The 57,671-nt window shown below is 59.8% G+C and carries 50 protein-coding genes (2 of these 50 only partly in view); 13 read left to right on the top strand and 37 right to left on the bottom strand.

All coding sequences use genetic code 11. The annotated features are described in order from the left end of the window. From FHW77_RS22610 to FHW77_RS22585, 6 genes are all read right to left on the bottom strand, one after another. Positions 1-2,141 carry the 5' portion of a putative bifunctional diguanylate cyclase/phosphodiesterase gene (locus FHW77_RS22610; protein WP_142187717.1) on the bottom strand. The gene continues 34 nt to the left of window position 1, outside the view, so 2,141 of the gene's 2,175 nt are visible here — the first part of the coding sequence; it begins with the start codon at positions 2,139-2,141; its stop codon lies beyond the left edge, outside the window. 230 nt (positions 2,142-2,371) lie between these two features. Further along, positions 2,372-3,307 carry a 2-hydroxyacid dehydrogenase gene (locus tag FHW77_RS22605; protein ID WP_080823120.1) on the bottom strand — a complete coding sequence of 312 codons (936 nt, stop codon included), beginning with the start codon at positions 3,305-3,307 and terminating at the stop codon, positions 2,372-2,374. Positions 3,308-3,330: 23 nt separating this feature from the next. Then, positions 3,331-4,062 (bottom strand): amino acid ABC transporter ATP-binding protein, encoded by a 732-nt coding sequence (locus FHW77_RS22600; RefSeq protein ID WP_182590723.1) that lies wholly within the window; start codon positions 4,060-4,062, stop codon positions 3,331-3,333. Then, positions 4,043-4,702 carry an amino acid ABC transporter permease gene (locus tag FHW77_RS22595; RefSeq protein ID WP_003521700.1) on the bottom strand — a complete coding sequence of 220 codons (660 nt, stop codon included), beginning with the start codon at positions 4,700-4,702 and terminating at the stop codon, positions 4,043-4,045. The genes FHW77_RS22600 and FHW77_RS22595 overlap by 20 nt, the downstream gene beginning before the upstream one ends. Beyond that, on the bottom strand, positions 4,699-5,403 hold the full coding sequence (locus tag FHW77_RS22590) for an amino acid ABC transporter permease (protein ID WP_004444610.1): 705 nt from the start codon (positions 5,401-5,403) through the stop codon (positions 4,699-4,701). Before FHW77_RS22590 ends, FHW77_RS22595 begins: the two co-directional genes overlap by 4 nt. A 66-nt stretch (positions 5,404-5,469) precedes the next feature. Beyond that, a complete protein-coding gene (locus FHW77_RS22585) occupies positions 5,470-6,273 on the bottom strand; it encodes a transporter substrate-binding domain-containing protein (RefSeq protein ID WP_004444612.1) in 804 nt (267 codons plus the stop codon). A gap of 295 nt (positions 6,274-6,568) precedes the next feature. Here FHW77_RS22585 and FHW77_RS22580 point away from each other — a divergent pair, with 295 nt between their 5' ends. Beyond that, entirely contained in the window at positions 6,569-6,889 is a 321-nt protein-coding gene (locus tag FHW77_RS22580; protein ID WP_006700306.1) for a hypothetical protein, read from the top strand. A gap of 172 nt (positions 6,890-7,061) precedes the next feature. Beyond that, positions 7,062-8,084, top strand: a complete 1,023-nt coding sequence (locus FHW77_RS22575) for a LacI family DNA-binding transcriptional regulator (protein ID WP_182590722.1) — start codon at positions 7,062-7,064, stop codon at positions 8,082-8,084. Between the two features lie 214 nt (positions 8,085-8,298). Here the strand turns inward: FHW77_RS22575 and FHW77_RS22570 are convergent, their stop codons facing one another. From FHW77_RS22570 to FHW77_RS22540, 7 genes are all read right to left on the bottom strand, one after another. After that, positions 8,299-9,327 (bottom strand): trans-3-hydroxy-L-proline dehydratase, encoded by a 1,029-nt coding sequence (locus tag FHW77_RS22570; RefSeq protein WP_113730632.1) that lies wholly within the window; start codon positions 9,325-9,327, stop codon positions 8,299-8,301. Positions 9,328-9,337: 10 nt separating this feature from the next. After that, on the bottom strand, positions 9,338-11,032 hold the full coding sequence (lhpI, locus tag FHW77_RS22565) for a cis-3-hydroxy-L-proline dehydratase (RefSeq protein ID WP_182590721.1): 1,695 nt from the start codon (positions 11,030-11,032) through the stop codon (positions 9,338-9,340). A 111-nt stretch (positions 11,033-11,143) separates the two neighbouring features. Further along, positions 11,144-12,385: an NAD(P)/FAD-dependent oxidoreductase gene (locus FHW77_RS22560; RefSeq protein ID WP_182590720.1), complete on the bottom strand. Its 1,242-nt coding sequence runs from the start codon at positions 12,383-12,385 to the stop codon at positions 11,144-11,146. Then, complete coding sequence (locus FHW77_RS22555) at positions 12,385-13,107, bottom strand: amino acid ABC transporter ATP-binding protein (RefSeq protein ID WP_182590719.1); 723 nt, start codon at positions 13,105-13,107, stop codon at positions 12,385-12,387. The genes FHW77_RS22560 and FHW77_RS22555 overlap by 1 nt, the downstream gene beginning before the upstream one ends. Further along, positions 13,100-13,753: an amino acid ABC transporter permease gene (locus FHW77_RS22550; protein WP_006700301.1), complete on the bottom strand. Its 654-nt coding sequence runs from the start codon at positions 13,751-13,753 to the stop codon at positions 13,100-13,102. The genes FHW77_RS22555 and FHW77_RS22550 overlap by 8 nt, the downstream gene beginning before the upstream one ends. A 12-nt stretch (positions 13,754-13,765) precedes the next feature. Continuing rightward, a complete protein-coding gene (locus tag FHW77_RS22545; RefSeq protein WP_004444628.1) occupies positions 13,766-14,431 on the bottom strand; it encodes an amino acid ABC transporter permease in 666 nt (221 codons plus the stop codon). A gap of 69 nt (positions 14,432-14,500) precedes the next feature. Beyond that, a complete protein-coding gene (locus FHW77_RS22540) occupies positions 14,501-15,307 on the bottom strand; it encodes an ABC transporter substrate-binding protein (RefSeq protein ID WP_004444630.1) in 807 nt (268 codons plus the stop codon). Positions 15,308-15,751: 444 nt separating this feature from the next. Between FHW77_RS22540 and FHW77_RS22535 the strand changes: the two genes are divergently transcribed. Next, positions 15,752-16,789: an Ldh family oxidoreductase gene (locus FHW77_RS22535; RefSeq protein WP_112416785.1), complete on the top strand. Its 1,038-nt coding sequence runs from the start codon at positions 15,752-15,754 to the stop codon at positions 16,787-16,789. Positions 16,790-17,074: 285 nt separating this feature from the next. On the opposite strand, the gene FHW77_RS22530 is transcribed toward FHW77_RS22535, so the two are convergent. From FHW77_RS22530 to ftsZ, 3 genes are all read right to left on the bottom strand, one after another. Beyond that, the gene (locus FHW77_RS22530) at positions 17,075-18,040 is read right to left on the bottom strand and encodes a dihydrodipicolinate synthase family protein (protein WP_004444637.1); all 966 of its coding nucleotides are present in this window, start codon (positions 18,038-18,040) and stop codon (positions 17,075-17,077) included. A 109-nt stretch (positions 18,041-18,149) separates the two neighbouring features. Continuing rightward, positions 18,150-18,848: a GntR family transcriptional regulator gene (locus FHW77_RS22525; protein WP_004444640.1), complete on the bottom strand. Its 699-nt coding sequence runs from the start codon at positions 18,846-18,848 to the stop codon at positions 18,150-18,152. A gap of 241 nt (positions 18,849-19,089) precedes the next feature. After that, positions 19,090-20,052, bottom strand: a complete 963-nt coding sequence (gene ftsZ, locus FHW77_RS22520) for a cell division protein FtsZ (RefSeq protein WP_004444641.1) — start codon at positions 20,050-20,052, stop codon at positions 19,090-19,092. Positions 20,053-20,530: 478 nt separating this feature from the next. On the opposite strand from ftsZ, the gene FHW77_RS22515 reads away from it, so the two are divergent. Beyond that, entirely contained in the window at positions 20,531-20,974 is a 444-nt protein-coding gene (locus FHW77_RS22515; RefSeq protein ID WP_004444642.1) for a response regulator, read from the top strand. Positions 20,975-21,467: 493 nt separating this feature from the next. Here the strand turns inward: FHW77_RS22515 and FHW77_RS22510 are convergent, their stop codons facing one another. The 11 genes from FHW77_RS22510 to FHW77_RS22460 form a co-directional block, all read right to left on the bottom strand. Next, positions 21,468-21,614, bottom strand: coding sequence for a DUF1127 domain-containing protein (locus FHW77_RS22510; protein ID WP_004444643.1), 147 nt, complete (start codon positions 21,612-21,614; stop codon positions 21,468-21,470). A gap of 217 nt (positions 21,615-21,831) precedes the next feature. After that, on the bottom strand, positions 21,832-22,434 hold the full coding sequence (locus FHW77_RS22505; RefSeq protein WP_004444644.1) for a hypothetical protein: 603 nt from the start codon (positions 22,432-22,434) through the stop codon (positions 21,832-21,834). Positions 22,435-22,572: 138 nt separating this feature from the next. Further along, positions 22,573-23,691 carry an ABC transporter permease gene (locus FHW77_RS22500; RefSeq protein ID WP_035209548.1) on the bottom strand — a complete coding sequence of 373 codons (1,119 nt, stop codon included), beginning with the start codon at positions 23,689-23,691 and terminating at the stop codon, positions 22,573-22,575. Beyond that, on the bottom strand, positions 23,688-26,456 hold the full coding sequence (gene rbbA, locus FHW77_RS22495; RefSeq protein WP_112416848.1) for a ribosome-associated ATPase/putative transporter RbbA: 2,769 nt from the start codon (positions 26,454-26,456) through the stop codon (positions 23,688-23,690). The genes FHW77_RS22500 and rbbA overlap by 4 nt, the downstream gene beginning before the upstream one ends. Before the next feature lie 11 nt (positions 26,457-26,467). Continuing rightward, positions 26,468-27,532 carry an HlyD family secretion protein gene (locus FHW77_RS22490; protein WP_112416847.1) on the bottom strand — a complete coding sequence of 355 codons (1,065 nt, stop codon included), beginning with the start codon at positions 27,530-27,532 and terminating at the stop codon, positions 26,468-26,470. 417 nt (positions 27,533-27,949) lie between these two features. Then, positions 27,950-29,323 (bottom strand): alpha-glucosidase/alpha-galactosidase, encoded by a 1,374-nt coding sequence (locus tag FHW77_RS22485; RefSeq protein ID WP_112416846.1) that lies wholly within the window; start codon positions 29,321-29,323, stop codon positions 27,950-27,952. A 23-nt stretch (positions 29,324-29,346) separates the two neighbouring features. After that, on the bottom strand, positions 29,347-31,014 hold the full coding sequence (locus FHW77_RS22480; RefSeq protein WP_100911507.1) for an ABC transporter ATP-binding protein: 1,668 nt from the start codon (positions 31,012-31,014) through the stop codon (positions 29,347-29,349). Between the two features lie 12 nt (positions 31,015-31,026). Then, positions 31,027-32,163 (bottom strand): ABC transporter permease, encoded by a 1,137-nt coding sequence (locus FHW77_RS22475; RefSeq protein ID WP_022563840.1) that lies wholly within the window; start codon positions 32,161-32,163, stop codon positions 31,027-31,029. Position 32,164: 1 nt separating this feature from the next. Then, on the bottom strand, positions 32,165-33,172 hold the full coding sequence (locus tag FHW77_RS22470) for an ABC transporter permease (RefSeq protein WP_004444659.1): 1,008 nt from the start codon (positions 33,170-33,172) through the stop codon (positions 32,165-32,167). Positions 33,173-33,314: 142 nt separating this feature from the next. Beyond that, the gene (locus FHW77_RS22465) at positions 33,315-35,402 is read right to left on the bottom strand and encodes an ABC transporter substrate-binding protein (RefSeq protein WP_182590718.1); all 2,088 of its coding nucleotides are present in this window, start codon (positions 35,400-35,402) and stop codon (positions 33,315-33,317) included. A 106-nt stretch (positions 35,403-35,508) separates the two neighbouring features. After that, complete coding sequence (locus FHW77_RS22460; protein WP_112416843.1) at positions 35,509-36,975, bottom strand: alpha-glucosidase/alpha-galactosidase; 1,467 nt, start codon at positions 36,973-36,975, stop codon at positions 35,509-35,511. A 198-nt stretch (positions 36,976-37,173) separates the two neighbouring features. Between FHW77_RS22460 and FHW77_RS22455 the strand changes: the two genes are divergently transcribed. Further along, positions 37,174-38,061, top strand: a complete 888-nt coding sequence (locus FHW77_RS22455; RefSeq protein ID WP_112416842.1) for an AraC family transcriptional regulator — start codon at positions 37,174-37,176, stop codon at positions 38,059-38,061. Between the two features lie 77 nt (positions 38,062-38,138). Beyond that, the gene (locus FHW77_RS22450) at positions 38,139-38,606 is read left to right on the top strand and encodes a hypothetical protein (RefSeq protein WP_080823136.1); all 468 of its coding nucleotides are present in this window, start codon (positions 38,139-38,141) and stop codon (positions 38,604-38,606) included. A 10-nt stretch (positions 38,607-38,616) separates the two neighbouring features. Here FHW77_RS22450 and FHW77_RS22445 read toward each other — a convergent pair whose 3' ends face one another. From FHW77_RS22445 to FHW77_RS22435, 3 genes are read right to left on the bottom strand one after another with little or no spacing between them, the layout of a single operon-like run. Continuing rightward, positions 38,617-39,528 (bottom strand): DMT family transporter, encoded by a 912-nt coding sequence (locus FHW77_RS22445; protein WP_112416841.1) that lies wholly within the window; start codon positions 39,526-39,528, stop codon positions 38,617-38,619. Further along, entirely contained in the window at positions 39,525-41,927 is a 2,403-nt protein-coding gene (locus FHW77_RS22440) for a PIG-L family deacetylase (RefSeq protein WP_112416840.1), read from the bottom strand. The genes FHW77_RS22445 and FHW77_RS22440 overlap by 4 nt, the downstream gene beginning before the upstream one ends. A 19-nt stretch (positions 41,928-41,946) precedes the next feature. After that, complete coding sequence (locus FHW77_RS22435; RefSeq protein ID WP_112416839.1) at positions 41,947-43,173, bottom strand: ROK family transcriptional regulator; 1,227 nt, start codon at positions 43,171-43,173, stop codon at positions 41,947-41,949. 251 nt (positions 43,174-43,424) lie between these two features. On the opposite strand from FHW77_RS22435, the gene FHW77_RS22430 reads away from it, so the two are divergent. Genes FHW77_RS22430 through FHW77_RS22405 form a run of 6 tightly spaced genes read left to right on the top strand, consistent with a single transcriptional unit; the run spans position 43,425 to position 49,925 of the window. Continuing rightward, positions 43,425-44,678, top strand: coding sequence for a sugar ABC transporter substrate-binding protein (locus FHW77_RS22430; RefSeq protein ID WP_037092597.1), 1,254 nt, complete (start codon positions 43,425-43,427; stop codon positions 44,676-44,678). 17 nt (positions 44,679-44,695) lie between these two features. Next, complete coding sequence (locus FHW77_RS22425; RefSeq protein ID WP_113382297.1) at positions 44,696-45,637, top strand: carbohydrate ABC transporter permease; 942 nt, start codon at positions 44,696-44,698, stop codon at positions 45,635-45,637. After that, on the top strand, positions 45,634-46,476 hold the full coding sequence (locus FHW77_RS22420; protein ID WP_044458934.1) for a carbohydrate ABC transporter permease: 843 nt from the start codon (positions 45,634-45,636) through the stop codon (positions 46,474-46,476). The genes FHW77_RS22425 and FHW77_RS22420 overlap by 4 nt, the downstream gene beginning before the upstream one ends. Before the next feature lie 4 nt (positions 46,477-46,480). Further along, positions 46,481-47,995, top strand: a complete 1,515-nt coding sequence (gene argH, locus FHW77_RS22415) for an argininosuccinate lyase (RefSeq protein WP_182590717.1) — start codon at positions 46,481-46,483, stop codon at positions 47,993-47,995. Continuing rightward, positions 47,995-49,035 (top strand): ABC transporter ATP-binding protein, encoded by a 1,041-nt coding sequence (locus FHW77_RS22410; RefSeq protein ID WP_006697291.1) that lies wholly within the window; start codon positions 47,995-47,997, stop codon positions 49,033-49,035. The genes argH and FHW77_RS22410 overlap by 1 nt, the downstream gene beginning before the upstream one ends. Beyond that, positions 49,032-49,925, top strand: a complete 894-nt coding sequence (locus FHW77_RS22405; RefSeq protein WP_182590716.1) for a carbohydrate kinase family protein — start codon at positions 49,032-49,034, stop codon at positions 49,923-49,925. The genes FHW77_RS22410 and FHW77_RS22405 overlap by 4 nt, the downstream gene beginning before the upstream one ends. Before the next feature lie 15 nt (positions 49,926-49,940). On the opposite strand, the gene betC is transcribed toward FHW77_RS22405, so the two are convergent. Together betC and choX are read right to left on the bottom strand one after the other, a co-directional pair. Then, positions 49,941-51,455 carry a choline-sulfatase gene (gene betC, locus FHW77_RS22400; RefSeq protein WP_113382294.1) on the bottom strand — a complete coding sequence of 505 codons (1,515 nt, stop codon included), beginning with the start codon at positions 51,453-51,455 and terminating at the stop codon, positions 49,941-49,943. Between the two features lie 14 nt (positions 51,456-51,469). Then, positions 51,470-52,423 (bottom strand): choline ABC transporter substrate-binding protein, encoded by a 954-nt coding sequence (choX, locus tag FHW77_RS22395; protein WP_080823145.1) that lies wholly within the window; start codon positions 52,421-52,423, stop codon positions 51,470-51,472. Positions 52,424-52,517: 94 nt separating this feature from the next. On the opposite strand from choX, the gene FHW77_RS22390 reads away from it, so the two are divergent. Beyond that, positions 52,518-53,414, top strand: a complete 897-nt coding sequence (locus tag FHW77_RS22390) for a choline sulfate utilization transcriptional regulator (RefSeq protein WP_182590715.1) — start codon at positions 52,518-52,520, stop codon at positions 53,412-53,414. A 29-nt stretch (positions 53,415-53,443) separates the two neighbouring features. On the opposite strand, the gene FHW77_RS22385 is transcribed toward FHW77_RS22390, so the two are convergent. The 5 genes in view from FHW77_RS22385 to FHW77_RS22365 are tightly spaced (at most 16 nt apart) and all read right to left on the bottom strand, a layout consistent with a single transcriptional unit that may run on beyond the window. Next, a complete protein-coding gene (locus FHW77_RS22385) occupies positions 53,444-54,895 on the bottom strand; it encodes an aldehyde dehydrogenase (RefSeq protein ID WP_112416834.1) in 1,452 nt (483 codons plus the stop codon). Positions 54,896-54,911: 16 nt separating this feature from the next. Further along, positions 54,912-55,634 carry an ABC transporter ATP-binding protein gene (locus FHW77_RS22380; protein WP_100911494.1) on the bottom strand — a complete coding sequence of 241 codons (723 nt, stop codon included), beginning with the start codon at positions 55,632-55,634 and terminating at the stop codon, positions 54,912-54,914. Beyond that, positions 55,627-56,355 (bottom strand): ABC transporter ATP-binding protein, encoded by a 729-nt coding sequence (locus FHW77_RS22375; RefSeq protein WP_112416833.1) that lies wholly within the window; start codon positions 56,353-56,355, stop codon positions 55,627-55,629. The genes FHW77_RS22380 and FHW77_RS22375 overlap by 8 nt, the downstream gene beginning before the upstream one ends. Next, positions 56,352-57,260, bottom strand: a complete 909-nt coding sequence (locus tag FHW77_RS22370; RefSeq protein WP_112416832.1) for a branched-chain amino acid ABC transporter permease — start codon at positions 57,258-57,260, stop codon at positions 56,352-56,354. The genes FHW77_RS22375 and FHW77_RS22370 overlap by 4 nt, the downstream gene beginning before the upstream one ends. Then, a protein-coding gene (locus tag FHW77_RS22365; RefSeq protein ID WP_044459010.1) for a branched-chain amino acid ABC transporter permease crosses the window boundary here: on the bottom strand, positions 57,257-57,671 show its 3' portion. Its footprint extends 458 nt past the window's final position; the window shows 415 of its 873 coding nt (coding positions 459-873); the start codon falls outside the window, past its right edge; its stop codon occupies positions 57,257-57,259. The genes FHW77_RS22370 and FHW77_RS22365 overlap by 4 nt, the downstream gene beginning before the upstream one ends.

Raw genomic sequence — 57,671 nt, 5'->3', positions numbered from 1 at the left:
GTGGACATCGCCTTCAGCATGCCCTCGATCTCGCCAGCCGCCACGGGGCGGCCGAAATAGTAACCTTGCCCGTAGGGACAACCGGCAGCGCGAAGAAAGTCAGCCTGCTCGGCCGTTTCCACGCCTTCGGCAATGACATCGATGCCCAGTGAACCGGCAAGCTGGATCATGATCGAAACAATGGCGCTGTCTTTGGTTTTTGCCGGCAGATGCGTGAGGAACGACCGGTCGATCTTCATGCACGAGAGAGGGAATGTCTTGAGCATGCCAAGACAGGAATAGCCGATGCCGAAGTCATCCAGTGCCAGGCTGACGCCCATCTGCTTGATGGCGCGCATGATGCGCACTGACGTGTCGACATCCTGAATGATGAGCGTCTCGGTAATCTCGATTTCCAGCAGCGAAGGTGCAAGGCCGGTTTCCTTCAGCACCGAACTGATCTGGTCCGCCAAGCCGGCCTGGAACTGCCGGGGGGAGATATTGACTGCCATTTTGACAGGCGACAATCCAGCAGCCATCCAGTCTCGCGCCTGACGGCACGCTTTTTTCAGAATGCTCTCCCCAAGCTCCACGATGAGGCCGGTTTCTTCCGCAAGGCCGATGAATTCCGCAGGCCCAAGCAGTCCCTCCGCCGGGTGCTGCCAGCGCACCAGCGCCTCCACCCCGCTGATTCCGCCGGTAAGTAGATCGACCTGCGGCTGGAAATGCAGGATGAATTCATCCCGTTCCACGGCCCTGCGCAATTCCTCGATACGCGTGACCTTCTTTCTCAAATCGTCTGCCATGCGCGGCGAGAAGGTAGCGATACCGTCCCGACCATTATGTTTCGCCTGATACATGGCAAGATCGGCAGCGGCGACGATCTCCGCCGTGGTTTCCCCATGTTCCGGAAAAAACGCCACGCCGATGCTGGATGTCGCCTTGATATCATAATTGCCGATGCGCAGCGGCTGTGAGACCGCAGCCTGGATGCTCCGAAGCCGGTTTTCGAAACCGTCACGCTGCTTCTCCAGAATGACGACGAACTCATCCCCACCCACCCGCAACACGAGATCGTTTCGACCCAGGGTCCCTGCAATGCGCGCCGCCGTCTTCGAAAGCAGCGCATCGCCGACGCTGTGGCCCAGCGTGTCGTTGATCTGCTTGAAATTGTCGAGGTCGAGAAAGCAGACGGCGATCGTCCGCCTGGCTTTTGCCGCGGCCGCAAGAACTTCCGGCAGTCGTGTATCGAGAAAACGGCGATTGGGGAGCCGGGTCAGCATGTCGTGATCGGCCAGAAAGGCGATATGTTCGGCCGCACGTTTGCGGTCGATCGCGAGCCCCGCCATGCGTGCAGCCGCACCGATAAATTCCACCAGTGCCGGATCTGGCTGGCGGGCCGCGAGCATGCACCAGACAAAACCGTGCGCCTTGCCGTCGCTGGCGGGAATATCGAAGCTGAAGGCAGTGTTATCGGCAGGGGAAGTGATGATGTCAGGATCGCTGACCGAGGAAATCAGCGCCGTCAGCCCCGCATGCGGAGCGAGTGCCGGCGATACATAAACCGAAGGTTCACCCGTAGCGGCGTCGAACACCCGTACGGCACAGGCAAGCCCCGTGGCGAGATTTTCAATCGCCTTGACGAATTCCTCGAGGAAATCCTCGATACGCGCCGCCGCGACAATCATTTCGAGAATGCGCGCCTGCGTCTGCAGCAGTCTTTCGGAAGCCTTTTTCTGGGTTATGTCCCTAGAAGCGCCGACCACCCCGATGATGTTGCCGGACTTGTCCCGCAGCGGCACGCGCGACATCATCAGCCAGCGGTCGATATCGCCACGCATGGCCCGCTCTTCGTAACCGAGATCCGGTTCTCCCGTGCGCATCACCCGTGCCTCGGTGTCGGGAATGCCCGCCCGCTGTGCTGCTTCGCCGTGAATATCGTAATCGGTGAGGCCAATCAGCTCCTCCACCGTGTCAAAACCATTTTCCTTGACGATTGCGCGGTTCGCAAACAGGAAACGACCTTCCAGATCCTTGGCATAGATAAAATCCGGCACGTGGTCGATCATCGCTTCCAACAACACATGCCGGTCGGATGGATTACTATTTTCATCTGTTGGGGTAGAGGCAGATGGCCCTGTTTCGCGCTTTTTTCGCGATATCCGGTTCTGCACGGGTGTCTTCGGGCCCTTGGAACGCACCTATCCGCCTCATCACTTTATAAGAGAGCAGAATAGTAGGATTATACATATTATATAAATATGAACGAGGGGCGGAGATAGGGTGGCCGATAGCCGTCTGTACGCTTGCGGCGATGAAATAGCGCCTGTCTCAGGGAAAACGGCGCGGATAGAAGCCGCGCCGCCAGAATTCCGGCTCCAGCAAGGCCCCGTCACACCACCGGCGTCGGCAGCTCCCTGCCGGCAAAATGCGCATCGAGATTGGCAAGAACGAGGTCTGCCATGGCCCGTCGCGTCTGATGCGTGCCGCTGCCGATATGTGGGGCGAGCGTGACGGTTTCGAAAGCAAACAGCGCTTCCGGCACACGCGGTTCATCCTCGAAGACATCAAGCGCAGCACCTGCGATCACGCCATTCGAAAGTGCCTCAATGAGCGCCTTCTCATCCACCAACGAGCCGCGAGCCACGTTGACGAGCACGCCCTGCGGGCCAAGCGCGTTCAGAACCTCCGCACTGACGATGTGACGCGTTTCGGCGGTGGCCGCTGCGGCGATGATCAGCACGTCACAATTAGCGGCCAGAGCTTCGATGCTGTCATAATAATCATAGGCGACATCGCGACGATTTCTCGCGGTGTAGGAGATATGCGCATCGAAACCTTCGAGCCTCCTGGCAATCGCCTGACCGATGCGGCCGAAACCGAATATGCCATAGCGACGACCGGCCACGCGGGTGGAAAGGCCCATGTCGCCCTTCAGCCATTGCCCGGTGCGGACATATTGGTCTGCCTGCGGCAGCCTGCGTGCCTGCGCCAGAATAAGGCCCAGAGCAAGATCCGCGACATCGGCCGTCAACACGTCAGGCGTATTGGAAACACGAAAGCCGCGTCGCTTCGCTTCAGCCAGATCGACCTTGTCGAAGCCGACGCCGTTGATGGCAACGATTTCAAGTTTTGGTAACGCTGCACCAATATCCGCCGGCAGGCCGATATGACCGCCGGTGACGACGCCGCGGATCGCGCCGCCTTTTTCAGCAAGGAAAGCGGCCCTGTCTGACACTTCGAACAGGCGATGCACGGTGAAGCGCTGCGCAAGTTCTTCCTCCAGTGCCGGGATGAGCGGGCACAGCTGCACGATTTCAGTGGTCATGGATTTTCCTTTGTGCCGGTGAACTACTTCACATCGGCCTTGACGAATTGCCGGAGTTCCGGCGTTTGCGGATTGGCGAAGAGTTCGGACGAGCGACCCTGCTCCCAGATCTTGCCCTTGTGCATGAAGATCGTTTCGGTCGCCACACGCCGCGCAAAGGCCATTTCATGGGTCACGAGGATCATGGTCATGCCGTCTCTGGCGAGGTTTTCCATGACAGTCAGCACTTCTTCGGTGAGTTCCGGATCGAGCGCAGACGTCACCTCGTCGAACAGCATTACCTTCGGCCGCATGGCAAGCGAGCGCGCAATCGCCACACGCTGCTGCTGGCCGCCGGACAGCTGGTCCGGATAGGAATCGAATTTCTCCGAAAGACCGACGAGCTGCAGAACCTCGCGGGCGATATCCTTGGTTTCCGATTTTGCCACGTCCTTGACGATGCGCGGCGCAAGCATGATGTTTTCGCCGACCGTCAGATGCGGGAAAAGATTGTAGCTCTGGAACACGATGCCGACGTCGGTGCGCAGCTTGCGCAGAGCCTTGGCATCTTCGCCGATCGCATGACCGGCGATTTCGATGCGGCCGGAATTGATCTTTTCCAGCCCGTTCATGCAGCGCAGAAGCGTGCTCTTGCCCGAACCCGAACGGCCAATGAGGGCAAAGACTTCACCGCGACCAACCGAAAGCGAGACGCCTTTGAGTACCTCCAGAGCGCCAAAGCTCTTGTGAACGTTTTCAACGATTACTTCCGGCATGAAGCCTCCTTTCCAGCCAACGCGACAGCTGGGACAACGGGTAGCAGACGATGAAATAGAGTACGGCCACCGCCACGAAGACGCGGAACGGCTGGAACGTGGCATTGTTGATGAGCTGCCCCGCTCTCGCCAGTTCGACGAAACCGATGATCGATGCGATGGACGTGTTCTTGACGACCTGGACGGCAAAACCGACGGTCGGCGGTAGCGAAATTCGGATCGCCTGCGGCAGGATGACGTAGCGATATTGCTGGGCGCGGGTGAGAGCGAGCGATTCCGACGCTTCCCATTGCTGCTTCGGCACCGCCTGGATGCAGCCGCGCCAGATTTCCGCGAGATAACCTGACGTATAGATGGTCATCGAGGCACCGGCGGCAAAAAGTGGCGGCAGTTCCAGCCCGGCAAGGCTGAGACCGTAATAGGACAGGAACAGGATCATCAGCACCGGAATGCCCTGGATCACCTGAATGTAGGTGCCGGCGGCAATGCGCAGCGCCTTGAAATTCGAGGTGCGGGCGAGCGCCACGAAGAAGCCGACGATACCGCCGCCGATTAGCGCAATGATCGTCAGAAGCACGGTCCATTGCAGGGCGGTCAGCAGGAAGCCGAATTCGTTCCAGCCGAAAGTTCTAAGGGTCATGACTGCACCTCCGGCAAAGCGGTCATCGTCTTGCGGGCCACGCGGCGACCGAACAGCCACATGCCGACGAGGGCAAGGATGAGCCGCAGGCTGAGCGCCAGCACCAGATAGATGAGCGTGACGACGATATAGACCTCGAAGGAGCGATAGGTCTGCGATTCCACGAAGGCTGCAGCGGCGGCAAGCTCATGGGTGGAGATGGCCGAGCATATGCTCGATGCCAGCATCATCAGCACGAACTGGCTGCAGAGGGATGGATAGACCTTGGCAATGGCGGGCACGATAATGACGTGACGATAAATCTGGTACTTGGTGAAGCCCAGAGCCTCACCCGCCTCGATCTGCGACTTGTGCACCGCCTCGATGCCGGCGCGGATGATCTCCGTCGAATAGGCGGCAAGATTGATCGTCATGCCGATCAGCGCCGCCGTATCCGCCCCGACGCGAAAGCCGAGACCCGGCAGGCCGAAATAGACGATGAACAGCTGCACGAGGAACGGCGTGTTGCGGATGACTTCGACATAAGCATCCACGATGATGCGGACGATGCCACCATTGATGGAGCGCAATGAAGCGAGAAGAATGCCGAAAGCGCAGCCGAGCACGATGGAGAGGACCGACAGCTTGATCGTCAGCCATATGCCGTTCAGAATTTCATTCTGATATTGGGCGAGCGCGCCGAATTGGAATGTATAGGACATGCGTCACTCCGTTGACATTTCCCGGCCCGCCGAACGTATTCCCGGCGGGCGCGTTGAAAGGCTCAATCAGAAGCTTGGCAATTGCGGCAGCGGGCGACCGGTCCACTTGACCGAGATGCGGTCGAGATCGCCGGACATCTTCATCAGGTAAATGGAGGTGTTCAGCCACTGGCGCAGCTCGAAATCCTCAAGCTTGGTCGCCATGGAATTGCCCTGCTGGAAGAAGGTGAATCCGACCTGGAGACCGGCTTCCGGGCGCTGCTTGATGATTGCTTCACCAACCGTGGACGGCAGGGCGACGGCATCCACCTGACCCGCAAGCAAAGCTTGGGCGCTGGTGGAATCGTCTTCGTAAACGACGATTTCGAGACCTTCGACATTGGCCTTGCGCAGCGCGGTTTCCTGTGAGGAACCGCGGTTGACCGACACGCGCTTGCCCTTGAGGCTGTCGAGATTTTCGAATTTCTGGTCCTTGCCGGAGATGATATCCATGTTGAAGGCGCTGTATGGCTGCGTGAACATCACAGTCTTGGCGCGTTCGCCGGTCGGCGCAAGCGTCGCAACGAGGAAATCGACCTTGCCGGTCTGAAGGGCCGGAATACGCGCTGGAGGCGTCAGCGGCACCAGTTCCACCGGCAGCGACAGGTAGGAACCGATGAGATTGGCGACATCGACGTCATAACCGGAAGGGTTGCCCTTCTCATCCACCATGCCCATCGGCGGCGCGCCCGTGAGGACACCGATCTTGACCTTGCCGCGCGCCGTGATCTCGCTGAGCGAGACGGCATGGGCGGACGTTGTAGCCGCAAGCGAAGCTGCGGCAACGCCAACAGCAACGGTCATGTTTTTCAGAAATCTGGATATGCTCATGGTTTCTCCTCCAACCCAAATAATAGCTGCCCAATGCAGAACAGCGGCCTTCGCAAACCGAAAAATGTTCTCGATAACATTTCTAGGCGCTTGACTAAAAACTCCTCCCAAGAAACTGTGAAAACACAGAACCAGATGAACTTCTTATGAAATTCAATCAGTTAGCACGATTATCGATTTTCCTCTCCTCGACATCGCTTCACGTTCTTGGCAGGATCAATAATGCATGTTATCGGTATCATTGCAAGTCCGATCTACAGAACTGTTTCGATCGGCATTCATTTCGGGAGGAAACATGTACACACGCTCGGCAATTTTCGAAGGCAGGATTCACGCAGGCCGGGAGGAGGAGTTTTTTCGCATCGTCGAGGAAAAATTACTGCCTGTCTGGAAGCGCATGCCGAATGCGCAGGCGGTGCGAGTGATGCGTACGGAGCGTACGGACCCGGACGCGGCCCAGATCATCATGGTGCAGGAAATCGACTATCCCTCGATGGAAGCCGTGGAGGAAGCGCTGGTCTCGCCGGTCCGGCTGGAAGGCCGGGTACTGACGGATGAGATGATGAGCATGTGTGACGGGCGTTTCTACCATCTGGTCTATAGCCGCGTCGCATAAATCCGGTGCACGTCGCATTGATCTGCAATCATACGGCGTGCTTTCCCTTGGTATCTTCGTGTATGTCTTGTCGTGAACCGGTCTTCATTCAGCCGGATTGTAACTGGGGAGACATGCTTTGGTGGAGCGCACGCCTTTGGCCGCAGCGTTAGTCACGTCAAAAAAAGCAACCATGAGCGACGTCTCAAAACTTGCGGGCGTCTCCAAGATGACCGTTTCGCGGGTGCTGGCCGATCCCGCTCTGGTGTCGGAAGAGACGCGCCAGAGGGTGATGAAGGCCATTGAGAAGCTTGGTTATGTGCCTGACCGAATCGCCGGTTCGCTTTCTTCTCGCCGCACCAATTTCATCACCGCCATCCTGCCGACACTCACCAACTCAAACTTCGCCGACAGCGCTCAAGGCCTAGCCAATGCGCTACGCGCCGCCGATTACCAATTGCTGATCGGTTACACCATGTACGACCTGCAGGAAGAAGAGCGCGTCATCCGCACCATGATGGAGCGCCGTCCCGACGCGATTGTCGTCGCCGGCACGGTTCATACCAAGATGGCAAGCGAAGTGTTGATGCGCGCCGGTATCCCGATCGTTGAAATCTGGGACGTACCCGAACATCCGATCGACCATGCGGTCGGCTTTTCCAATTACGAAGTGGGAAGAACCGCCGCCAAACACCTGATATCGCTTGGATTCACGCGCATAGGCGCACTTGGCTCCCGAGCCGATGGCGACGTTAAGGACTGGCGCGGCGAAAGCCGCCTGCTCGGTTTCGGGGCGGCGCTGCGCGAAGCCGGCATCGCCGATGATCTCATCATCCGCGAGGGCAGCGCGCCGGTCTCATACGATCACGGCGCGAAAACGCTGGGCTCCCTGTTGGCCAAGGCGCCCGATGTCGAAGCCATCTTCGCCGTGTCGGATATTTCCGCTGTCGGTGCGCTGATGGAATGTCATCGCCGCGGCATTCATGTACCAGATCAGATTTCCATTCTCGGCTTCGGTGATTTTGATATTGGCAGACAATGCTATCCGGCGATTTCAACGATACGGGTCGACGCGCAGATGATCGGCCGCAGGGCGGGCGAGTTGCTGCTTTCGATATTGGAGGCAGAAAAGGATGCCGCTGTTCCCGAGGGTGCGCGGGTGGATGTCGGCTTCGAGCTTATCGTGCGGGAGACGACGAAGCGGTTGGGCCGGTGAATCTTTAACCCTGTTGGAACGAGCGGGTACCGCTTCTTTCTTCTCCCCGCCGGGGAGAAGTCCGCGGCAGCGGGATGAGGGGGCAAGCTCTCCGTCTCTCGCGGAGTTACCCCCTCATCCGACCCTTCGGGCCACCTTCTCCCCGGCGGGGAGAAGAAATATGCCGCACCGCTGTGGCGTACTCACCATTCCACCCGAGTGACCTGTAACGCCCTTACCTCGCACCCCAGGTATCCGTCAGACGATACCCTTCCGGCCATGGATCCGACGGATCGAGCATGTGCTGGTGTATTCCGGTGATCCAGCCGCGGCCGGATATTTCCGGCAGGATGGCCGGGCGGTCGCCGACTGTTGTGGTCCCGAGGATACGGCCCGTGAAGGTAGAGCCGATCAGCGACACCGCCGTCAGCGTTTCCCCTTCCTTCATTTCGCCGCGTGCATGCAGCACGGCCATACGGGCCGAAAGCGCCGTGCCGGTGGGGGAGCGGTCCACCTTGCCCGGCTGGATGGCGACGGCCGCCCCTGCCCGCAGGCCTTCGGCCGTGCGTTCCACATTGCCGGCGAACAGGCAGAAGGAAAAATGCCGCCAGTCCGGGTTTTCGGGATGATCGAAACCCAGCGCCTTGTTGGCGGCGTTGGTGATGCGCACGCCGAGGCGGGCAATCTCGTGCGCCTCTTCCGGTTTAAGGCTGAAACCCATTGCTTCGGCATCTACGATGACGAAACTGTCGCCGCCGTAGGCCGTGTCCACTTTGAGCTTTCCAAGGCCTTCGACCTCGAGTTCGGCATCAAGCTTCGCGGCGAAGCTTGGCAGGTTCTGCACGAAAATACGCTCGGCCTTGCCGTTGCGGCATTCGGCACGCACCTTCACCAGCCCGCCGGGAGCTTCCAGCAGCATATGGGTTTCCGGCTCCTGCATCGGCACGATACCGCCATCGAGAAGGACGGTGGACACGCAGATGGAGTTAGACCCGGACATGGGCGGCGTATCCTCCGGCTCCATGATGATGAAGGCGGCATCCGCATCAGGATGTTTCGGCGGCACCAGCAGATTGACGTGGCGGAATACGCCGCCGCGCGGCTCATTCAGCACGAAGTTGCGAAGCGTCTCGTCACGGGCGATGAAACGGCTCTGTTCCCAGATCGTTTCGCCTGGTGGCGGCTTGACGCCACCGACAATCACATCCCCCACCTCGCCTTCCGCATGGGCGGAAATGACATGAACGGTCTTAATACTGCGCATTGAATTCTCCTCAGGAAAGCCAGGCGGGACGACGGGAAGCGGCACGGCCGGTCAACGCGCTCTCGACGCAATCGGCAAGGCTGCCGAAACGTACCGCGCGGCCGCTGAGGCCGGGTCCGTAATGGGCGTATTTGCCGGAATTGGTCATCAAGGCGCGCGTCTTCGTCGGGAAGACCGGCTCGGAGATAGAACACCAGCAGAGGTCAGGCAGTACCTGTACACCGCTATCCTTCAGGCTTTTCAACGTGCCGTCGTGGGCAGCTGCATCGATGACCTGCTGGCCGGCTGTGACGATGACGGCGACATCCGCATGGCGCCTGCGACCGTCGAAAACAGCCGCAAGGGCGCGGCACTCCTCCAGCGACGCGTGAGGACTACCTATGGCGACCAGTTGCACCTCCTCCGGTCCCTCGTTCAGCAGCGACCACCCGGCCGCCATATCGGCAAGCGAAATGCTGACCGTTTCGGCCGTTTCCAGAGGCGCAATGCCGGCTTCCGGCGTAACGCCCTCGATATGTAGCATGGGCGCTGCTGAGGTGGTGCCGAAGGCAGCGCAGAGCGCTTTCAAATCATCCCGCGAGGGTTTCGCAGCCCCAAGCCCGCGCAGCAGCGGTATGCAATCGGGGGCCGCCTTGCCGGCGAGATAACCGACGAGCGGCCAGAACGCATCGTCGATCCCTTGCGGCAGCACCACGTCCACGATGCGCTGCGGCCGACGATTTTCCTCCAGGTAAACACCCGAAAGCGGCGCCCTGCCCGTCATCGCGATACATAGATCGAGGAAATCAGGATGTTTGGCAGTGCGTGCACCAAGCACCGTATTGGCAAAAATCACCGCGTTCGATTCCGCCCAGGCAATCGATTCACCCGCGCCCGGCGCGCTGTCGAGCAGGTAAGGCGAACAGGTGAAGGTGGGCCGACAGCCCATGCGCACATATGCATCCGCCAGTCTCGCCGCCGGATCGCCGAAATCATCCGGCACGCCCTGTGCCCGCCAGTTGGCCTTGTCCACCGAAATGGCGTTCATGGTCGTCGGCACCCGGACCTTGCCACCCATCTCAGCCATTTTTTCCGCGAAAGTGAGATTGGCGGGGCTGGCATAGATGCAGCCGTCAATATGGCCCTGTGTGACATTAACGAGCGCGGAAGCGCCCTGCTGGGCTGCCATGGCGACGATGATGCGCATGGCCTGGCGCACGGCGATGCCTTCGCGCCCTTCCAGCATCGCGCGGTCGTCACCCGTGAAATCAAGACGGGCAGTCGCGGGATGCGCTATGGCAAGCGAAAGGCCATCGGCCTCGATGCTGTTTTCATCGATGCGAACATGGACCGCGCGGGAAAAGCGGGCAAAATTTTCGGAGTCGAGACGGACGACCGGCAGCGCCCGCTCGAACATTTCCGCCGCGACAAGTGCGCCCAAGGTCAGCACATCCTCCGCCTCGCAGAAAACGAGAGCGGATGGCGCCCGGCCCGTTAGAATAAGGTCGAGCAGAACGCCAGACCCTGTGCACGAGCCCCGGCTGGTCGGCATAAAGAGCACGCCGCCGGTGAGACTGACGCCGTGTAGCGGGTGATGCACGTCGATCACCCTGCCGGTGGCGGGATCGACACCGCCCCAGAAACTCAGCGCTTCCGTCGTGGAGATCACGGGGCCTTCGGCCGCACCGGTAAGAATGCTGCGGGCTTGCGGAACGGCAGAAGACATCGAAAATCTCCCTACGGCATCTCCAGTATAAGCGCGTCGCGCTTTGCGCCCCGGTAAATGCGTGAAAAAGTGCTAGAGAATTTTTGCGTTTCGGGGAAAAGCCGAAATCCTCTAGAAACGTTGCGGCGAAAAAGCGCTCGTGTCGATGGCGGGTTTTTGCCCCGTCAGAATGTCGGCGACGATGCGCGCCGTACCCGCAGATTGCGTCAGTCCCAGATGTCCGTGGCCAAAGGCGTAGACCACCCGCGCCGTGTGTCGCGCATGCCCAATGGCCGGCAGGCTGTCCGGCAGCGAGGGGCGAAAGCCCATCCACTGCTTGCCGCCTTCGGTTTTCAGGCCCGGCAGGAAGGCTTTCGCCTTGGCCAGCAGCGCTTCGGATCGGGCAAAATTGGCCGGAAGCTCCAGCCCGCCCAACTCGACCGCACCGCCGACGCGGATGCCGGAGGAAAGCCGGGTAACGACGAAACCATGGCCGCCGAAGGTCACCTGCGTCCGCAGATCAAATGCGCCTGAAGGCAGGGTTGTATTATAGCCCCGTTCCGTTTCCAGCGGAATTTTTTCCCCGAGCGAACGGGCAATGCGGTGCGAAAAGGCGCCTGCCGCCAGTACCACCCGGCCTGCCTTGCGCGTGCGGCCGTCATGGCTAACCACCTCGACCCCATCCTCCAACGGCCGGAGCGACGCAATATCGAGGCATTCGATACGCCCGCCCATGGTGCGAAAATGGTCGGCCAGCGCCAGCGTGTAAAGCCTGGGATCGGCAATGGAATACCAGCCAGGCGTGAACGTGCCGCAGATGAAGCGCGGTGCGATGCCGGGCTGTATCTCGGCCATCTGCTCTGCGTTCAGATGCCGGAACTCGATACCGTGGCGCTCACGCGCCTTCCAGCCCCCGAGTGACGCTTCGAATTCCGCATCGCTTTCATAGACCTGGAGGTTGCCTTCCTTGCGCAGCATGGCAATGGTGTCGGTCTTTCTGAGGAACGGCTCCAGTTCGGCCCTGGAAAGGTCCATCAGTGCCGTCTGCGCTGCAGTTGAGTGCTCCACCTTCGAGGCGGCGCAGGCCCGCCAGAACCGGAACATCCAAGGCGCGATCTTCAGCGCATAGGCCGGCGGCACGCTGAGCGGCCCAAGCGGATCGAGCAGCCACTTCGGCGCCTTCCAGAGAATGCCGGGCGACGCGAGCGGCAGGATATCGGTGAAGGCGAAGGCGCCGGCGTTGCCAGCCGAAGCGCCCGCCGCCGGTCCCTCACGGTCGATGACCGTGACCGAAAGACCGCGGCCCTGCGCCGCGATTGCCGCCGAGAGGCCGACAACGCCGGCCCCGATGACGATGACATCATTTGCAGGCATTACCGAACGCTCGCCAGGAACTTCTGCGTCTCGGGATGCTGTGGTGCGCCGAACAACTGATCTGGCGTGCCGATCTCGGCCATCACGCCCTGATGGAAGAAGGCCACGCGGTTCGAGACGTCACGGGCGAAAGCCATTTCGTGCGTGACGCAGATCATCGTCATGCCCTCATCCGCGAGCATCTTCAACGTGTCGAGCACTTCGCCGACCAGCATCGGATCAAGCGCCGAGGTAACTTCATCGAACAGCATGTATTCCGGCGACATGGCGAGCGCGCGGGCAATCGCCATGCGCTGCTGCTGGCCACCTGACATGCGGTTCGGATAGACCTTCAGCTTTTCGGCAAGGCCGACGTGGGTCAATTGCTTGACCGCAATTTCTTCGGCCTTCTCTTTCGAAATACCGAGCACCTTGCGCGGCGCCAGCATGACGTTTTCAAGCACCGTCAGATGCGGAAAGGCGTTCCACTGCTGGAAGACGATTCCGACCTTGCGGCGCAGCTTGTTGAGGTCGGTCGACTTTGCATGCACCTCGGTGCCATCGATGACGATCTTGCCGCCGTCGATCGGCTCGAGGCCGTTGATGCAGGTGAGCAGCGTCGACTTGCCGGAACCGGAGCCGCCGATGATGGTGACGACCTCGCCATTGTTGACGGTGAGGTTGATCCCTTTCAGAACCTCCAGCGGGCCGAAGGATTTGCGGACGTTTTCGATCTCAATCATTGGGGGACCACCGTCTTTCGAGATACCCGCCAAAACGGGCGATGGGGAAGCTGATAAGGAAGTAGATGGCGCCGCAGATCATCAGGATGGTCAGCGGTTCCTGCAGGCGGGTCACGAGAATCTGCGAGGCACGCAGAAGCTCAATGAGCCCGAGCCAAAGGACGAGCGCTGAATCCTTCATGACACCCAGCGTCAGGCCGATCCAGGCAGGCAGCGAAACGCGCGTGGCAAGCGGCAGAACAATGTACCGCATGTCCTGCGACCAGGTCATACCGAGCGACCGGCAGGCGCGGCGGGTGTTCGAGGGCACCGCTTCGATGCCGCCACGCACGATTTCCGTGCAATAGGCCGCGGTATAAAGCGACAGAACCACGCAGGAGGTCGTAAAGGGTGGCCAGCCGAGCTTTGCGATCGACTGGAAGGCATTGCCGAGAACCAGCTGGATAAGCAGCGGCACGGAACGGAAGACATCCAGAACGAAGGTGAGCGGCAGGGCCCAGTAAGGCCCGAGCTGGAAGCGGAGGACGCCGAAGATGATCCCCATGATGGTGCCTGCCGTGACGGCGACGGCGGTGACGGCAAGCGTCATGCCGGCACCCTTGGCCAGGAAGGCGAGATCACTCCAGGTGAGAGCGGTTTCAAACATGGCTCACCTCTCTCAGTAACGGAACAGACGCGCGGCCAGCAATCTGGCGGCGAGCGTGACGATCTTGGCGATCACGTAATAGATGACCGCGGCGAGCGCGAAAAATTCGAAGGTGCGGAACGAACGTGCGTTCAAGGCCTGCGTGACACCGGCGAGATCCGTGTTCATGCCGACCGTGACGCCGAGCGAGGTCATGAGGATTGCCCAGACCATCTGGTTCGTGGCAGGCAGGAAAGCAACCCGCAGCATCTGCGGCAGGATGATCAGCCTGAAGGTCTGCATCGAGGTCATGCCGAGCGAGCGGCCCGAACGCGTCTGCGTATCCGGAATGGCCTTCAGCGCGCCACGGAAATTTTCCGCGAGATAACCGGCATTATTGAAGGCGATGCCAACGAGAAGCGCGGTATAGGGGCTCAGATGAATGCCGAAATTGCCGAGCCCGAAATGGGCCATGTAGATCTGGAACAGCGCCGGCGTATTGCGGGCTATTTCCACCCAGACCGAGGCGAAGGCGCCGAGGATACGGTTGCCCGAAAGCCGGAACAACGTCAGCACGATGGCGCAGGACACGCCGATGACCATCGACAGGATGGCGATCTGCAGCGTCACCACCGCACCGTCCAGAAGCTGCGGCAAAGCCTTCAGCGCCTGATTCCAGTGAAATGTGTAGTTGAACATAACCGTCTCACCTTTCAGAAACGATCGACGGCGCGATCATTCGACCGCGCCGTTTCCGAAAAGTCCTGATCAGCGATAAACGCCGTTGACGGTGAGCGAAGGCACTTCGCCGCCAACCCATTTTTTGTAGAGTTCGGCGTAGCGGCCGGTGCGAACCTGCTGATTGATGAAGAGGTTCAGGTAGTTGATGAAGCCGTATTCATCCCGGTTGGTGAAGAGCGCGACGTAATCGATGTCGTAAGGCGCCTTGCCGACCACCGAGATACCGGCGAACTTGCCGCTCTTGACGTTGGACTGCGCAACGGTCGACGTGGAAACGGTGGCATCGATCTGCCCCTGGCTCAGGGCAAGGAACACATCAGCCTGGGTCTGGTAAGGACGGAATTCGCCGACGCCCCACTCCTTGACCGACTTTTCAAGCGCAATGGCTTCGAACGTGCCGGCGGTTGCGCCGACCGTCTTGCCCTTCATGTCCTCGAAGGACTTGACGCCGGACTTGTCGTTGGCGGTAACGGCCATTTCGAAGGCAAAGTAAGGCACGGTCATGCCAACCGTTTTGGCGCGCTCCAGCGTATCGGAGGTCGAAGCGACACCGACGTCGACGCGGCCGGACATCAGTGCCGGAATACGCTCGGGGAACGGCGTCTCGACGATTTCAGCCGTGACGCCGAGCGCCTTGGCGAGGTCGTTGCAATAATCGACGTCGAAACCGATAGGATTGTTGGCGTCATCGCGCGCGCCCATGGGCGGGAAGTCGAGCACAACCGCGCAACGCAGCGTGCCAGACGAGATGATGTCGTCAAGCTTGTCGGCCTTGGCCGGGGTGATAGCGGAAGTGGCGGCCAGCAGGCCGGCGAAAATGACCGATTTTTTCATTCTTGATTTGCTCCCAGAATTGGTCTGCCCTTGAAGGCGCGGTCACTATTTCCCCGTGGGGCTGAGAAATCAATAGAAAAATACAATGAGTATACAAAAAGAATTTTTTGCATCTGCGAACTGATGAGGTGTCGTGGATGATTACGCGAGCCGGCGCGGGGGAGCGAACAAGGTGGGCGAAACATTCAGCCTCCTTCATGCCGTTGCTTTTCACAGGAATCTAGCCAGCCCGAATCTTTGGGCTGAAAGAGGCTTTCCGATGCGCGCACGCGCGTCGACTGCAATCCTATGACAAGCATAGGAATGAGGGCTTGAGGTATCTTCGTGTTTGAGAGAGTGGCCTTCTGCTGTGACTGAGCTTCATCGAAAAGACACGTTGCAATACTCACACCTTTGTATACTTTATGTATTCAAAATGTGCGAGCCCGACATCGGAGGATAATGATGAGCGACACCACCACCTTGACCATTGAAGAGCTTTCGACGCGGGTCGAGGCGATTTTCAGCAAGGCGGGCCTCAATAAGGTGCAGTCGGGCGCATTGGCACGCGTCATCACCGCCGGTGAGCGCGATGCCTGCAAATCGCACGGCATTTACCGTATCGAAGGCGCCCTCCGCACCGTCAAGGCCGGCAAGGTGAATCCGGATGCGATACCTGAAGTGGCCGAAGACGACCGCACGGCCGTCGTCAAGGTCAATGCCCATGGCGGCTTTGCCAACCCCGCCTTCGAACTCGGTCTGCCGGTTCTGGTGGAGCGGGCGAGACGCTCGGGCATCGCAGCACTCGTCGTCAATGACTGCACGCATTTCTCGGCGCTCTGGCCGGAAGTCGAAGGGCTGACCGAAAACGGTCTCGCCGGGCTGGTCATGTGCCCGAGCTATTCCACCGTCGCGCCCACCGGCGGAACCAAGCCTCTGCTTGGCACCAACCCCTTCGCCTTCGGCTGGCCGCGCAAGGGCACCTCCCCTTATGTCTTCGATTTTGCGACGTCGGTTGCGGCCCGCGGTGAAATCGAACTACACCGGCGGGCCGGAACGCCCCTGCCGGAAGGCTGGGCTCTGGACGCCGACGGCAAGCCGACGACCGACCCGGAGGCGGCCCTTGCCGGTTCCATGCTGCCATTTGGCGGCCACAAGGGATCGGCCATCGGCACCATGATCGAGCTTCTCGCCGGCATCATGATCGGCGATCTCACCAGCCCCGAAGCACTCGAATTTCTCGGCACCACCACGCTTGCCCCCACCCATGGCGAATTGATCGTCGCTTTTTCACCTGAAGCCTTTGCCAAGGGCCGCCCCGGCGACCCCTTCCAGCGCGCGGAAGTGCTGTTCGACGCCATTATCGGCCAGGGTGCCCGCCTGCCCTCGGGCCGCCGCTTCACTGCCCGCGCCAAATCCGAAAGCGAAGGCATCACGCTTACCGCCGCCGAAATGGCCGGGCTCGACCGGCTGCTGGAAAAGGGGCTTGACGCGGTTCCCTGACCATTTGGATGGGGAAATGGAAAAAGGCCCGCAATTGCGGGCCTTCATAACGACAACGTCACTCAGCGTTTTTTGCGACTGCATAGCATCCCTGCCCTGTCAGCCCGGACTAGATCCGGGGTCCAGCGCGATCAAGTCCTTGACCGCGGAAGAGACCTTTCACGGCGCAGACGCGCCATGGCTGGATGCCGGATCTAGTCCGGCATGACGGAGGAGAGACATCAAACCTCATCGCATGCAAAAAAGGCCCGCAGTTGCGGGCCTTTTTTTCACGGCAGCAATATCTCAGGCGGCCTTGCAGGCCTGCACTGCGCCCGGCAGCTTGCTCCAGTCGGCGTACCAGCTGTTGAACAGCTTGAACTGTGCTTCGACATAACCGCGCTGGCTGTCCGTCAGTGCATCTGCTTCGTTGAAGTGCAGCGTGTATTCCTTGTCGCCCTTCAGCACCATCATGTGCTTGAAATAGAGAACCAGATCCGGGCCCTCGTCGAAGGACGAAAGAACGGCCAGCGCCTGTTCCAGTTCCAGCGCGCGGGCGCGGGCATCGGCGTCACCCTTGGCGGCAGCCTGCGACAGCTTGCAGAGGTGGATGACTTCCTTCGGTAGCACGTTGCCGATGCCGGTGATGGCGCCGGTTGCGCCGCAATTGACGAAGCCGTGGAAGACAGCGGTGTCGACACCGATCATCAGCGTGACTTCATCGTCACGGCTGGTGATGTTTTCAGCCGCATAACGCATATCCGCCGGGCCGCCGAATTCCTTGAAACCAACGAGGTTTTTGTGCTCGGCGCGCAGCGCGAAGAAGAGATCGGCGCGGGTCGCAAAACCATAATAGGGGCTGTTATAGATGACGGCAGGGATCTCCGGTGCAGCCGAGAGGATTGCCTTGAAGTGAGCCTTCTGGGCGGCGATGACCGAACCGCGCGACAGAACGCGGGGAATGACCATCAGGCCCTTGGCGCCAACCTTCTGGGCGTGGGCGGCATGGGCAACGGCAGACGCCGTGTTGACCGCTCCGGTGCCGACGATGACGGGAACACCGGCCTTCACCAGACGCTCCACGCCTTCCATGCGCTGCTCGTCCGTCAGGAGCGGCCAGTCGCCCATGGAGCCGCAATAGACCACGGCGGACATGCCATCGGCGATCAGTTCCTTGCCCTTGCGAACAAGCGCATCGAAATCGGGGGTGCGATCATCCTTGCAGGGGGTCATCAAGGCGGGAATCACGCCGGAAAAAATGCTGGCCGTCATTACTAGCTCCTAAGGGACATGTTTTTCGGGAATGGACGCACGTCCGCGCCACCCTTTCGAGAGGGACATTACTATCTTGTATTTTATTTGTCGACAAGAAATCGACAAGCTACAGATTTATTTCCAGCCGTTCGTTTCGCACCAGCAGTTTCTGCACCTGCCGGACGATCTGTTCGGCGTGCTCCCGCGCCAGTCTTTCGGAAAGAGCGATATCGCGTGCGGCAATCGCCTCGATCATCTCTTCATGATCATCGACAAAGCGCTTCGGCAGACGATCGTCATAGGACTGGTAATAAAGCCTGAGAATGCGCCGCCCCTCGTCCAGCAGCCGCTTGAACAGGCTGGTGAAATAGGGGTTGCGCCCGGCCTCCGCGATGGAAAGATGAAGGGCGGCGTTGGTGGAAATCATCGCCAGCGCATCTTGCTCCTCCACCGCAACGGCGAATTCCGCATTATGGGCGCGAATGCCAGCCAGGTCTTCCGGACGGTGATATTGCGCGGCAAGCTGGGTCGTTACCCGGTACATCAACACCAGCGCATCGAAATAGGTGTGCATGTTGAGGAAATCGATGTTCGACACCATGGTGGAGCGGTTCGGCAGCGTATCGATCAGCCCCTCGCCCGAAAGCCGTACCAGCGCCTCACGGATCGGCGTTCGCGACATCTTGAACCGTTCGGCAAGCTGCACTTCATCGATGGGACTGCCGGGTGGCAGGACGAGATCAAGAATCTCGTCGCGCAGCAGATCGTAGACCATCTTCACACCGGAGCCGCGCTTGCGCTCGGCAGAAGCAATTATATCCGTCATAATCAAATCCTTCTTGTCGACATAAAGAGTACTATTATATTTTTTCGTTATCAACGACGTGTCACCGGGTCGCTGGCTTGCATGACGGAATAATTGTTCAAAAACAACAAAAAGCCGTCGCGAAAATTGCCCGCGACGGCTTTTGATCGTTTGGTTTGTGGCGCAGACGTCTTTATCGTGCTTTCACGGCCGGAGCGGCGAATAGCGGCTTCCAGCGGCGATGCGACGCCTTAGTCGGAGATCAGTTCCGCAGGCCGGTGGCCACGACGGAAATCTTGAAAGCGCCGTCCAGCGTTGGGTCGAACGAAGCGCCCATCACCACATCGGTTTCCTCGCTGACAGCCTCACGTACCAGCGTCATCGCTTCATCAATCTCGTAAAGCGTCAGGTCGTTGCCGCCGGAAATGGAGACCAGCGCGCCACGGGCTTCCTTCAGCGAGGGCTCGCCGAGCAGCGGATTGGCAATGGCCGCTGCCGCTGCTTCCGAAGCACGCTTTTCGCCCTTGGCCTGTGCGGTGCCCATCAGCGCCCGGCCGCCATTCTTCATGACGTATCGCACATCGGCGAAATCGAGATTGACCAGGCCTTCACGCAAAATGAGATCGGTGATGCAGCGCACGCCGAGCGACAGCACCTTGTCGGCGGTTTTGAGCGCATTTTCGAAGGTGGTGCCGGCATCGGCAATGCGCAGCAGGTTCTGGTTGGGAATGACGATGACGGTATCGGCCGTGTTGAGCAGATTGGCGAAACCGTACTCAGCAGCCCGCATGCGGCGCACGCCCTCAAAGCTGAAAGGAAGCGTGACGACACCAACTGTGAGAATGTTCTTTGCACGGCAGGCTTCGGCAATAACGGGTGCCGCACCCGTCCCGGTGCCGCCGCCCATGCCGGCGGTGATGAAACACATATCATAGCCGCTCAGGTGATCCATGATCTCATCGAGGGAATCGATCGCAGCCTGCCGGCCAACCTCGGGATCAGCACCCGCTCCAAGCCCGCCCGTCAGTTCTGAGCTGAGCTGCACGAGCCGTGGCGCATTGGTCTTCTTCAGCGCCTGCGCATCCGTATTGGCCGCGATGAAATCAACGCCGCCGATACCCTCGGCAATCATGTTGTTGATCGCGTTTCCGCCACCCCCACCAACTCCGACGACGGCGATGTTGGGAGTGTTGCGGGCAATGGTGGCGCGCGGAGACTGTGTCATCGTCTAATTCTCTTTCCAAATTCATAAGGTCCCGCGCCGGTTTTGACCGCGGCACGCGATTGATCGGTGGCGTTCCCGCTCTTCCTTCCTGGCGCGCGAAGGAGGCCGTAACGTCTTGAATTTCCATGTAAGCCTTAAGGACCGATTGCGGCCAAAAGACTGGTGCTCCAGCGGCGAAAGATGCGCTACGGCGACGTTCCTCCACCCTTCCCCCGGATGAAAACCAAACCGAATCAACTGCTTCGCTATCAAGAGGTGATAGCCCAAAAGGCACGTTGTTTACACTCCATTCACTATGTTTATCTCACTTTGGAACGAGTTGGCCCGCCGGGTGTTTGCTTGCCGACCGTGCTGAGGCGGCGGGTGATGAGATCAAACAGTCCCGACGCTCCAGATATTGTCGAAGCACCAGACGACCCCAAACCGCGGCGTATTTTTTAGTTCGGTGCTTGGTAGCGTACTCAATGGAGGCAGGCATATGTTGGCAGACGTTTTGCAGAGTGAACCCGGCTTCCGCATGGAGCAGCCGCGGGTACTGATCGTGGAAGACGAGTTCCTCATCGCCATGGACATAGAGGATTCCATTCTTCAGGCGGATGAAGAGGCAAACGTCATCGGCATCGCCAACAAGCTGGATGATGCCGTGGCACTTGGCCGCCGCGCCGATATTGCCTTTGTCGACGTCAATCTTGCCGATGGACAAACCGGGCCGGAAATCGGGCGAAGGCTTTCCGAAGAGCACGGTGTGGTGGTCATCTTCATGACCGCAAACCCCGAGGTCGTGGTTAATCTCGGCATCGGCGCCGGCGTCATCGCCAAGCCCGTTCCGCAGGATGCAGTCGAACAATGCCTCACTTATGCACTCGCCAGACGCGCAGGCACCCGTGCAGTGACGCCCATCGGCATGATGGCATTCGACTGAGATATATCAACACGGAAAACGGTCAAAAACAAAAAAGCCTGCCGCGGGAGGAGGTGCGGCAGGCTTTCTGAAAAGATGAACAGCGATATGGGAGGAGGAAAACCGCTGTCCCCGGGGCAATCCTTTGGGAGGAGGAGTAGGATCACCCGCTTTACGAAAAGGATGTGGGAGGAGGTACATCCGTTTCGATGAGAGGAACATACCATTTCCCTGCGCATTTGACAGGCACAAGGTTGCAGCACAGATATGCGCTGAGCGCATGGCGCCGTCACGAAGGACGATACCGGGCGCCTACCGCTTCTCGCGGACCCGGCCTTTCCGATTTCCCAACCTGCTCGGAACCTCGACAGCAATCGAGAAGAATGCGGCGCATCCGGTGGGAGCGCCGCCTCGCTGTCAGACACCCCCAATGAAATGCCTTCATTTTCAAACCAAACAAAAACGCCCGCAAAGCGGGCGTTGAAGCATTCAGAATGTGGCGGTATCGCCCTATTTACTTGCCAACAGCGGCGCGAGCGACACTGGTGATCTGGCTGCGATCGATACCGAGATCGTGCAGTTCACGGGTGCTCATGCGGCCGAGTTCGGTGATGGTCTGACGATATTTGCGCCAATTGTTGAAGCTGCGTGCTACGTTCATGACATTACCCTTTCTGAGGTTTAGGTGACGTCAGTAACGTTTTCGTTCCGGCGTCCTTCGATGACCTCTATATGCGCTTTCCAATGGGGAATTAACAGGCAGAATAAGGCAATCCACCCATGCGTCAGACGCAAGGGTTGCTGGCGCCGGTTTGCGTTGAAACAGAAACGTGGCTGAAATTCAGACAGTTCACAGGACCTTATAGCGTCGCGGCGGCTCAGAACTTGTAACGGACTCCGAACACGTTGGCGTTTGTGGCGCCCTTCATGTTGCCAAGTGTTTTGCCGCCACCGGAACGGTGGTGGAGGCGCCAGAAGAATTCCGTCGAGGAACCCTCGCTGAAAGACACGTTGATTTCCGGCCCCAGATAAAAAAGGACATTGGCGTTGCCGTCGTCCTTGATTTCCTGTTCGCGCTCGCGGCCTGGCTGCGCATCCGTAACAAGGCTGAGCCCTGCTGTAAAACTTGGGGTGATGAACAGTTGCTCTCCAAGCCTGATGTGTTCATAACGCGCGACCGGGCCCGCCCACACCTCGCCGGTGAAGCCCTTGCCGAACCTGACGGCCATGCCGACCTCACCGCCCAGTTTTATATTGCCGATACGGTAAGGATAGAACTGATAGCCGCCGCCGATGACAGCGTTGCTCTCATAGTCCACGGGAATAAGCGCCGCGCTTTTCAGCATGTCTTCTTTTGTCATGGCGCCAGCGAAGCCGAATATCGCCTCACTCGTCTCAGAGGTCATATCCTCAGACGCGAAAGATGACGTGGCAGCCAGTGCGACCATGGCTGCCGTCGACAGACGTGCTGCAATATTCATCGTGCTACTCCTGAACAAAGCCCGCTTTACCCAGCCGTCCTCATAGGCATAATCGCGCAAGGCGAACATACCGTTACCGAACACAATTAATTCAACTTGCGTGGAATCGTCTGAAACATGCGCATGATCCCGATGCTGTCAGCGCAGGAAACGCCTGAACCGGCGAAGCGCAAAAACGAAAAGAGCCGAGCCGATGGCCAGCAGCGCCAGCAGTTGCGGCCAGACCACATCCAGCCCCGCCCCTCTGAAAAGCACCGATTGCGCCAGGATGATGAAATGGGTGTTTGGCGCAAGAAGCATGATGTACTGGATGATATCAGGCATGCTTTCGCGAGGCGTCATGGCGCCGGAAAGGACCTGCAACGGCAACAAAAACAGGATCAGCAACATGCCGAATTGCGGCATGGACCCGGCGACTGTCGCGAGAAAAATTCCCATGGAAGTCATGGCGAAGAGTTGCAATGCCGTTCCGAGCAGGAAAAGAGAAAGCGAGCCTTCGATGGGAATGGCAAGCAGGCCCCTCACCACCACGAACAGGGAAAATGCAGAGGCCACCAGCACGACCAGCCCCATGGACCACACCTTGCTGAGCATGATTTCCAGCGGCGTCACTGGCATGACCAGTAGATGCTCGACCGTTCCGTGTTCTCGCTCGCGAATGAGCGCCGCGCCCGTCAACACGATGGATAGCATGGTGATGGCGGTGATGATGTTGTTGATCGAGCCGAACCAGGACTTGTCCAGTTCGGGATTGAAGCGGGAACGTAGCGTGAGGTCCACCGGCACCGAGGTCGCGCCGCGATAGCGGTCGACATACTCCTGTATTTCGCTCGTCACGATGCTCTGCACGTAACCACCACCGCTGAAAGCCTGGCTCATGCGGGTGGCGTCGATATTGAGCTGGATGGCCGGCTGCTGCCCGGCCATCAGCCGGCGCTGGAAATCCGGTGGAATGTTGAGCGCGAAGGTATCGAGGCCCGCATCCATGCGCTTGTCCATTTCAGCGATGGAAATCTGCTTCGGCGGGGAGAAATAGGGCGGATAAAACGCCGTGCTGATGCGGCTGGAAAGCGGCGACTGATCCTCATCGACAATGGCGATGGCCGCGTTGTTCAGCGTCTCCGGCAGCGCGCTGGAACCGGTATAGATCTGCAGCGTGAAGGCATAGACGATAAGCAGCATCAGCATTCCGTCTCGCGCGAGACCGCGCAGTTCCTTTATGCCGAGCTGGAAGATGTTGGACGAAAAAAGCCTCATGACGCCTGCTTTCTCAAAAGTGCAGCGCCGGCAATGAGGAGCAGTGGAATGGCGATGAGAAGCGGTAGAAACGAGCCGGAAAGTCCGGCGAAATCCAGGCCCTTGGAGAAAGTTCCGCGTGAAATGGTCATGAAATAGGTGGCAGGATAGACGTTGCCGATAAAGGCGCCCGCCCCTTGCAGCGACGAGACGGGATCGATCATGCCCGAATATTGCGTCGCCGGAATGAGCGTCAGAAGAGCAGTGCCGAAGATTGCCGCAATCTGGCTCTTCATGAAGGAAGACATGAGGAGGCCGATGGATGTGGCGATGATGACATAGAGCAGCGCGCCCGTCGCATAAGCGAGATAACTTCCGGTGAACGGCACCTGAAAGATGAAGACCGCAAATGCCGTCAGAAGCACGAAATTGAGCATGCCAAGGGCGACATAGGGAAGCTGCTTGCCGATCAGGAATTCCAGCCGCGTGGTCGGCGTCACGTATAGATTGACGATCGAACCGAGCTCTTTTTCCCTGACGACGCTGAGGGCCGCCAGCATTGCGGGGATGAGCATGAGAAGCAGCGGAATGACCGCCGGCACCATGGCGACAAGGCTCTTGACGTCGGGATTGTAACGATAGCGCGTTTCGATGCTGAAGCTGCTTTGCGTGGCCGCGCTGCCGTAAATCTCGACGGCCTTCCGCGCCAGCCATGTCTGATGCATGCCCTGCACGTAACCGCGAACGGTCTCCGCCCGCTGCGGCATGGCGCCGTCTATCCAGGCCCCTACCTCCACAGTCTTGCCGCGCAAGACATCGCGGCCAAAGCCAGGAGGAATTTCTATGGCAAGGCTCAGTTCGCCATCACGCATCCGCCGGTCCATATCGGCATAGTCCCGGATAGGTTCCTTCTCAATGAAATAACGGGAGCCGGCAATGTCGAGCACGTAATCGCGGCTGATAGTGGAATCGTCGCGATCCAGCACCGCGAAAGTCAGGTCCTCGACATCGAGATTGATGCCGTATCCGATGACGAACATCAGGATGACGCTGCCGAGCACGGCCAGCGTGCCGCGAATGGGATCGCGCTGCAGTTCCAGTGCCTCGCGGCGCGTATAGCTGAACATGCGCCTGAAATCGAAAAATCTCTTGCGGGTGGGCGCCGCATGTTGCGTCACCTGCACGTCCGCTGCTGCCACAGATGCTGTCGCAGGCGCGTCCCTCGTAACCCCGGAAGCATCTTCCAGATAGGCGACGAAAGCCTCTTCAAGTGTTGCGGCATTACGGCTCCTGGTGATCGCCTCGGGCGTATCGCTGATCAACACCTTGCCGGCATGCATCAGCGAAATCCGGTCGCAGCGCTCCGCCTCATTCATGAAATGGGTGGAGATGAAGATGGTGACATTATCGTTGCGCGAGAGATCGGCGAGGATTTGCCAGAAGCCGTCACGCGCCACCGGGTCGACACCAGAGGTCGGCTCATCGAGGATGAGAATATCGGGCGAATGGATCATCGCCACCGCCAGCGACAGCCTCTGCCGGATGCCAAGCGGCAGGTCGTCCGGCAGCGTGTCCATGACCGCGCCAAGATCGAAACGCTCCGCCATTTCGGCGATACGCGGTTGAATTGCCTCTTCCGGCAGCTTGAACAGGCGGGCGTGCAGATCAAGGTTCTGCCGCACCGTCAGTTCGGAATAGAGCGAGAAGGCCTGGCTCATGTAACCGACGCGGTGGCGGATCGCCATGTCGCTCGCATCCACCTTGTGTCCGAAGAGCTTCGCCTCTCCTTCGCTGGCGGCCAGAAGGCCCGTCAGCATCTTCATGGTGGTGGATTTTCCGCAGCCATTGGAGCCGAGAAAGCCAAAAATCTCGCCGCGCGGAATCTTGAAGCTGACATTGTCGACGGCGGTGAAATCGCCGAAACGCATGCTAAGGTGGGATGCCTCGATGGCATAATCACCCTCACCGGTCGGCTTTCGTGGCGCGATATGGACTTCGTGGTAATCCTTGCGCTTTTCTTCGGGAAGAAGCGCGATGAAGGCGGCGTCGAGATTGGGTGCCGCGGTGCGGTCGAGAAGTTCGGCGGGCGAGCCGGTGGCAAGAATCTTGCCGCCATCCATGGCAACCAGCCAGTCGAAACCGGCGGCCTCCTCCATATAAGCAGTTGCGACGATGACGCTCATGCCCGGACGCCCGGCACGGATAGAGTCGATCAGTTCCCAGAACTGCCGCCGCGATAAAGGATCAACGCCTGTCGTCGGCTCGTCCAGGATCAGCAGGTCCGGGTCGTGGATGAGCGCGCAGCAGAGCCCCAGCTTCTGTTTCATGCCCCCGGAGAGCTTCATCGCGGGACGATCGGCAAAAGGTTCGAGGCCGGTGCTCTTGAGCAATTCGGCGATACGCGCCTCCCGTTCCCTTCCGTCCTGTCCGAACAGCCGGCCAAAAAAGTCGATGTTTTCAAAGACCGACAGGGTGGGATAGAGGTTCTTGCCAAGGCCCTGCGGCATATAGGCGATACGCGGGCAGGTATCCTCGCGGTGGCGCGGATCGGACATGTCGCCGCCTAGAACCTCCACCTTGCCCTTCTGGATGGCGCGCGCGCCCGAGACCAGCGACAACAGGCTCGATTTGCCGACGCCGTCAGGCCCGATGAGCCCTATCATCAGCCCGGCGGGTATCTCGACCGATATGTCGTCCAGCGCAACCGTGCTTCCGAAGGTCAACCGCACATCGGTCAATCGCGCAACGGGTGAGTTCCTGTCATTCGTTTCGGGAGGCGCGACCATAGCGGCCACCCTCACTTGACGAGATTGCGTTCGAGATTCTCCGGCCAGGCGGCCTCCGGATCAAGCCGGACATAGGCCATGCCGGGCAGCCCGGTTTTCACATATTGAATATATTTCTGCAGAAGTGCCTGGGGGATTTGCGCCCTTACCCGGAATGTCAGCTTCTGGCGTTCCTCTTCGGTCTCCACCGTTTTCGGCGTGAACTGCGCGACATCCGCGACGAAGGACACTTTTGCCGGAATGGTGTATTGGGGGGCGGCATCCAGTATCAGTCGAACATCAGACCCCATGGACGTGCGGCCAGCCTCGGCCGTCGGCAGGAAAAACGTCATATAGACGTCGCCGAGATCGACGAGGTTCAGAACCCGTCCACCGGCGGAAAGCACTTCTCCGGGCTGGGCAATGCGATATTGCACGCGACCGTCGCGAGGCGATTTCAGCGTCGCATCGGCTATGTCAGTCTCGATGCTCTCGATGTCAGCCTGTGCGGCGTCTACCGCCGCTTCGGCGTCGACGATCTGCGCCTTGGCGGCGTTGATCGCGGCGTCGGAAGCCGCAAGCGAGGCCTGCGCAGAGGCGAGCGTTGCGCGGGCGGACTGCTCGGCGGCCTCGCTGTCATCGACGATCTGCTGCGAGACCGCATTGCCCGTCAGCAATTGTTTCGAGCGTGCATTGGTCTTGGAGGCGGAATCGAGCTGGGCCTTGCGCTGTTCCACCACCGCAAGCGCCGACGTCTTTTCCGCTTCACGCTGGGCGACAAGACTGTGGGCCGTGTCGATTGCTATTTTCGCACGGCGAAGCTGTGCTTCCGCCTGGCGTTTCCTCGCCTCCAGTTGGGCCGTATCCATCTGCGCCAGAACCTGTCCGGCCTTCACGAAATCACCCTCACGGACCATAATATCCTGAAGGCGGCCGGCGCTCTTGGTGGAGATATCGATCTCGACGGCCTCGATGCGACCGTTACTGGCCGCGAAACCCGAAGGCAGGCCCTCGGCCGTCAGCTTCGACCAGGCGAAATAGGCGGCCACGGCCAGAACCACAACCGCCAGACCAATGAGCAAGCCCTTTTTAGACATCCGTCTTCCCCATGAACCCTTCAGGTTTCAACCGTAGTACGATAAAACCGAAGAAGCCAGCCACCATCACGTTCATAATTCGTACCCGGTATTTCCCGCACTGAAAGCTGAAATAACCGGTTTCGGGGACTGTCTACGCCAGAGAGCGGCCTGCAACCTTGACACAAGTCAAGCGGCGAAAGGATTTAATGGAGAGCGTCATCAAGGCGCCCCCGGTTCGCCGGCAGTTAACCGGCTCACCTTTGAGAACACCGACGGTACCAAGCGATCATACCGATACCGCGCCATCCCCTCGACAATCGGACGTCATCCTCGAGCTTGTCCCGAGGATGACAGAGTAGGGTCTTCGATAGCGCTTGCGGAAGGATGATGTGGGCTCGCTGCACACCTCCGATCCGTTATTGAGGGCGATGATGTTTACACAGCCCGCGCCCGTTTCACCTCCGCCTGCGTCCATTCCGGCAGCCAGTCACTATGGGCCAGCAGCAGATCGTCCACCAGCGACCAAATCTGATCGAGATCGAGTTCCGCCGCAGTATGCGGGTCCATCATCGCGGCGTGAAAGATGTGGTCGCGGTTTTCGCTCATCAACGCCCGCACGGTCAGCTCCTGAACATTGATATTGGTGCGCATCAGCGCGGTGAGCTGCGGTGGCAACTCGCCGATGAAGGTGGGCTGCACGCCGTTATGATCGACCAGGCAGGGCACTTCCGCCGCGCAATCCGATGGCAGCGAGGTGATGCATCCATTATTGCGCTGGTTGCCGTAAATGACGGAGGGCTCGCCGGTCCAGACCGAATTGATGATCGAGGAGGCATATTCCTTCGACTGCTTGACCTCGATTTTTTCGGCCGAGCGATAGGCGGCCGCCTGGCCCTTCCAGCGCTCGATCTGTTCGATGCAGCGCTTGGGATATTCATCGAGCGGAATGCCGAATTTCTCGATCAGGTCTTCGCGCCCCTCCTTGATGAAATAGGGCGTGTATTCCGCGAAATGCTCGGAGCTTTCGGTGACGAAATAACCGAGCCTCGTCAGCATCTCGTACCGCACCTTGTTGGGGCAGCGTGGGTTCCAGCCGGGTTTTGGCGCGCGGCCTTCGCGATAGGCGCGCACGAGATCGGGGTAGAGGCTCCTGTAGCTGCCATCGGGCTGGCGATGCTCGAATTCCAGGAAAAACGCCATATGGTTGATACCGGCCGAACGGTAGCGGATGTCCTCATAGGGAATATCGAGATCATGGGCGAGTTCCATCGCCGTGCCCTGCACGGAATGGCAAAGACCCACCTGCCGGATCGTCGGGTATTTTTCGGCAATCGCCCAGGTGTTTATCGCCATGGGATTCACATATTGCAGCATGATGGCATTCGGGCAGACGGCCAGCATGTCCTCGCAAATCTTCCAGAGGTGAGGCACGGTGCGCAAGCCGCGCATGATGCCGCCGACGCCAAGTGTGTCAGCAATGGTCTGGCGCAGCCCATACTTACGCGGCACTTCGAAATCAGTGACCGTGCACGGCTCGTATCCGCCAATCTGGAACGCCACGACAACAAAATCCGCGCCGGAAAGCGCCTTTTTCTGGTCGGTATAGGTCTCGGCCTTCGCCTTTGCTCCGAGCGTCGAAATCAGCTTGTTGACGACGATGGCGCTTTCTTCCAGCCTTTCACGGTTGATATCCATCAGCGCGATTGTGGCGCCGGAAAGGGCCGGACGCTGCAGCACGTCACCGATGATGTTCTTCATGAACACCGTGGAACCTGCGCCGATGAATGCAATCTTGGGATCTCTTGCCATGTCTACCTCCGGCAATTGGGAATTCAAGCGATTTCGAAGGCGGCTCGCACAAGCCGCTGTGTATATTCAGTTTTTGGCTGACTGAGCACGTCCTCGACAGGCCCCTCTTCGACAATCCGGCCGCGCTGCATGACGATGACGCGGTGGCAGAGGGCGCGGACCACTTTCAGGTCGTGGGAGATGAACAGGTAGCTCAAGCCACGCTCATCCTGCAGCTTGCGCAGGAGATCGATGATCTGCGCCTGCACGGAAAGATCGAGTGCGGAGGTCGGCTCATCGAGCAGGATGAATTCCGGCTCCAGCGCCACTGCACGGGCAATCGCGATGCGCTGTCTTTGGCCGCCGGAGAACTCATGCGGGAAACGCGAGAGGATGTTGCCGGGCATACCCGCCGCCTCCAGCGCGTCGCGCACCCGGTCCAGCCTCTCGGCCTTTGTCTTGCCAAGACCGTTGATGATGAGGCCTTCCTCGATGATCTGGCCAATGGTCATGCGCGGGTTTAGCGAGGCAAACGGATCCTGGAAGACGATCTGCATACGCGACCGCAGAGGCCGCATTTCAGCCCGGGAACGGCCATCGACCCTCTGACCGTCAAAAACAACCTCGCCGCCCACGGGGTCGTTCAACCGGAGCAGGGACTGGCCGAAGGTCGTCTTGCCGGAGCCGGATTCACCCACGAGCCCCAGTGTCTCGTGCCGCCTGAGCGTCAAGCCGAGACTGTCGACCGCTATCAGCTCCTTGAGTTCTGGTTTGAACAGGCCGCCATATCGCATCATGAAGGAAACGCGCACGCCGCTTGCCGTCAGGAGGACGCCGGAGTTCTCCGGCAGCGGCTTTGCCGTGCCGCGAGGTTCGGAAGCAAGCAGCCTTTTCGTGTAGGGATGCTGAGGCGCTGCAAACAGCTTCTCCGTGGTATTGTGCTCACGCATCTCGCCGTGCTGCATGACATAGACGTAATCGGAGAACTGCTTCACGATCGTCAGGTCATGGGTGATGAGGACCACGGCCATGCCGCGCTTCTTCTGGAGGTCGCGGATGAGGTTGAGGATCTGCGCCTGCACCGTCACATCGAGCGCAGTGGTGGGTTCATCGGCAATCAGCACGTCGGGATCGTTGGAGAGCGCCATGGCGATCATCACACGCTGGCGCTGGCCGCCGGACAGCTGGTGCGGATATTGTTTGAGCCGCGCTTCCGGCTCCGGTATCTGCACCTGCCGCAGCAGATCGAGCGCCCTCGCCTCCGCTTGCTTCTTGCTCAATTTCGAGTGGACGCGGATCGCTTCGACGATCTGGCTGCCGATGGTATAGATCGGGTTCAGCGAACTCATCGGTTCCTGAAAGATCATCGAGATGCGATTGCCGCGCAGCGCCCGGCGCTGGCGCGACGAGAATTTCAGGATGTCGTCGCCATTAAAGCGGACGACTGCCGATTTCGAGACTGTGGCACGCTTCGTCAGCAGGCCCATGACGGTGCGGGCTGTCACTGATTTTCCCGAACCGGATTCGCCGACGATGGCGATGGTCTCACCCCGGTAAAGCTGGAAGGAAATGTCCTTCACGGCCTCCACCATTCCGTGCTCCACCTTGAAGGTCACGGCAATATTGCGGGCATCGATGATGGCGTTATCCTGACGATCATCCGCGTCGAAGCGGATGGCGGGGGCGAAGGTGTTGTTCAGGGCAGCTACCATGTCACGCTCCTCTCAATAGGGATCGACGGCATCGCGCAGGCCGTCGCCCAGCGCGTTGAAGGCAAAGACGGTGACCAGCACGAAACCAACCGGTGCAAGAATCCAGGGATAGGAACCTATGACCGAATAAGTAGCGGTATCCTGCAGCATCAGCCCCCAGGAGATCAGCGGCGGCTTCACCGCAAAGCCGAGGAAACCGAGGAAGGATTCGAGCAGCACGACGCTTGGAATATGCAAGGTCACCGCGACGATCACATGGCTCATCACATTCGGCAGGATGTGCTGGAAGATGATGCGCCTGTCGGTGGCGCCAACAGCGATCGCCGCCCGGACATAATCGATCCGCGCCAGTGCCAGCGTCTTGCCGCGCACCTCCCTCGACATCTGCGCCCAGCCCAGCGCCGACATGACGCCGACCACAAAGACGAGGAACACGGTGGTTGGTGCGGTGACCGGAATAAGAGAAGTCAGCGCGAGATAGAGAGGCAATTGCGGGAAAGCGAGCACCACCTCCACGAAACGCTGCACCCAGGCATCCAGCGGCCCGCCGAAATAGCCTGAGATCAGCCCGACGCTGGTGCCGATGACGGTAACGATGGCGACAACACTGAGTGCAATGGCAAGCGAGATGCGCGAGCCATAAATGGCGCGCGACAGCACGTCGCGCCCGAACTTGTCCGTTCCGAGAAAATGCACCGGCTGGCCATCGGTAGAGCCGAAGAAATGCCGGCTCATCGGAATGAGACCCAGAAGTTTGTATTCCGCACCCTTCACGAAGAAGCCGAGATAGACGGGATTGTCGTAATCCGGGCCGACGATCGGCTGGAAGGTGACCGGATCGAGCTCTTCCGTCTCCGCAATGGCATAGACGCGTGGCGCGAGGCTGAAATTGCCGTCCTTGTCGGTGAACCGGACCACCTGCGGCGGCGAAAAGCTGCCATGGGTTTCGAGCGGGTTCATCGGCGCGAAGAAGTCCGCAAAAATGGAGATGAGGATCAGCAGCACCACTAGTACCAGCCCGACCATACCCGTGAAGGATCGTCTGAGACGCCGCCAGACAAGCGCCAGATAGGTCTCGTTGCCATTGGCGGAGCGGTCGGGTTTTGCCGCGGCGGCCGTTTCGGTTTTCATCTCGTCAAACGCCATCATCTCAGGCCCTCCCGAATTCGCGGACGCGCGGGTCGAGCATGGCGAGCAGCATATCGGCGATGATGTTGCCGACGATCAGCGTGGCGGCCAGCACCATCATGAAGGTCGCGGTGACATAGACGTCCCCCACCGCCATGGAGCCGACGATGGCCGGGCCGACGGTCGGCAACGCGAAGATGATCGCGGTCTCGATCTCGCCGCTCAGCATGTAGGGCAGCACCACGCCCTGATACATGACGAGCGGGTGCACGGCATTCGGCACCGCATGGCGCATGATGACGGCGCCTTCCGAAAGGCCCTTGGCACGCGCCGTCTCGACATATTGCGCATTCAGCGTATCGAGCAGATTGCCGCGCATCACCCGCATATTGTAGGCCAGCCCCCCGAAGACGGCGATAGCGACGACCGGCCAGACGTGGCTGACCAGATCGACGAATTTCGCCCATGACCACGGCGCACCGCCATATTGCGGTGAAAAGAAACTGCCGATCTCCGACACATCGAAATGAAATACCATGAGGTAGACGAGGATCAGCGCCATCAGGAAGCGCGGGATCGTCATGCCGAGGAAGGCAATGGTGGAGAGCAGGTTGTCGACCCAGGAATATTGCCGTGTGGCCGCCCATATGCCGAAGGCGATGCCAAGTACCGATGCGAAGATGTGGCAGACCAGCGCCAGAGCGATAGTGCGCGGCAGGCGTTCGCCAACCACATCGGCGACCGGCTTGTTGTAATAAAAGCTGTAGCCGAAATCGCCGCGGGTGAGGATGCCGCCGATCCAGTTGAAATATTGAATAACGAGCGGCTTATCGAGTCCGTGTTCGATACGGTATGCCTGCGCCTGCGCTTCCGCCTGCTCGAAGGACGCTCCGCCCTGGTTCATCAGCTGCGAGCGGATGTAGTCGGCATAGTCGCCGGGCGGCGCCTGGATGATGGCGAAAGTCACCACGCTCAGGATCAACAGCACCGGAATGGCGGATGCCACGCGTATCGTCAGAAATCTCAGCATCGAACGGTCTTCCTCGGTTTGGATTGGCCGTGTGTTGCCGGCCGCGCTTCACGCGCGACCGGTACCGGGTGTGCTCCGGGAGGAGTTCTTCAGGTTTTCGTACTTCCGGACATAATGGCGTTACGCACCTTTACCGGAAGCTTCAGTTGATCGGCCCGCCCTCGCCCGGCTTGCCGGGAAGCTGCTCAGGGAAAAGTTCATATTTGCCCTGCTTGTCGGCCGCGACCCACAGGCGTTCGCGGATGATAGCGTCTTCGGCCCAGTTGAACATGAAGATCGGCGTACCCTGCGGCACATTGGAGAACCGCTTGTTGACGATGAGCGCACCGGGATATTCGGTGAGGCCAATCGTGTAGAGGTTCTGCGTATAGACCTTCTGGTATTGCTTCATCAGCTCGGCCCGCTCGGCATTGTCCTGCGAAGATATGAACTTGCGCACAATGTCGGCCATGTCCTTCTCGAACGGCATCAGGTCCAGTTCCTTGCCTTCGGGTGCACGATGGTTCCAGCTGGTGCGCGGCCCGACAGGGGCCAGTTGCTCGGTATTCTGCACCACGGATGAAAGCTCGGTGGAATTGCGCCGCACCAGCCAGTCAAACTGCCCGCCATAGTGGGCGGCGTCACGCTGGTTTGAATCGAGGCTATTGATGACGACGCGAAGCCCAAGTTTCGCCATCTGGCCGACGAGACCTTCCGCAAGGCTCTTGTCTGTCGCGTAACCGTTGTTGACGAGAAGGGTAATCTCGACATTACGGCCGCCAAGCGTTTCCTTGGGGAAATTCAGGAAACCGTCGCCGTCAGTGTCTTTCAGGCCAATCGAAGCCAGTGCAGCCTTGGCAGCCTCGAGGTTGAAGGGGTAATAGACCGTTGAAGCACGATCATAGAAGCTTGTCCCCGACGAAATACCACCCGGATAGATCGCCGTGAAAGGCCCCTTCACCAGCGAGTCACCGATCGCCTTGCGATCAAGAGCGGAGGTGACGGCCTGGCGGAACGCCTCGTTACGGTTCAGCTCACGGATGGCCTGCCCGCGCTCATCCGGATTGCCCCATCCATTGGCGGAAAAGTTCATCTGCAGATTATAGCCGATAAGGCGCGGCCCAAAGGCAAGGCGGGCTGGCGCATTGGGGTCAGCGGCGCGTTTCAGCGAGGCGACGAAATTCTCCGGCTGCTCGAGATTGGAGAAATCGCCCGATCCCGCTACGGCCTGCACATCGCGGTCCGCCCAGGTGGAGAGCTTGTAATGGACTTCATTGAGATAGGGCAACTGCTGGCCTTTCTCGTCCACTTTCCAGTAATAGGGGTTGCGCCGCAGCACGATGAGATCATCCGGCCGATAAGAAACCGGCACCCATGCGCCCATGACCGGCATGTTCATATACTCAGGCGGGAACGCGTTTTTGAATTGATTATAGGTGTTCTTGGAATATTTCGGATGCTGGGGTTTCAGAATATGCGACGGCCCGGGGCAGAAGCTCGGATAGGCCATGGTGTAGAGATATTGCTTCGGGAACGCCGCCTTGAACGTCCATTCGACGGTATAGTCATCGACCTTCTTGAGCGTCGTTCCCTCGCCGAAAGCCTCAGGCGATGCCCCGCCGCCAAGCGGTGAGACATTGGGATCGATGACGGCGTCTTCCCAGTAGAACATCACGTCATCGGCGTTGAAGGGCTCGCCATCCGACCATTTGGCACCCTTGACGAGATGCATCGTCAGCTTGTGGCCATCTTCCGACCACTCCCAGCTTTTGGCCAGATTGGGCAGCGGCTCGGTATCCTTGGCATCTACCTGGAACAGCGGCGCGGTGCGCGTCAGGCACTCGGAAAGGGCGATGTCGATGCCGCCCCAGCCCTGGCTCTGACCGGCAATATAGTTCCAGCCCTCCGGCCTGCCGCCGACCACATGGCGCATCGTATCGCCGTAGACGCCCATGCCGTCGGGCATATTGCCTGTTTTGTAAACCAGCGGCTCCTCGGGCAGGCGCTCTTTCAGCGGCGGCAGCTTGCCGGACTTTTCGAATTTCTCGGTAATCCAGTCGGGTTCGCTGTAGCTTGGCAGCGCCTTGAATTCGAGGATCGAGTCGCGCGCCACATAGTTGATCTTGCCTTCGGCCGGAAATTGCGGCGGCTCGGGCGGCGTCGTGGTTTCGAAGGCATTCGCATTGAGTGCGATCATCGAAACACCGAACCCCAGTGCCGAGATGATACCAATCCTGCGTTGAAGTAACATCGTCATTCCTCCCAAATGGCAGCTCTTCGACCGCCGACCCTCTCTCATCGTTGAGACCGGACGGCGAACTCCCTTCCGCCGCCGGCCTTTTCCCATGTCTTTTCCTTCAAACGGCCTTTTTCAGTGCCGATTTCTCGGCCCGCAATTCCTCGATGGAACGCACGTTGCGGCGCGCGGCACCCGCCCAGTCACGGGTCTTGACGCTGGACTTCGCAAGTCGCTCCTTCGCCGCCGGAACGGCATCGGCATATTGCGGCAGCCAGCGCGCCTGAGCGACAACCATCTCGTCCACCATCTGCCAGACCTCCTCCGGCGTGGCGACGGCGCCGACCAGCGGATCATGCAGCACGGCGAGTTTCAAAAGATCGATATCGCCAGTGACTGCCGCATGGACCGACATGCGCTGCACGTTGATGGACGCCATGCAGGTGGCCGCACAGGCTTCCGGCAACGTGATGCCGGAAACCATGTTGATGCCGAAACGGTCGACAAAACCGGGCGATTCGATGATGGCGTCCGCCGGCAGATTGCTGATGACGCCATTGTTCTTGACGTTGAAGTGGCCGCGATAGACACGCCCGGTCTCCAGCGCCTCAAGAATATGGCTTGCATGTTCGTTGGAGCGCTTTGCCGGATCGATCGGCTTGTCGGCCGAGGCGAGAAACTGCGGGAATTCCGTTTCGAACCAGTTGCGCGTTTCGGTGGAGTGGCGGAGATAACCGCCGGTTTCCCCGTGAATCCAGTCGGACATGTCGATCCAGCGGGCGATTTCCTCTGGCCGCTTACGATACCACGGCAGATATTCAGAGAGATGGCCGTTGCTTTCGGTCGAATAGACGCCGAAGCGCTTCAGCACGTCGATGCGAAGCTTCTCCTGCTGCGAGAAGACCGGATGCGCCTCAAACGCGGCAACCAGCTCCTCCTTACCGATCTTGCGGCCATTGAGCCGCAGATCGATGAACCATGTCTGGTGGTTGATGCCGGAGCAGATGTAATCGAGTTCTGCCGGGGATTTCGCACCGAAGATTTCGGCAATCTGTTCCGCCCCGTGCTGAACGCCGTGGCAGAGACCGACCGTATCCACCTTGCCATATTCGATGGCTGCCCAAGTGTTCATGGCCATCGGGTTGGCATAGTTCAGGAACTTTGCGCCGGGTGCCACGACCTCGCGGATATCCTTGCAGAAATCGAGAATGACGGGAATGTTGCGCTGACCGTAGAGAATGCCGCCGGCGCAGATTGTATCGCCTACGCACTGGTCGATGCCGTATTTCAGCGGAATGCGGATATCGTCCGCATAGGCTTCGAGCCCGCCGACCCGCACGCAGCTGATGATGTATTTCGCGCCCTCCAGCGCCCGGCGGCGGTCCGTATGGGCGGTCACCTTCACGGGGAAACCATTTGCCTCAACGATCTTGTCAAGGATTGCCCTGATCATATCGAGATTGTGCTGGCTGATATCCGTGAGCGCGACTTCAATATCGCGAAACTCCGGCACACACAGGAGATCGGTGAACAGTTTTTTCGTGAAACCGACGCTGCCAGCGCCAATAATAGCGATTTTGAAACTCATAACGCCACCTCTGTTGCAAATCGAACGGGTGAAACGGGCCGACGGATCGTAAAATGGCATTGCAGAAAAATACCCGTGAGAATCCCGGAAAACCGGCCTTCCTCTCCAATTTTTCAGCAACAATATCCTGCTGGCTGTCTCCTCGGATCGGGATTATGCGTATAATGCCGGCGAGGACCAGAGAAGGATTATGCTTTCATGGGTAATTTTGTGCTGCGGGATTTGATCGATCAGGGACCCGGCATGCGAACCGTCTCGCTGCCGCGCGGCCGCCAGACGCTGCACACCATGCCGACCAGCAGCGGTTATGAAATCCGCCGTGGCGGCAATTATGATTGGGATGGGCGCAAGCGCGGCCAGACGCCCTTTACCGTCCTGCAATATTGCATCGGCGGTCAGGGCAACCTGCGCTATGAGAACCGCCATTACGTGGTGAGGCCCGGCGAAACCCTGCTGCTGCTCATTCCCCACAATCACCGCTACTGGCTGGAAGATGGCAAGGAGTGGGAGTTCTTCTGGATTTCAATGAATGGCGAGGAAGCGCTCCGCATCCACCGCAACATTCTCTCCGTCACCGGCCCGATCCTCAAGCTGCAGCCGGAAACGGTGGATCATCTCGCCGGATGCTGCTCACGTCTCGTCAACGGTGCCGAGACACCGGGGGCGGCGTCGGCTGTCGCCTATGAGGCGGCGATGACGCTTTATGACGATGTCTTCGGCTCGCATCCTTCCTTTGGCGGCGAATATCGCACGATGCAGCAGGTGCTGAGCTATATAGACAGCCACCTTGGCGACCGACTTTCCGTCGGCGACCTGGCCGCCGTGGCGGGTCTCAGCCGCGCGCATTTTTCCCGAATCTTCACCGCAAGCGAAGGCCTGCCGCCGGCGGAATTCGTCTTGCAAAGACGCCTGAGACGGGCAGCCAAGCTATTGACCACCGCAGCCAACATTCCAATCAAGGAAGTCTCGGTGCTATGCGGTTTCGAGGATCCGAACTATTTCTCGAAGGTGTTCCGCAGGCTTTACGGCACCAATCCGAGCGAATTCCGCACCACCGGCATGTATGCCAGTGTCAGGCAGGGCTGACGCGAAACAGGACTTGGTTTTGACATGTTTCAGGCGATTAAGAATAGGCGTTACACCTTCTTTGGAGGCTGGCAGAGGTGAACAGCAAAATCCGGACGATCCTCGTCTTTCCGCTTAGGGCGATCATCGTTTTCGCCATGGTCCTCGACGGCATTTTCCGTCCGCTCTACCGGCCGGTCATCAGGGCCCTGTCGAACCTGAAAATCATCCAGCGGCTGGAAAGCCGGATAGCGCAGCTGCCGCGCCTTGCCATTCTACTCTGTCTCGCCGTTCCCTTCGCGATTGCGGAACCGATGAAGATCATCGGCCTCGTCCTCTTCGCCCATGGGGCTTTCAAGTCGGGGGTAGTTCTGACGATCATTGCCCATCTTTCGACCTTCCTGATTGTCGAACGCATCTACCATGCCGGCCGGGAAAAGCTTCTCACCTATGGCTGGCTCGCCTGGATCATGCGCTATGTGCGTTTTGCCCGTTCGTTTTACGACCGTTTGAAACTTGCGGCGCTGAGCTGGATTAAGCTTCGGGTCCTTGCACAATCGCGATAGAACCTGCCCGTCATCTTTTGCGGCGCAGCCTTTTCAAGAGATATTCCGCAAGCGCAGTCGATTGCAGCGACACGAGAATGATGACGATGCCGAACACCACGCGGGCTTCAGGCACTTCGTCGAACAGAAAATATCCGACCGCAGTCACAAACAGGATCGACAGATAGCTGACCGGCGCAAGGACGCTTGCATCCGCGATACGATAGGCCCGCAGGAAGCAATATTGTCCCATCTGCGCCAGCAATCCGATGCCGAGCAACGGAACCCAGTCAAATGACGCAACCGGCTTCCATGTCCAGATTGCCGGAATGGCTGTGATGACGGCGAGGCCCACCGTGTAGAACACCATCATGACAGTGGTGTTCTCCCGCCGCAGCGCTCGTGTCTGGATAACCGCAAGCGCACCGAACACCACCGATATCAGAACAACAATCACGCCCACGCCAAATTCCGCGCCGCCCGGCCCAATGACGACCAGAACGCCGACAAATGCAAGACAGGCTCCCGCCCAGCGAAAGCGGCTCACGCTTTCGCCAAGAAAGGCGACAGCCATCGCCATCGTCACCAATGGCCGGGAAAAACCAACGGCATTGACGGTCGCAAGCGGCAACAGGGTGATGGCGATGAAATTGCTGGTGAGTGCGATGGCATTGCAGCAGATGCGGAAAATGTTACGCCAGGGATATTGGATGCGCGCCATTTCTCCCCGGTGCCGCCAGATGAGTGGCAGGATGAACATCAGACCAATCATCGCCCTGATGAAGACGAGCTGGAAGGCGGGATAGGTGACGCCTTGTGCCTTGACGAGCGCGGTCATACCGCCCGCGACAAGGGTCATGTCCAGCAACAGCCAGCCTATGCCCGCGCGGGTGTCCGTTTCGCGAGGGCCTTGCTGTTCTTCGCTTTGATCGTCGCCATTCACGCCGGTTGCACAAGATTGGCCATGAGGCGGAAAGCGCCAGGCACAAGCTTGTCCATCTGGTGATGCAGCACGAGGCTGGTATGGGTATGCCTACCCTTGCCGATGACGCCCGAAACCAGCGCACCCTTCAGCGGCTGCTCATCGACATCATGCATGGCGAGCAATGGCTCGTAGACATCATCCCAGCGCGAGGCGAAATAAAGCCCGCGCTCCTTGTCCCAGCCCCCCCAGTCGGCGGCATCAATCCTGTTGGGCCCGACAAGCAGCGGATGGTCGGGCAAGAGCACCGTTACCTCCGCCTGCGGATCGGTCACACGCCAGCGCAGGGAAGGCTTGCCGATCTCAAGACGCCGGACTGGTGTCGTTTCCGGATTCCATCCGTCAGTCGGCCGGTGATAGAGCGTGACCAGATGACCGCCGTTTTCGACGAAGCGGTGAAGTTTCTCCGTCTCGGCAGCGAGATCCCTGCGGATGCCGAAGGCGAAGATGCCAATAACGATCGTCGTAAAGGAAGACAGGTCCCCGCCAAGCGCCTGAGCGTCGAGGTCGGTGACATCGAGTCCCATTCGCGACAGCCAAAGACCCACCCTGTCAGCACCACCACCGACATAGCCGATCCGCGCCTTCTCGGCCAGCTTCAGGTCCAGCGAGAGGATCTTCAGAACGGACGGCGCCAGAAATCTTGCCCGACCGATGTGCGGATAAGCGATCGGCGTTATCTGAAAAGCGGGTTGCGCACCGACAAGCGCCTCGATCTGGGCAAGGCCCACCCGGGCCTCGCCGTTACGTTCGGCAATCCAGTCGCCGCCGTTCTTGCGCAGGTTCCAGCCGCCCGTATTCCTGAACGACAGCGACGCATCGGCGCCCTTTATATGCGCCTGAAAGACATGCGCCTCCTGCCCCTGTCCGAGCGGAACCAGAAGAGCGTCCGGCGCAATGGTCAGCGACTGCGCCGGCGTCACGAAAAACGGTTCCTCAAGGTCGAAGGCGGCCGAAACCGTTCTGCCTTCAATCGTTGCGGAAAGCCGCACTGAGGCATGGCCATTGCCGCCCATGGCTTTCCAGTCAGGCTGATACAGCCCGGAAACAGGTGCATCCTGATCCGCGACAAGCTTAAAGACCCGCGTCTCGCCAAGTGACTGGATGGATGACGATACACCTGATGGCAGGACCAGGGTGACCTCGACATCAATGTGAGCCGCCTTGTCTGAAAGCTCCACGGAAAGAACCGACGTTCCGCCCGGAACGATCTCCGCCGGCGCGGCGTAGGCCCGCTCGAAAACATCAAGCGCCGTCAGGATGGCGGCATCGACCTGCGCCCGTTTGCGCCTGATCCGATGTCCGTGCAGTTCCCTGAAATCCGCAGTGGCGGATTCGTCCACCGTCTGCAAAAGCGCTGCAGCCGCAAGAAGTGACGCCGTGATCCGCTGCCTGTCGGGAAAGGCTGATATCGCTTCGCTTATCGCCTGTTCCGCCTTGACCAGCGCCTTTGCCAATTCGGTATCCAGGCCCGGGAACACCGCAAGGTCTGACAACGAAGACGGCAGCCCGTCGAGGATCGAGTGTTCTTGGCCCCCTGCATCACTGGCGAGTTCGAGATGCAGCGGCCAGACCTCTTGCGCCAGCTTAGGCCAATGTCCCATTCCCTGAGAAGCGTGATAATAACGCGACCATTCGCCGATCCGGTCATATTGCGCGCCAGTCGCCTGCTCCCTGCCGCGAGCATTTACCGTTACGGTCGTCTCCGGCGGCGGCACTTCGTCATCATAGGTGTCACCACCGCCCGACCACGCGGGAAGGTAATATTTCGCCACCTGCCACGGCTTCAGCCCCTCTGCAAGATGTTCAGGATAGGCCGCAGGGTCCGCCGCCAGCGCGATGGCGCTCTTTGCCGCACGCGTCATGGCGCGGTGGTGCCCATGTTGTCCCGGCACATCGAGAAAGGTCGGGATGACGATATCCGGCCGCTCCTTGCGATAGGCGCGCACCAGCCGCTCAATGATGCGCTGCTGCCCCCAGCGGCCAAAGGTCTGGTCGCCATCCTTGGAGAACCCGAAGTCATGAATGAGATCCGCCGGCCCATGGCCGAGCCAGCTGATATCCGCATCGATGACGCGGGCCGCCTCCTCCAGCTCCCGCGAGCGGATGACGCCGAGCGCGCCGAGCCTTTCCGGCCCCAGCGCATTCTGACCGCCCTCGCCACGTGTCGAGCAGGCGATGATGGTACGCATGCCAAGCTCCATGCGGAAATAGGCAAGCAACCCGTTCTGCTCGTCGTCCGGATGCGCGCCGGTATGCATGACGGTCACCGTGGACTTCAGCGCGCTCAGCCTGCGATGCAGGCGTATGAGCCACGGATCGGCCATTTGCCGTTCGATGCGCTCCCGGGGGGTAAGCATGGGCGGTCTCCTCCAATATTCAGCCGAGTGCCTGCGCTGCGGCTCCCATGGATGTCTCAAGTTTTGGCGTGACGATATCGAAAAGCGGCAAGGCGGCAGCGCCGAGGGCAGCAGTCAACTGCCCGGACTTGCCATGGATGACACGCGGAAGTTCCCGCTGCCTGCGACTTGCGACCGAGGTCGGCAAAGGCCCCATCCGTGCAATGATTTCACTGATGATGACCTCAGGCAGAGCGCCGCCGAGAATGACTGTCTGCGGATCGAGAATGTTCTCGAGCATCGCCACCATGGGCGCCAGATGCGCCGCAGCTTCGTCGATCCATTCCCTCACCACGGGATGGCCTGCCTTGAACAGGGCCTCCAGATCATCAAGTTCCGTATCCGCAACACCGGCGCATACAAGCTTTTCCTTCAGTACATAGACTGAGGCATAAGCCTCCAGGCACCCTCTCTGCCCGCAGGAAGGACAAGGCCTTCCCCTCGGCGAAACAGTCACATGGCCGATTTCGCCGGCATTCCCGAATGCACCGCGATAGGGCGCGCCATCCTGGATGATGCCGAGGCCGATACCGACGCCGAAATAGATCATGCAGAAATTCGGGATCGCCAGACCAGCACCAAACAGCCGTTCCCCGACTGCTGCGGCCGTGGCATCGTTTTCAACCACGACCGGCTGGCCGCAGGCTTCGCCTAGCATCTGCCGGGCATCAATGCCGCCCCAGCCGGAAAGCGTCGTCGGTCCCACCGAAGTCATGCCATCGATCTCGAAGGGACCGGGCATGACGACACCGGTGCCAAGAAGCCTGCAGCCTAGATTTTTGGCAACGGCGTCATGCTCGGCGGCAAAGGTCTTGAATATGGCTTCCGGTGTCGTGTCCGAGAGCGGCGTGATGCGCTGCGTGCGAAGAACGCCGGCGAGATCAAGACCGACGGTGACCATATGGTCGGCGGCGATTTCCACGCCGATCGTCGCCCCGCCATCCGGGTTGACCGAAAACTGGATCGGCGGCTGGCCGCGACCGGAGCGACGACGGCCGAGCTCCTTCAGCAACTCCTCGCCCATAAGTTCATCGACGATATTGGCGACCGCCTGCGGCGTCAGATGCGTGATCTTGGCGATCTCGGCGCGACCGAGGGATCCGTGCCGCCGGACAATATCGAGGACGACTCGCCTGTTATGTTCGCGGCTCCGCTCAGGGTTTTTTCCGATTGCTACGGGATAAGCGTCCACCGTGTGCACCGTCATCTCTTCAACTTCCCGTCTGTTAGAAAATTAATAGCGTCGAACCGACGATAAGCGCAATATAATAATTCAAGTAAATTATCTTATTGACAAATGCCTGCCTTCAGAGAACCGTAAGAGCGACCGGGGGTCAGGCTTGTCCAGGCGGAAGAGGAAACTCCGCCACCGGCAAATCGATGAGCGCGCGCGAAAGCGCGGAAAAGGGAACGATCGCTCCGCATCCGGAAGACCGGGCGGAGGAAAAGGAGGCTTACATGCGCAGGGCAACTCTGTTCGCCGGCTTGGTTGCCGGTTTCAGCACATTTGCATTCAACGCCGCGCAGGCGGTTGAAATCGAATATTGGCAATATGTCTTCGACACCCGCGTGAAGGCCATGGACGAGCTGATCGCACAATTCCAGAAGGCCAATCCCGACATCACCGTCAAGCAGGTAACCTTCCCTTATGCCGATTACCAGACGCGCGTGATTGCCGCCAATATGTCCGGCAAGGGCCCGGACGTGATGCAGCTGTTTTACGGCTGGCTCGACAAGTTCGCAGCGGGCGGGATTTTGCAGCCGCTGCCAACAGACGCTTTCCCGCATGACAAGATCGAAAGCGAATTTTTCCCGATCGTAAGCGCCATGAAACGCGGCGAGGACTATTACGGCCTGCCGACCGCGGTTCGTTCGCTTGCACTGTTCTACAACAAGAAGCTCTTTACCGAGGCGGGTCTCGATCCCGCAAATCCGCCGAAGACGCTCGATGAATTCGTCGCCGCCGCGCAAAAGATCGCCAAGCACGATGCCGCCGGCAATCTCACCGTCGCCGGTTCCACGCTCGATATGGGCGGACAGGATCACCAGTGGTGGCGTGAGGTGCTCATCCGCCAATATGGTGGCGAGCCCTATACCGACAATGACCAGAAGGTCGCATATAATAGCGAGCCCGGCATCCAGGCTCTGAAATTCTACACCAGTCTGCAGCTCGAAAAAAAGATCGGTCAGGCGGGTTTCATGGATGAAGGCCAGGCCGCCTTCCGTGCGGGCAAGGCGGGTATGACCATCGACGGCACTTTTCGGCTGGGCTCGTTCCGCACCATCAAGGATTTCGAGTGGGGCGTGACCGAACTTCCGACCAATGACAAGAATATCCGCTCCAACTATGCGAGCTATTTCGCCAACGGCATCAGCGCCAAGACAACGGGTGAAGAGCTTGAGGCGTCCAAGAAGTTCCTCGCCTATATCTCTTCACCGGAAGCCATGGCGATATGGCTGAAGACAGTCGGCGAACTGCCGGCGCGACGCTCCGCAGCGCTGACCGAAGAAAACCTGAAGGACCCGATCTACGCGCCGTTCCTGAAGGGTCTGGAATATGCCCACACGACACTGTTCATGGATGAGGCCGCCCAGCGCCAGAACGCCATTGACATGACCAACCGGGTCCTGCTCGAGGGCCAGTCGGTTGAAGATTCCATCAAGCAGGCCGCCGAGGCCGAGCAGGAAATCATCGACGCGGCGAAACCCTGAAAACCGCAGGTCCAACCATGACAGCGACAGATCAACAGGGGGCGGTAACCGGCCGCCCCGGCGGCTCCTTTGGGGACCGTCTTTCCATGCGCACGAAACGGCTCTTATGGATATGGAGCTTTCTGGCGATCCCTATCCTGTTTTACAGCATCATCCGTTTTTACCCGACGCTGCAGGCCTTCTACCTGTCCTTCACCAACTGGGACCTGCTGAGGCCGGCAAAGTTCATCGGCGTCGCCAATTACGTCAAGCTCTTCAAGGACCCGCAATTCTGGAAGGTGTTCAAGAACACCTTCGCGTATCTCATCGTCGGCACACCGATCAGCCTCGTGCTCGCCTTCGTCATCGCCTTTTATCTCGACCGCGTACGCATCCTGCACGGTTTCATCCGTGCGCTTTATTTCCTGCCCTATCTGACGACGGCGGCCGCGATGGCCTGGGTCTGGCGCTGGTTCTATCAACCGCCGCCCATCGGCATCATCAACGACGTCTTCGCACTTCTCGGCATTCCGCAGCAACCCTTCATCCGCTCTACGGACCAGGCGCTTTATTCGATCATGGTGACAGCCATCTGGGCAGGCCTTGGCTTCCAGATCATCATCTTCATGGCCGGGCTGCGCGCCATTCCAACGACATTTTACGAAGCCGCCCGCATCGACGGGCTGGGCGAATGGGCGATCCTGCGCAAGATCACGCTTCCGCTTCTGAAACCCACCACGGTCTTCCTCGTGGTCTTCTCGTCCATCGGTTTCCTGCGCATCTTCGACCAGGTCTACAACATGACGACCAATGATCCGGGCGGACCGCTCGGCTCAACCAAACCGCTGGTGCTGATGATCTATCAGACGGCGTTCAATTCCTATGCCATGGGCTATGCCGCAGCGCAGACGGTCGTCCTGTTTACCATTCTTCTCGTCGTATCGCTGATCCAGCTCTGGGTCCTGAGGGAAAAGAAATGAGCGAAGCAAAGCCACTTTCCCACGCCCGTATCCGCCCCGGTCGCATTCTCGCCTGGACGTTGCTGTTCATCGGCGGCGTGATCATGGTTTCGCCGCTACTATTCATGTTCTCGACGTCGTTCAAGACGGCGGACCAGGTCTATGATCTCAGGCTCATTCCCGCAGCACCGACGCTTGCCAACTATATCACTGTCATGGCCGACGGCCGTTTCCTGCGCTGGTTCTTCAACTCCATGCTGGTTGCGGTCATCGTTACCGTCTCCAACTGCTTCTTTGACAGTCTGGTCGGGTACACGCTGGCGAAGTTCGAGTTTCGCGGCCGCTATTTCATCTTCCTCGCCATCCTGTCGACGCTGATGATCCCGACCGAAATGCTCGTCATTCCCTGGTATCTGATGTCCAGCCAGCTGGGCTGGCTCGACAGCTACTGGGGCATCATGTTCCCGGGCATGATGACGGCCTTCGGCACCTTCCTGATGAAGCAGTTCTTCGAGACAGTCCCCAACGACTTTATCGAGGCCGCGCGCGTCGACGGGCTCAACGAGTTCCAGATCTGGTGGAAAGTCGCCCTGCCGCTGGTGACGCCTGCACTCTCCGCGCTCGCGATCTTCACCTTCCTAGGGAACTGGACAGCATTCTTCTGGCCGTTGATCGTCACGACAAGCAAGGAGCTCTACACCCTGCCGGTCGGCCTTTCGAGCTTTGCCGTGGAACAGCAGATCCAGTGGGAAATGATCATGACGGGCGCAGCCATTGCGACCATCCCCACCCTCATCGTCTTCATCGTCCTGCAACGCTACATCGTTCGCGGTGTGATGCTGGCGGGCCTGAAAGGATAACATCATGGCCGATATCAACCCGCGCCAGTCGGATACCAGCAAGTTTCCCGACCCCGTCTACAAGGAAACCGTGCTGCGCCCGCTTTTCGACGGCGCCAAGAACCACCACGTAGATGGGTTCCGCCGCATAGACCGCGCCCACCTCGTCATGCTGCGCGAAACCGGCATTCTTGATGCCGAGACGGCGGCCAAGATCGCCGGCGCACTCGAAGACATCGACAAAACCATAGAACCCGCGGAGCTTGTTTATACCGGCGAAGTCGAGGATTTCTTCTTCCTGATCGAGAAAGAGCTGAAAGCCCGCATCGGCGTTGACGTCGCCGGCCGCCTGCACACGGCCCGTTCGCGCAACGATATCGATCACACGCTGTTCAAGATCGGCCTCAAGGAAAAGATCGACACGCTCACCGTCAAGGCGCGTGTCCTGCTGAAAGCGCTGATCGATGCCGCCGAACGCAATCAAGCCACGCTGATCGTGGCTTACACCCATGGGCAGCCGGCCCAGCCCACCACCTTCGGCCACTACCTTTCGGCAGCGATCGAGGTGCTGATCCGGGATATCGAACGTTTTGCGGAGGCGCGCCGCATCGTCGATCTTTCGCCGATGGGCGCTGCCGCCATCACCACCTCGGGCTTTCCCATCGATCGGGCGCGGGTCGCCGAATTGCTGGGCTTTGCTGCACCCTTACGCAATTCCTATTCCTGCATCGCCGCCGTGGATTACACGACCGCGACCTATGGCGCGATCGAGCTGATGTTCCTGCATCTCGGACGGCTCATCCAGGATTTCCAGTTCTGGACGAGTTTCGAGGTTGGCCAGATCTACGTGCCGAACGCGCTGGTGCAGATTTCCTCGATCATGCCGCAGAAGCGAAACCCGGTGCCGATTGAACATCTGCGCCACCTCGCCAGCCAGACATTCGGGCGGACGCGCACGGTGCTGGATGTGATGCATAATACGCCCTTCACCGACATGAATGACAGTGAGGGCGAAACGCAGGGCATGGGTTACGAAGCCTTCGCCTCTGCCGGCCGGGTTCTCGATCTTCTTGCCAGCCTCGTTGGCCAGATCAGCATCGATCCCGAAAGGGTCGACCAGAACATCCGCCGGTCGTGTATCACCATCACGGAACTGGCGGATTCGCTTGTCCGCATCGAGGACCTGTCTTTCCGCCAGGCCCATGAGATTGCCGCGACTGTCGCCAAGAGCGTCGTCGCGCTGAAAGGCGATCTGCCGAACGACGGTTACCACCCGTTCCTCAAGGCGTTCCATGAGCTGACAGGGCGGCAAACCGGGATCGATGAGGAAAAATTCAGGCAGATCGTTTCGCCCGAGCACTTCGTTGCCGTACGCAGCCGTTTCGGCGGCCCTGCCCCCGAACCGATGCGGGAGGCGATTGCCACCTATCGCAACAGGCTTGCTGCATTCGAAGCGGAAGCACGGCGATCCGCCGATCACGAAGCGGCAAAGGCCGCGGAACTCACAGAGAAATTCACCGCCCTGACGGGAGCCCGATGATGGCGACAATCGAACTCAATAAACTCGTGAAGCGCTACGGCAAGGTCGAGGCGGTCAAGGGCATCGATCTTGCCATTGAAGACGGCGAGTTCGTCGTTTTTGTCGGCCCGTCCGGCTGCGGCAAATCCACCACCCTTAGAATGATCGCCGGGCTGGAAGAAATCTCCGACGGAGCGCTGAAGATCGGCGGCGACATCGTCAATGAGAAGGAACCGAAACAGCGCAATATCGCGATGGTCTTCCAGAACTATGCGATCTATCCGCACATGACGGTTCGCCAGAACATCGGCTTTGGCCTCTACACCTCGAAGCTTGACCGCGAGGAAAAGAACCGCCGCATCGAGGAGGCCGGCCGGGTGCTCGGTCTGGAGGCCCTGCTCGACCGGCGGCCGGCGGCCCTGTCAGGCGGCCAGCGGCAGCGTGTCGCCATCGGCCGCGCCATGGTGCGCGATCCCGCCGCCTTCCTGTTCGATGAGCCACTGTCTAATCTAGACGCCCAGCTGCGCGCACAGATGCGTATTGAAATCAAGCGCTTGCATCAGCGTCTTAAGACGACAACCGTTTATGTCACCCACGATCAGGTGGAAGCCATGACCATGGCCGACAGGATCGTCGTCATGAAGGACGGCCACATCCTGCAGGTCGGCACGCCAACGGAACTTTATGAAACACCCGTCGACATCTTTACCGCACGCTTCATCGGCAGCCCCTCGATGAACCTGCTGCGCGGAACCAGAGCCGGCGACAGCGTCGCGCCGTCCGCCACGGGTGAGCTTCTGATCGGCGTCCGGCCGCATGATCTGCTTGTTGGCGAGTCTGGGTCCGCTCAGGGGACGTTTACCCTGGAAGGAACGGTAACGGCAGTCGAGCCGCTCGGGCCGGAGACGCTTGTCCATCTGGACACCGACACCAGTTCGGTAATCGCCACGGCGAGAAGCAAAACCATTCCGGCCGTCGGCGGCAGGCTGCAATGCCAGGCGGCGCGAGGTTCGCTTTATCTTTTTGACGCCAAGACGGAAAAGCTTCTGGGCCGCGCATGATGACAACGGAAAAAACTGCCGTCATCAGCATCGGCCGGATCTATTGTGACCTCATTTTCACCGGTCTTAATGAACTGCCAGTGCTCGGCCGGGAACTGTTTGCCCGAGACATGGAAATCGCCCCCGGCGGCGGAGCCTTCATTGCCGCCGCCCATTTCGCCCACGTCGGACGCCCGGTTGCTCTGCTCGCAAGGCTCGGCACCGATACGTTTTCGCGCGATATCGGTGAGAAAATGGCGCAGAGCGGCGTCGACCTGCGGTTTCTGGAACATGCAGCAGATGCCGGACCGCAGGTGACGGTGGCGACGGTGGTTGGCCAGGACCGGGCATTTTTGACGCGCCGCGCCGGTGCCGCCCGTCCCTCGACGCTCGATGCAGCCTTCGCGTGGGATAACGCCCGGCATCTGCACATCGCCGAATTCGCCACGCTGCATGAGATGCCTGATCTGGTTTCACGCGCCAAGGCAAGCGGATTGTCAGTATCGCTCGATCCAAGCTGGGATGCTTCGCTGATCTACGACAAGGGGCTGCTGAAGGCCTGTGCCGGTGTCGACGTGTTTTTGCCCAATCTTGAAGAGGCGGAAGCAATCACGGGGCATTCTGACCCGGAAAGAGCCACCCACGCCCTGTCAGAGGGCTTTCCCGTCGTGGCGCTGAAAGGCGGCGCGCAGGGCGCGTGGATATCTTGTCGAAGGGGCTTGCAGCATCTGGCAGCCCAGGAAGTACCCGTGGTCGATACGACCGGCGCCGGCGACGCCTTTAATGCCGGTTTTCTTGATGCCTGGCTTCAAGGCAGGGACGAACAGCAATGCCTCACAGCCGGGGTTGCCGCGGGCAGTCTTGCCGTGCAGGCGGCGGGCGGCGCACCGAGGGTGTCGACCACCGCTTGAGGCACCTTGCCCACCTCACTCGCCGCGCGGAAAACGCTGGTTTTCTTCCAGAACGTTGAGGTCCATGTGGTTACGCATGTAGCGTTCCGAAGCCTTCTGCAAGGGTTGGTAGTCCCACGGGTAATAGGCGCCGTTGCGCAGCGCCTTGTAGACCACCCAGCGCCGCGCCTGACTTTCGCGAACGGCGGCGTCGAACACCGGCAACTGCCACCGCCGGCCAATTTCGGCGGAAAGCGACGAGAGCACGTCGCTGAAAGCGGGGTCGCCAGCGAGATTGGTGCGCTCTTCGGGATCGGCGTCCAGATCGTAAAGCAGCGGCGGATCGGCCTCACAGACGGACAATTTGTATCGACCGTCCCTGATGGCGACGAGCGGCGAGATCGAGCCTTCGGCCGCATATTCCATCGGCACCGGGCCGCGCCCGCCGGTGCCAGCAGCCAACGGCGCCAGATCCTCGCCATCCGTCCAGCGTTTAAGCGAGGTGATATCAAGCCCTGCCAGACCGCACAGCGTCGGCGTCACATCCAGTGTCGAGGCCGGCGTATCGATCAATGCCGGCTGCCATCCTGGCGCGGCGATCATCAGCGGTACGCGGGCCGAGCCCTCGAAGAAGCTCATCTTGAACCACAGGCCGCGCTCACCCAACATATCGCCATGGTCTGAAAGGAAGAGGACGATGGTATCCTCCTCCATCCGCGTCGCCTTCAGGACGCCAAGGATTTCGCCGACCTTCTCGTCGATATAGGAGACGTTGGCGAAGTAACTGCGGCGTGCCCGGCGTATCTGCTCCGGCGAAATATCGAAGGCATTGTGGTCACAGGCTTCCAGCAACCGTTTCGAATGCGGGTCCTGCTGATCGAAAGCAATGGCCTCCGACTGCGGATCGAGCGCCGGGCAATCCTCATAGAGATCCCAGAATTTCCGTCGCGCCACATAGGGATCGTGCGGATGGGTGAAGCTGACCGTCAGACACCACGGCCGGTCATCGAGCCGACGAGACAGGTCATAGAGCTTGCGGGTGGCGTGGTAGGCTACCTCGTCGTCATACTCCATCTGGTTGGTGATTTCGGCAACCCCTGCACCCGTCACCGAACCCAGATTGTGATACCACCAGTCGATCCGCTCGCCCGGCTTGGTATAATCGGGCGTCCAGCCAAAATCCGCGGGATAGATGTCGGTCGTCAGACGCTCTTCGAAGCCGTGCAGCTGGTCAGGCCCGACGAAATGCATCTTGCCTGAGAGACCGGTGTAATAACCGGCTGCCCGCAGATGGTGCGCATAGGTCGGAATGTCGGAGACGAACTCGGCGGCATTGTCGTAAACCCGCGTCCGGCTTGGCAATTGCCCGGACATCAGGGAGGCGCGGGCCGGCGCACACAGCGGGCTGGCCGTATAGGTATTGGCGAAGCGTACAGACCGCTCCGCCAAGGCTTTCAGATGCGGCGCATGGAGAAAATCGGCCGGTCCATCGGGAAACAACGTCCCGTTGAACTGGTCGACCATCAGAATGAGGATATTGGGACGCGGCATTTCCACTTTCCGGCTCAGAGACCAAGCTTGCCCTTAACGGCATCCGCACCCGGTTTTCCATCCAGCGTGGTAACGCCCTGCAGCCAGCCATCCAGCGCTTTGGGGTTGGCCTTCACCCAGGCCGCTGCCGCGGCTTTGGAATCCTCTCCGCCGAGAATCGAACCCATGAGGGTATTTTCCATGCCGATATCGAACTTCAGGTTTTTGAAGAGCGCCGCCGCGTTGGGGCATTTTTCCGGCCAGCCGGTGCGGGCAAGCGTATAAACCTCTGCGCCGCCGAAATTCGGGCCGAAATAGGCGTCACCGCCGGAGAGATAGGCGATATCGATCTTCTCGTTCATCGGATGCGGCGCCCAGGCAAGGAAGACCACGGCCTTCTTATCCCGGCCCGCCCGTTCCACCTGCGCCAGCATGGCCTGCTCACCCGATTCGACGAGCTGCCAGCCTTTAAGGCCGAAATCATTGGCGTCTATGATCTTCTGGATATTCTGGTTGGCGGGTGCGCCGGGCTCGATACCGTAAATCTTGCTCTCGAATTCATCGGCATGTTTGGCGAGATCGGCGAAATCCTTCACGCCCTTCTCCGCCATGTAGGAAGGCACCGCCAGCGTGAACTTGGCGCCCTCGAGATTCTTCGTCAAGACCTCGGCAGCTTTCGCCGAATTGAGGTCATCTACGAAGGATTTCTGCGCCGGCATCCAGTTCCCGAGGAAAACGTCGATTTCGCCGTTCTTCATCGCCTGATAGCCAATGGGCACGGAAAGCGTCTTGACGTCGGCTTCATAGCCCAATGCATCGAGCAGTACCGAGGCGACGCCATTGGTTGCGGTAATATCCGTCCAGCCGGGATCGCTTAGACGTACGAGCTTGCAGGACGCGTCATCGGCCGCCTGAAGCGGGGTGGAGAAGGCCGCCACGGACAGGAACAGGCCGGCGGCGATGCGGTGCAGATGAGAAACGGTTTTCATTGCGGCTCCCCTTGTATTAGTCCAGTTTATTGAACACCACATTGTTTTTGCCTGTGAAGCGGGTATTTTTCGATAAGTGATATAAGGAAATTTAATGTCAGACCGGCCGCTCGATCTCGGATGGATGCGCATCTTTACCGAGGTTGCCCGCCAGGGCAGCCTGACGGCGGCGGCGGGCTCCCTGCGGCTCACCCAGCCTGCCGTCAGCTATCAGATGCGCAGGCTCGAAGAGGAGCTTGGGGTGGCGCTCATCCGCCGCAAACATCGCGGCATCGATCTGACGGCAGAGGGACAAAGGCTGTTCGAGATCGTCTCCCGCAATGTCGATGCCATTGATCTGCTCGCGCAGCAGCTTCGGCGGACGGAGGAACGCCAGACCATCCGCCTGCATACGGACTATGCCTTTTCGTCATTGTGGCTCATTCCGCGGATGCACGGATTTCGAGCGCTCAACCCTGACATCAACATCCAGATCGTCGCCACGCAGGACCCGTTGGGTCAGGGAAAGCATGACAGCGACGTGATGATCATCTTCGGCACCCGGCAAGAGGCGGGTGACGGGGCCGTACTGTTGCTTTCGGAAAAAGTCACGCCGGTCTGTTCACCTGCGTTTTTGGCAGCAACGCCGGCGCCCGCAGGCGTTGCTGATTTTTCGCGGCGGAAACTCATCCACCTCGAAAATACCTCATCAGCGCAGTGGTTCGACTGGCCTTCCTATTTCAAGCATTTCGGCGTTCAGAGAGGCCCCGAAAACGACGGCGGCGACATCAGCTTCAACAATTACACCATGGTGGTTCAGGCGACCATTGGAGAACAGGGCTTTGCGCTCGGCTGGGCCGGGCTCGTCGATCCACTGCTCGAGGCTGGCGTACTGGTCACGGCAGGCCCTAGCCTCGATGCACCGGGGCGCGGCTACTGGTTGATGCGGCCGAAAAGCAGCGACAGCGCGGTGAGAAAACTCACCGGCTGGCTGATCGACGAGCGGCGGTGAGGCCGCCGCAGCCGCCCCCGGCGTCCGGTTCAGATCGGATAATGCAGCGGCCCGTCCTGCAGCGTGACCCAGCGTAATTCGGTGAATTCCGCAATGCCCGCCGTGCCGCCGAAGCGGCCGTAACCGGAGGCCTTGACCCCGCCGAAAGGCATCTGCGCCTCATCGTGAACAGTCGGCCCGTTGATGTGGCATATGCCGCTTTCGATCCGCGCGGCAATGGCAAGCGCCCGCGCCTGGTCCCTGCCGAAAATCGCGGCGGAAAGACCAAACTCTGTTTCATTGGCGATGCTTACCGCCTCATCGACGCTGCCGGCGCTGATGATGGAAACGACCGGACCGAAACTTTCCTCGGAATAAAGCCGCATTGCGGGAGTGACACCATCGATGGCGATGGCATCGAGCATGGTGCCGGTGCCGCCGCCACCCGCGACCAGCTTTGCGCCTTTGGACACGGCGTCGTCCACCAGCGCCCTTATGCGTGACGTCGCTTCGGCGCTGACCAGTGAGCCTAGCGGTGTCTTTCCCTCGCGTGGGTCCCCGGCCGTGAGGTTGGACGCTTTTTTGGCGAAGGCCTGCACGAATGTATCGGCAACGCTGTCGAGCACGATGATGCGCTCCGTCGACATGCAGATCTGGCCCTGGTTCATGTAGGCGCCGAAGGCGGCCGCCGCGACAGCGGCGTCGATATCGGCATCATCAAGCACGATGAACGGCGCCTTGCCGCCGAGTTCCAGCAGCGCTGGCTTCAGGTAACGGCCGGCCGTTTCGGCAATCACGCGGCCAACGCGGGTTGACCCGGTAAAGTTGACGCGTCTGACAGCGGAGTGCGCAATCAGCGTATCGACGATCTTTGCTGCATCCTCCGGCGCATTGGAGACGGCGTTGAGCACGCCCTTCGGCAGACCTGCCGATGAGACCGCCTCGATGATCAGCGCATGGGTGCGCGGGCAAAGTTCCGAGGTTTTCATCACCACCGTATTGCCGCAAGCCAGCGGCGTGGCGATGGAACGTACGCCGAGAATGACGGGCGCATTCCAAGGGGCGATGGACAATACCACGCCCGCCGGCTGGCGCAGTGCCATCGCCGTCGTTCCCGGCCGGTTGGAAGGAATGATCTCGCCCTTGATCTGGGTGGTCAGGCTTGCGGCCTCCACCAGCATATCGCTTGCGAGCTTCACATTGAAACCAGCCCAGGCATCGGTCGCGCCGATTTCTTCCTTCATCGCCTGGGTAATGTCAGGCCCGGCGGCGAGCAGCGCCTGAGCCGCCGCCAGCAGCAGGCGGCGGCGCTCGCCGGGCGATGTGGCCGACCAGACGGGAAAGGCGGCAGCGGCAGCATCGGCCGCACGGGTAGCGTCCTCCACCGTTGCCGCCGCCGCGCTGGTCGCAACGTCGCCGGTGATCGGATTGTGACGCTCGAAGCGCTTTCCGCTCGCGGCCGAGCAATGGTCGCCACCGATGAAAAGATTGACAATCTGCATGGTCTTCCTCCTGAATTCAGACAATGGCGGCGGTGGTGCCGCCGAGAAACGCCCGTTGCACGGCGGCATCGGCGGAGAGGGCCTCAGTTGAACCTGCTCCGACGATACGCCCCGCTTCCAGCAAATAACCCCGGTCGGCCAGCGCCAGGCTTTCGCGCACATTCTGCTCCACGAGCAGAAGGGAAAGGCCGCTCTTCTTGATCTCGGCCAGGGCGGCAAAAAGTTCCTGCGTGACGATGGGCGCAAGACCCAGACTCGGCTCGTCCAGCAAGAGATAATCCGGTGCCGACATCAGCGCCCGCCCGATGGCGACCATCTGCTGTTCGCCGCCGGACATGGTGCCGGCAAGCTGCTGCCGGCGTTCGGCGAGACGTGGAAACAGCGAGAAAATATGCTCCCGTGTCACTTTCTCTGCTGAACGGGCATGGCGGGGATTGGCGCCGAGGCGAAGATTATCCTCCACAGTCAGCGCCGGGAAAATTCCGCGTCCTTCTGGCACCAGCGCCACACCGCAGTCCACGATCCGATGAGGAGGAACAGCGGCAAGCGACGCACCGTCGACGCGCACTTCGCCGGACGCCGGCACAACCATCCCGCCGACGGCTTTCAGCAGCGAAGACTTGCCGGCGCCATTGGCGCCAAGCAGAACCACGGTTTCGGCCTTGGCAACATTGAGCGATATGCCATCAACAGCGAGATGTTTGCCGTAGCGGATTGTCAACGCATCTATTTCAAGCATGTGGCGCTCCCAGATAGGCGGAGATGACCTGCGGATCATCAAGCACCGCTGCCGTCGGCCCGTCGGCGATCTTGCGGCCGGCCGCCATGACCACGGAGCGCGGGCAAAGGGCGCGCACGGCCGCCATGATATGTTCCACCAGCAGGATCGTCGTTCCCTGCGATGCCAGCCGCCGGATCAGCGCTATTCCTTCCTGGAGTTCGGTGGGGTTGAGGCCGGCGAGCCATTCATCCAACAACAGAAGCTTCGGCTCGCCAGCCAGCGCACGCGCCAGTTCGAGGCGCTTCTGATCGATATAGGTGAGATCGCCGGCCGGCATGACTTCCCGCCCCGCCAGCCCTATTCTTTGCAGACAGGTGCGCGCGACCTTCTCCGCCGCTGGGCGGGACAACCGCTGCGGCCCGAACATGGCCGAAACCGCGACATTGTCCAGCAGGGAGAGCGAAGGCAAAAGCCGCACGAGCTGGAAGGTGCGCGCCACGCCGGCGCGCGCAATCGCATCCGGCCGCCGGCCGGCAATCTCCTGCCCTTCCAGCCGGATTGATCCCTCCGTCGGCTTCAGCGCGCCCGAAATCAGGTTCATCAGCGTCGTCTTTCCGGAACCGTTCGGCCCGAGCAGCCCCACGACCTCGCCAGCCTTGATAGTCAGGCCGAGACCATCCACCGCCTTCAGCCCGCCGAAGGTCTTGCGGATATCAGCAATTTCGAGAACCGTGCTCATGCCGTCTTCTCCTTTTTGCGCAACTTCTCCAGCGCCGCCAGCACGCCATCCGGCAACACGAAGACGATGAGGATGAAGAGAGCGCCGAGAATGATGGAAAAATGGTTGGGGAAATTGGCGCCCAGCCATTCAAACAGCAGGAACAGCGGAACCGCACCGAGGATGGGTCCCCAGCGACGCGTGGCTCCGCCAAGCAGGGCCATGATCACGGTGAGGAACGAAACCTGCGGATTGAACACGATGGCCGGCTCGATATAGACCCAGCGCGGGGCCTGGATGGCGCCAACAAGCGTGATGATGGTGGCAGACAGCACGAAGAGCGTCAGCTTGGTGCGAGCAAGATTAATTCCTGCATGGGCGGCCACCACCTCATCATCGCCGATCGCCTTCAGCGCCAGGCCGAGCTTGCTGCGGTCGATGAGCGTTGACAGGACAAGAGTAACGGCGGCCAGCGCCAGCAATTGCCAGAGGACATGCTGCGGCTCCAGCGGCAGGAAGATATAGCGCCCGAGCGTTCCGGTCACATTCACTTCATACCAGGTGATGAGCTGGCGGATGAGTTCGGCAAGGCCGAAGGAAAAGATCACGAAATAAATGCCAGCGACGCGCAGCGTGGAAAGCCCGACGACGAAGGCAAGCGCCGCGCCGACAAGGGCGGAGCACAGGAGGACGAGCGGCCAGGGCAAGACCTCGCTCAGCACCGCGACCGTATAGGCCCCGACACCGAAAAAGGCGACGGTGGCGAGCGATATATAGCGGGTCGGACCGGAGAACATGGCCCAGGCGGAAGCAAGCGTGGCATAACCGAGAAGGCCGATGATGACGCCGACACCATAGGCGTCGAAGAAGAAGGGAGAAAGCGCCAGCAGCGCGGCTGCGGGGAGGCCGATCAGAAGCGGACTCATTTGCCCCTCCTTGCGAAGATGCCTTCCGGACGCCAAAGCAGGACCATGAGAAAGAGCAGGTAGGTGGCGGCAAGTGTGAGACCGGGATCGACATAAACCAGCACAAAGGTTTCCACGAGGCCGAGCAGCAGGCCGGCGACCAGCGCTCCGAGCAGGTTGCCGACACCGCCCATGATGACGACGACAAGCGCCTTCATGGTGAAGACCACGCCATAGGAAGCGGAGAAGGTCTGGTACATCGAAATCATCACCCCGCCGGCCACGGCGAGTGCGCCGCCGAGAGCAAAGCCGAGGGAAGCCACGCGGGTCACATCGATGCCGACTAGCGGCGCGGAACGGGGCGACAGCGCCACTGCCCGCAGGTTAAGACCCCAGCGGCTGTGGGTGAGCGCCAGATAAAGCCCACCGCCA

It is taken from the genome of Agrobacterium sp. RC10-4-1, from assembly GCF_014138475.1.
In the GTDB taxonomy this organism is placed as follows: Bacteria; Pseudomonadota; Alphaproteobacteria; order Rhizobiales; family Rhizobiaceae; genus Agrobacterium; species Agrobacterium pusense.
This window is presented reverse-complemented; position numbering and strand designations above follow the sequence as displayed.

What these genes read in the sequence shown, in the direction of transcription:
- FHW77_RS22555 (WP_182590719.1), bottom strand. Translation starts at nt 13,107, where the DNA reads ATGATTGAGATCGAAAACGTCCGCAAATCCTTCGGCCCGCTGGAGGTT.
- FHW77_RS22545 (WP_004444628.1), bottom strand. Translation starts at nt 14,431, where the DNA reads ATGTTCAACTACACATTTCACTGGAATCAGGCGCTGAAGGCTTTGCCG.
- FHW77_RS22430 (WP_037092597.1), top strand. Translation starts at nt 43,425, where the DNA reads ATGCGCAGGGCAACTCTGTTCGCCGGCTTGGTTGCCGGTTTCAGCACA.
- rbbA (WP_112416848.1), bottom strand. Translation starts at nt 26,456, where the DNA reads ATGGTCGCGCCTCCCGAAACGAATGACAGGAACTCACCCGTTGCGCGA.
- FHW77_RS22405 (WP_182590716.1), top strand. Translation starts at nt 49,032, where the DNA reads ATGATGACAACGGAAAAAACTGCCGTCATCAGCATCGGCCGGATCTAT.
- FHW77_RS22530 (WP_004444637.1), bottom strand. Translation starts at nt 18,040, where the DNA reads ATGACGGCCAGCATTTTTTCCGGCGTGATTCCCGCCTTGATGACCCCC.
- FHW77_RS22525 (WP_004444640.1), bottom strand. Translation starts at nt 18,848, where the DNA reads ATGACGGATATAATTGCTTCTGCCGAGCGCAAGCGCGGCTCCGGTGTG.
- FHW77_RS22505 (WP_004444644.1), bottom strand. Translation starts at nt 22,434, where the DNA reads ATGAATATTGCAGCACGTCTGTCGACGGCAGCCATGGTCGCACTGGCT.
- FHW77_RS22600 (WP_182590723.1), bottom strand. Translation starts at nt 4,062, where the DNA reads ATGCCGGAAGTAATCGTTGAAAACGTTCACAAGAGCTTTGGCGCTCTG.
- ftsZ (WP_004444641.1), bottom strand. Translation starts at nt 20,052, where the DNA reads ATGACACAGTCTCCGCGCGCCACCATTGCCCGCAACACTCCCAACATC.
- FHW77_RS22585 (WP_004444612.1), bottom strand. Translation starts at nt 6,273, where the DNA reads ATGAGCATATCCAGATTTCTGAAAAACATGACCGTTGCTGTTGGCGTT.
- FHW77_RS22540 (WP_004444630.1), bottom strand. Translation starts at nt 15,307, where the DNA reads ATGAAAAAATCGGTCATTTTCGCCGGCCTGCTGGCCGCCACTTCCGCT.
- choX (WP_080823145.1), bottom strand. Translation starts at nt 52,423, where the DNA reads ATGAAAACCGTTTCTCATCTGCACCGCATCGCCGCCGGCCTGTTCCTG.
- FHW77_RS22455 (WP_112416842.1), top strand. Translation starts at nt 37,174, where the DNA reads ATGGGTAATTTTGTGCTGCGGGATTTGATCGATCAGGGACCCGGCATG.
- FHW77_RS22500 (WP_035209548.1), bottom strand. Translation starts at nt 23,691, where the DNA reads ATGAGGCTTTTTTCGTCCAACATCTTCCAGCTCGGCATAAAGGAACTG.
- FHW77_RS22485 (WP_112416846.1), bottom strand. Translation starts at nt 29,323, where the DNA reads ATGGCAAGAGATCCCAAGATTGCATTCATCGGCGCAGGTTCCACGGTG.
- FHW77_RS22375 (WP_112416833.1), bottom strand. Translation starts at nt 56,355, where the DNA reads ATGAGCACGGTTCTCGAAATTGCTGATATCCGCAAGACCTTCGGCGGG.
- FHW77_RS22570 (WP_113730632.1), bottom strand. Translation starts at nt 9,327, where the DNA reads ATGCGCAGTATTAAGACCGTTCATGTCATTTCCGCCCATGCGGAAGGC.
- FHW77_RS22370 (WP_112416832.1), bottom strand. Translation starts at nt 57,260, where the DNA reads ATGAGTCCGCTTCTGATCGGCCTCCCCGCAGCCGCGCTGCTGGCGCTT.
- FHW77_RS22590 (WP_004444610.1), bottom strand. Translation starts at nt 5,403, where the DNA reads ATGTCCTATACATTCCAATTCGGCGCGCTCGCCCAATATCAGAATGAA.
- FHW77_RS22410 (WP_006697291.1), top strand. Translation starts at nt 47,995, where the DNA reads ATGGCGACAATCGAACTCAATAAACTCGTGAAGCGCTACGGCAAGGTC.
- FHW77_RS22510 (WP_004444643.1), bottom strand. Translation starts at nt 21,614, where the DNA reads ATGAACGTAGCACGCAGCTTCAACAATTGGCGCAAATATCGTCAGACC.
- FHW77_RS22425 (WP_113382297.1), top strand. Translation starts at nt 44,696, where the DNA reads ATGACAGCGACAGATCAACAGGGGGCGGTAACCGGCCGCCCCGGCGGC.
- FHW77_RS22580 (WP_006700306.1), top strand. Translation starts at nt 6,569, where the DNA reads ATGTACACACGCTCGGCAATTTTCGAAGGCAGGATTCACGCAGGCCGG.
- FHW77_RS22560 (WP_182590720.1), bottom strand. Translation starts at nt 12,385, where the DNA reads ATGCCTGCAAATGATGTCATCGTCATCGGGGCCGGCGTTGTCGGCCTC.
- argH (WP_182590717.1), top strand. Translation starts at nt 46,481, where the DNA reads ATGGCCGATATCAACCCGCGCCAGTCGGATACCAGCAAGTTTCCCGAC.
- FHW77_RS22440 (WP_112416840.1), bottom strand. Translation starts at nt 41,927, where the DNA reads ATGCTTACCCCCCGGGAGCGCATCGAACGGCAAATGGCCGATCCGTGG.
- FHW77_RS22460 (WP_112416843.1), bottom strand. Translation starts at nt 36,975, where the DNA reads ATGAGTTTCAAAATCGCTATTATTGGCGCTGGCAGCGTCGGTTTCACG.
- FHW77_RS22550 (WP_006700301.1), bottom strand. Translation starts at nt 13,753, where the DNA reads ATGTTTGAAACCGCTCTCACCTGGAGTGATCTCGCCTTCCTGGCCAAG.
- FHW77_RS22515 (WP_004444642.1), top strand. Translation starts at nt 20,531, where the DNA reads ATGTTGGCAGACGTTTTGCAGAGTGAACCCGGCTTCCGCATGGAGCAG.
- FHW77_RS22595 (WP_003521700.1), bottom strand. Translation starts at nt 4,702, where the DNA reads ATGACCCTTAGAACTTTCGGCTGGAACGAATTCGGCTTCCTGCTGACC.
- FHW77_RS22465 (WP_182590718.1), bottom strand. Translation starts at nt 35,402, where the DNA reads ATGTTACTTCAACGCAGGATTGGTATCATCTCGGCACTGGGGTTCGGT.
- FHW77_RS22420 (WP_044458934.1), top strand. Translation starts at nt 45,634, where the DNA reads ATGAGCGAAGCAAAGCCACTTTCCCACGCCCGTATCCGCCCCGGTCGC.
- betC (WP_113382294.1), bottom strand. Translation starts at nt 51,455, where the DNA reads ATGCCGCGTCCCAATATCCTCATTCTGATGGTCGACCAGTTCAACGGG.
- FHW77_RS22535 (WP_112416785.1), top strand. Translation starts at nt 15,752, where the DNA reads ATGAGCGACACCACCACCTTGACCATTGAAGAGCTTTCGACGCGGGTC.
- FHW77_RS22490 (WP_112416847.1), bottom strand. Translation starts at nt 27,532, where the DNA reads ATGTCTAAAAAGGGCTTGCTCATTGGTCTGGCGGTTGTGGTTCTGGCC.
- FHW77_RS22470 (WP_004444659.1), bottom strand. Translation starts at nt 33,172, where the DNA reads ATGCTGAGATTTCTGACGATACGCGTGGCATCCGCCATTCCGGTGCTG.
- FHW77_RS22435 (WP_112416839.1), bottom strand. Translation starts at nt 43,173, where the DNA reads ATGACGGTGCACACGGTGGACGCTTATCCCGTAGCAATCGGAAAAAAC.
- FHW77_RS22480 (WP_100911507.1), bottom strand. Translation starts at nt 31,014, where the DNA reads ATGGTAGCTGCCCTGAACAACACCTTCGCCCCCGCCATCCGCTTCGAC.
- FHW77_RS22605 (WP_080823120.1), bottom strand. Translation starts at nt 3,307, where the DNA reads ATGACCACTGAAATCGTGCAGCTGTGCCCGCTCATCCCGGCACTGGAG.
- FHW77_RS22385 (WP_112416834.1), bottom strand. Translation starts at nt 54,895, where the DNA reads ATGCAGATTGTCAATCTTTTCATCGGTGGCGACCATTGCTCGGCCGCG.
- FHW77_RS22380 (WP_100911494.1), bottom strand. Translation starts at nt 55,634, where the DNA reads ATGCTTGAAATAGATGCGTTGACAATCCGCTACGGCAAACATCTCGCT.
- FHW77_RS22575 (WP_182590722.1), top strand. Translation starts at nt 7,062, where the DNA reads ATGAGCGACGTCTCAAAACTTGCGGGCGTCTCCAAGATGACCGTTTCG.
- lhpI (WP_182590721.1), bottom strand. Translation starts at nt 11,032, where the DNA reads ATGTCTTCTGCCGTTCCGCAAGCCCGCAGCATTCTTACCGGTGCGGCC.
- FHW77_RS22390 (WP_182590715.1), top strand. Translation starts at nt 52,518, where the DNA reads ATGTCAGACCGGCCGCTCGATCTCGGATGGATGCGCATCTTTACCGAG.
- FHW77_RS22475 (WP_022563840.1), bottom strand. Translation starts at nt 32,163, where the DNA reads ATGATGGCGTTTGACGAGATGAAAACCGAAACGGCCGCCGCGGCAAAA.